The organism is Microbacterium sp. P5_B6 (assembly GCF_056400345.1).
The window spans coordinates 1-56,496 of sequence record NZ_JBFULL010000010.1 but is presented as its reverse complement, the minus strand read 5'-3'; the positions used below and the strand labels follow the sequence as shown (position 1 = coordinate 56,496).

57 protein-coding genes, 1 tRNA gene and 1 rRNA gene are annotated in these 56,496 nt (G+C 68.1%); 17 read left to right on the top strand and 42 right to left on the bottom strand.

What is annotated here, in order from left to right:
* Window positions 1–417 precede the first annotated feature (417 nt).
* The 13 genes from AC1DP3_RS14075 to AC1DP3_RS14015 form a co-directional block, all read right to left on the bottom strand.
* Window positions 418–1,764 carry an HNH endonuclease signature motif containing protein gene (locus AC1DP3_RS14075; RefSeq protein WP_477294289.1) on the bottom strand — a complete coding sequence of 449 codons (1,347 nt, stop codon included), beginning with the start codon at window positions 1,762–1,764 and terminating at the stop codon, window positions 418–420.
* Between the two features lie 9 nt (window positions 1,765–1,773).
* Window positions 1,774–1,932, bottom strand: coding sequence for a hypothetical protein (locus tag AC1DP3_RS14070; protein WP_477294287.1), 159 nt, complete (start codon window positions 1,930–1,932; stop codon window positions 1,774–1,776).
* 45 nt (window positions 1,933–1,977) lie between these two features.
* Window positions 1,978–3,210 carry a type II secretion system F family protein gene (locus AC1DP3_RS14065; RefSeq protein WP_477294383.1) on the bottom strand — a complete coding sequence of 411 codons (1,233 nt, stop codon included), beginning with the start codon at window positions 3,208–3,210 and terminating at the stop codon, window positions 1,978–1,980.
* Window positions 3,211–3,217: 7 nt separating this feature from the next.
* Window positions 3,218–4,351 (bottom strand): type IV pilus twitching motility protein PilT, encoded by a 1,134-nt coding sequence (locus AC1DP3_RS14060; RefSeq protein WP_477294285.1) that lies wholly within the window; start codon window positions 4,349–4,351, stop codon window positions 3,218–3,220.
* Window position 4,352: 1 nt separating this feature from the next.
* Window positions 4,353–5,033 carry a hypothetical protein gene (locus tag AC1DP3_RS14055; RefSeq protein WP_477294283.1) on the bottom strand — a complete coding sequence of 227 codons (681 nt, stop codon included), beginning with the start codon at window positions 5,031–5,033 and terminating at the stop codon, window positions 4,353–4,355.
* Window positions 5,033–5,686: a hypothetical protein gene (locus tag AC1DP3_RS14050; protein ID WP_477294281.1), complete on the bottom strand. Its 654-nt coding sequence runs from the start codon at window positions 5,684–5,686 to the stop codon at window positions 5,033–5,035. The genes AC1DP3_RS14055 and AC1DP3_RS14050 overlap by 1 nt, the downstream gene beginning before the upstream one ends.
* On the bottom strand, window positions 5,686–6,726 hold the full coding sequence (gene pilM / locus AC1DP3_RS14045; RefSeq protein ID WP_477294280.1) for a pilus assembly protein PilM: 1,041 nt from the start codon (window positions 6,724–6,726) through the stop codon (window positions 5,686–5,688). Before pilM ends, AC1DP3_RS14050 begins: the two co-directional genes overlap by 1 nt.
* A 22-nt stretch (window positions 6,727–6,748) precedes the next feature.
* The gene (locus AC1DP3_RS14040; protein ID WP_477294278.1) at window positions 6,749–7,564 is read right to left on the bottom strand and encodes a prepilin peptidase; all 816 of its coding nucleotides are present in this window, start codon (window positions 7,562–7,564) and stop codon (window positions 6,749–6,751) included.
* A 5-nt stretch (window positions 7,565–7,569) separates the two neighbouring features.
* On the bottom strand, window positions 7,570–9,150 hold the full coding sequence (locus tag AC1DP3_RS14035; RefSeq protein WP_477294276.1) for a bactofilin family protein: 1,581 nt from the start codon (window positions 9,148–9,150) through the stop codon (window positions 7,570–7,572).
* 59 nt (window positions 9,151–9,209) lie between these two features.
* Window positions 9,210–9,596, bottom strand: coding sequence for a hypothetical protein (locus tag AC1DP3_RS14030; RefSeq protein ID WP_477294275.1), 387 nt, complete (start codon window positions 9,594–9,596; stop codon window positions 9,210–9,212).
* A gap of 137 nt (window positions 9,597–9,733) precedes the next feature.
* Entirely contained in the window at window positions 9,734–10,129 is a 396-nt protein-coding gene (locus AC1DP3_RS14025; RefSeq protein WP_477294274.1) for a type IV pilus modification PilV family protein, read from the bottom strand.
* 71 nt (window positions 10,130–10,200) lie between these two features.
* On the bottom strand, window positions 10,201–10,602 hold the full coding sequence (locus tag AC1DP3_RS14020; protein WP_477294272.1) for a type IV pilin protein: 402 nt from the start codon (window positions 10,600–10,602) through the stop codon (window positions 10,201–10,203).
* A gap of 293 nt (window positions 10,603–10,895) precedes the next feature.
* Window positions 10,896–11,195, bottom strand: coding sequence for a DUF1905 domain-containing protein (locus tag AC1DP3_RS14015; RefSeq protein WP_477294270.1), 300 nt, complete (start codon window positions 11,193–11,195; stop codon window positions 10,896–10,898).
* A gap of 166 nt (window positions 11,196–11,361) precedes the next feature.
* On the opposite strand from AC1DP3_RS14015, the gene AC1DP3_RS14010 reads away from it, so the two are divergent.
* Entirely contained in the window at window positions 11,362–12,294 is a 933-nt protein-coding gene (locus tag AC1DP3_RS14010) for an NADP-dependent oxidoreductase (protein WP_477294268.1), read from the top strand.
* 28 nt (window positions 12,295–12,322) lie between these two features.
* Here the strand turns inward: AC1DP3_RS14010 and AC1DP3_RS14005 are convergent, their stop codons facing one another.
* A complete protein-coding gene (locus AC1DP3_RS14005) occupies window positions 12,323–13,633 on the bottom strand; it encodes an MFS transporter (protein ID WP_477294266.1) in 1,311 nt (436 codons plus the stop codon).
* A 216-nt stretch (window positions 13,634–13,849) separates the two neighbouring features.
* Between AC1DP3_RS14005 and AC1DP3_RS14000 the strand changes: the two genes are divergently transcribed.
* The 3 genes from AC1DP3_RS14000 (at window position 13,850) to AC1DP3_RS13990 (ending at window position 16,964) form a co-directional block, all read left to right on the top strand.
* Entirely contained in the window at window positions 13,850–14,254 is a 405-nt protein-coding gene (locus tag AC1DP3_RS14000) for a DUF7144 family membrane protein (RefSeq protein WP_477294264.1), read from the top strand.
* A gap of 228 nt (window positions 14,255–14,482) precedes the next feature.
* On the top strand, window positions 14,483–16,381 hold the full coding sequence (locus AC1DP3_RS13995) for an adenylyl cyclase (protein WP_477294262.1): 1,899 nt from the start codon (window positions 14,483–14,485) through the stop codon (window positions 16,379–16,381).
* Window positions 16,382–16,505: 124 nt separating this feature from the next.
* Complete coding sequence (locus AC1DP3_RS13990) at window positions 16,506–16,964, top strand: DUF1294 domain-containing protein (protein ID WP_477294260.1); 459 nt, start codon at window positions 16,506–16,508, stop codon at window positions 16,962–16,964.
* A 2-nt stretch (window positions 16,965–16,966) separates the two neighbouring features.
* Here the strand turns inward: AC1DP3_RS13990 and AC1DP3_RS13985 are convergent, their stop codons facing one another.
* Together AC1DP3_RS13985 and AC1DP3_RS13980 are read right to left on the bottom strand one after the other, a co-directional pair.
* Window positions 16,967–17,962, bottom strand: coding sequence for an aldo/keto reductase (locus tag AC1DP3_RS13985; protein WP_477294258.1), 996 nt, complete (start codon window positions 17,960–17,962; stop codon window positions 16,967–16,969).
* 69 nt (window positions 17,963–18,031) lie between these two features.
* Entirely contained in the window at window positions 18,032–18,946 is a 915-nt protein-coding gene (locus AC1DP3_RS13980; protein ID WP_477294257.1) for a L,D-transpeptidase, read from the bottom strand.
* A 100-nt stretch (window positions 18,947–19,046) separates the two neighbouring features.
* Between AC1DP3_RS13980 and AC1DP3_RS13975 the strand changes: the two genes are divergently transcribed.
* Window positions 19,047–19,292 (top strand): DUF4287 domain-containing protein, encoded by a 246-nt coding sequence (locus AC1DP3_RS13975; RefSeq protein WP_477294255.1) that lies wholly within the window; start codon window positions 19,047–19,049, stop codon window positions 19,290–19,292.
* A gap of 87 nt (window positions 19,293–19,379) precedes the next feature.
* Here the strand turns inward: AC1DP3_RS13975 and adhE are convergent, their stop codons facing one another.
* Entirely contained in the window at window positions 19,380–22,163 is a 2,784-nt protein-coding gene (gene adhE / locus AC1DP3_RS13970; RefSeq protein ID WP_477294253.1) for a bifunctional acetaldehyde-CoA/alcohol dehydrogenase, read from the bottom strand.
* A gap of 230 nt (window positions 22,164–22,393) precedes the next feature.
* Here adhE and AC1DP3_RS13965 point away from each other — a divergent pair, with 230 nt between their 5' ends.
* Window positions 22,394–23,113, top strand: coding sequence for a Pr6Pr family membrane protein (locus AC1DP3_RS13965; protein ID WP_477294251.1), 720 nt, complete (start codon window positions 22,394–22,396; stop codon window positions 23,111–23,113).
* On the opposite strand, the gene AC1DP3_RS13960 is transcribed toward AC1DP3_RS13965, so the two are convergent.
* The 4 genes from AC1DP3_RS13960 to AC1DP3_RS13945 all read right to left on the bottom strand — a co-directional run bounded on the left by AC1DP3_RS13960 (window position 23,073) and on the right by AC1DP3_RS13945 (window position 26,778).
* Window positions 23,073–24,464: a flavin monoamine oxidase family protein gene (locus tag AC1DP3_RS13960; RefSeq protein WP_477294249.1), complete on the bottom strand. Its 1,392-nt coding sequence runs from the start codon at window positions 24,462–24,464 to the stop codon at window positions 23,073–23,075. The two genes, AC1DP3_RS13965 and AC1DP3_RS13960, sit on opposite strands and share 41 nt — an antisense overlap.
* A gap of 69 nt (window positions 24,465–24,533) precedes the next feature.
* The gene (locus AC1DP3_RS13955) at window positions 24,534–24,938 is read right to left on the bottom strand and encodes a DoxX family protein (protein ID WP_477294247.1); all 405 of its coding nucleotides are present in this window, start codon (window positions 24,936–24,938) and stop codon (window positions 24,534–24,536) included.
* A 9-nt stretch (window positions 24,939–24,947) separates the two neighbouring features.
* Window positions 24,948–25,529: a pyridoxine/pyridoxamine 5'-phosphate oxidase gene (locus AC1DP3_RS13950; protein ID WP_477294245.1), complete on the bottom strand. Its 582-nt coding sequence runs from the start codon at window positions 25,527–25,529 to the stop codon at window positions 24,948–24,950.
* 85 nt (window positions 25,530–25,614) lie between these two features.
* A complete protein-coding gene (locus AC1DP3_RS13945) occupies window positions 25,615–26,778 on the bottom strand; it encodes an endo-1,4-beta-xylanase (RefSeq protein ID WP_477294244.1) in 1,164 nt (387 codons plus the stop codon).
* Window positions 26,779–27,112: 334 nt separating this feature from the next.
* Between AC1DP3_RS13945 and AC1DP3_RS13940 the strand changes: the two genes are divergently transcribed.
* Window positions 27,113–27,745, top strand: a complete 633-nt coding sequence (locus AC1DP3_RS13940) for a thermonuclease family protein (RefSeq protein WP_477294242.1) — start codon at window positions 27,113–27,115, stop codon at window positions 27,743–27,745.
* A gap of 96 nt (window positions 27,746–27,841) precedes the next feature.
* Here AC1DP3_RS13940 and AC1DP3_RS13935 read toward each other — a convergent pair whose 3' ends face one another.
* The 3 genes from AC1DP3_RS13935 to AC1DP3_RS13925 all read right to left on the bottom strand — a co-directional run bounded on the left by AC1DP3_RS13935 (window position 27,842) and on the right by AC1DP3_RS13925 (window position 31,617).
* Window positions 27,842–30,505, bottom strand: coding sequence for a hypothetical protein (locus tag AC1DP3_RS13935; RefSeq protein ID WP_477294240.1), 2,664 nt, complete (start codon window positions 30,503–30,505; stop codon window positions 27,842–27,844).
* A gap of 225 nt (window positions 30,506–30,730) precedes the next feature.
* Window positions 30,731–30,804 (bottom strand) — tRNA-Pro (locus AC1DP3_RS13930).
* 90 nt (window positions 30,805–30,894) lie between these two features.
* On the bottom strand, window positions 30,895–31,617 hold the full coding sequence (locus AC1DP3_RS13925) for a GntR family transcriptional regulator (RefSeq protein ID WP_477294238.1): 723 nt from the start codon (window positions 31,615–31,617) through the stop codon (window positions 30,895–30,897).
* Between the two features lie 151 nt (window positions 31,618–31,768).
* Between AC1DP3_RS13925 and AC1DP3_RS13920 the strand changes: the two genes are divergently transcribed.
* From AC1DP3_RS13920 to AC1DP3_RS13885, 8 genes are all read left to right on the top strand, one after another.
* The gene (locus AC1DP3_RS13920; protein ID WP_477294236.1) at window positions 31,769–32,863 is read left to right on the top strand and encodes a DUF1989 domain-containing protein; all 1,095 of its coding nucleotides are present in this window, start codon (window positions 31,769–31,771) and stop codon (window positions 32,861–32,863) included.
* Window positions 32,856–33,485, top strand: a complete 630-nt coding sequence (locus AC1DP3_RS13915) for a flavin reductase family protein (RefSeq protein WP_477294234.1) — start codon at window positions 32,856–32,858, stop codon at window positions 33,483–33,485. Before AC1DP3_RS13920 ends, AC1DP3_RS13915 begins: the two co-directional genes overlap by 8 nt.
* Window positions 33,486–33,529: 44 nt before the next feature.
* On the top strand, window positions 33,530–34,705 hold the full coding sequence (locus tag AC1DP3_RS13910) for a substrate-binding domain-containing protein (RefSeq protein ID WP_477294232.1): 1,176 nt from the start codon (window positions 33,530–33,532) through the stop codon (window positions 34,703–34,705).
* A 68-nt stretch (window positions 34,706–34,773) separates the two neighbouring features.
* Window positions 34,774–35,532, top strand: coding sequence for an ABC transporter ATP-binding protein (locus AC1DP3_RS13905; RefSeq protein ID WP_477294230.1), 759 nt, complete (start codon window positions 34,774–34,776; stop codon window positions 35,530–35,532).
* Window positions 35,529–36,335: an ABC transporter permease gene (locus tag AC1DP3_RS13900; protein ID WP_477294228.1), complete on the top strand. Its 807-nt coding sequence runs from the start codon at window positions 35,529–35,531 to the stop codon at window positions 36,333–36,335. The genes AC1DP3_RS13905 and AC1DP3_RS13900 overlap by 4 nt, the downstream gene beginning before the upstream one ends.
* A gap of 74 nt (window positions 36,336–36,409) precedes the next feature.
* Window positions 36,410–36,994, top strand: a complete 585-nt coding sequence (locus AC1DP3_RS13895; protein WP_477294226.1) for an N-acetyltransferase family protein — start codon at window positions 36,410–36,412, stop codon at window positions 36,992–36,994.
* Between the two features lie 16 nt (window positions 36,995–37,010).
* Window positions 37,011–37,709, top strand: a complete 699-nt coding sequence (locus tag AC1DP3_RS13890; RefSeq protein WP_477294224.1) for a lysoplasmalogenase — start codon at window positions 37,011–37,013, stop codon at window positions 37,707–37,709.
* Entirely contained in the window at window positions 37,706–38,137 is a 432-nt protein-coding gene (locus tag AC1DP3_RS13885; protein ID WP_477294223.1) for an RNA-binding S4 domain-containing protein, read from the top strand. Before AC1DP3_RS13890 ends, AC1DP3_RS13885 begins: the two co-directional genes overlap by 4 nt.
* 41 nt (window positions 38,138–38,178) lie before the next feature.
* Here AC1DP3_RS13885 and AC1DP3_RS13880 read toward each other — a convergent pair whose 3' ends face one another.
* Window positions 38,179–39,078, bottom strand: a complete 900-nt coding sequence (locus AC1DP3_RS13880) for an NUDIX domain-containing protein (RefSeq protein ID WP_477294221.1) — start codon at window positions 39,076–39,078, stop codon at window positions 38,179–38,181.
* Window positions 39,079–39,210: 132 nt separating this feature from the next.
* Between AC1DP3_RS13880 and AC1DP3_RS13875 the strand changes: the two genes are divergently transcribed.
* Window positions 39,211–39,630 carry a GNAT family N-acetyltransferase gene (locus AC1DP3_RS13875; RefSeq protein WP_477294219.1) on the top strand — a complete coding sequence of 140 codons (420 nt, stop codon included), beginning with the start codon at window positions 39,211–39,213 and terminating at the stop codon, window positions 39,628–39,630.
* A gap of 55 nt (window positions 39,631–39,685) precedes the next feature.
* Here AC1DP3_RS13875 and der read toward each other — a convergent pair whose 3' ends face one another.
* The 16 genes from der to AC1DP3_RS13795 all read right to left on the bottom strand — a co-directional run bounded on the left by der (window position 39,686) and on the right by AC1DP3_RS13795 (window position 55,466).
* Entirely contained in the window at window positions 39,686–41,209 is a 1,524-nt protein-coding gene (gene der / locus AC1DP3_RS13870; RefSeq protein ID WP_477294217.1) for a ribosome biogenesis GTPase Der, read from the bottom strand.
* Window positions 41,199–41,921 carry a (d)CMP kinase gene (gene cmk, locus AC1DP3_RS13865; protein ID WP_477294215.1) on the bottom strand — a complete coding sequence of 241 codons (723 nt, stop codon included), beginning with the start codon at window positions 41,919–41,921 and terminating at the stop codon, window positions 41,199–41,201. The genes der and cmk overlap by 11 nt, the downstream gene beginning before the upstream one ends.
* The gene (locus tag AC1DP3_RS13860; RefSeq protein ID WP_477294213.1) at window positions 41,914–43,023 is read right to left on the bottom strand and encodes a prephenate dehydrogenase; all 1,110 of its coding nucleotides are present in this window, start codon (window positions 43,021–43,023) and stop codon (window positions 41,914–41,916) included. The genes cmk and AC1DP3_RS13860 overlap by 8 nt, the downstream gene beginning before the upstream one ends.
* Entirely contained in the window at window positions 43,020–43,841 is an 822-nt protein-coding gene (locus AC1DP3_RS13855) for a pseudouridine synthase (protein ID WP_477294211.1), read from the bottom strand. The genes AC1DP3_RS13860 and AC1DP3_RS13855 overlap by 4 nt, the downstream gene beginning before the upstream one ends.
* Before the next feature lie 73 nt (window positions 43,842–43,914).
* Window positions 43,915–44,547 (bottom strand): SMC-Scp complex subunit ScpB, encoded by a 633-nt coding sequence (gene scpB / locus AC1DP3_RS13850; RefSeq protein ID WP_477294209.1) that lies wholly within the window; start codon window positions 44,545–44,547, stop codon window positions 43,915–43,917.
* Window positions 44,537–45,451: a segregation and condensation protein A gene (locus tag AC1DP3_RS13845; RefSeq protein ID WP_477294207.1), complete on the bottom strand. Its 915-nt coding sequence runs from the start codon at window positions 45,449–45,451 to the stop codon at window positions 44,537–44,539. Before AC1DP3_RS13845 ends, scpB begins: the two co-directional genes overlap by 11 nt.
* Window positions 45,435–46,295, bottom strand: coding sequence for a ParA family protein (locus AC1DP3_RS13840; protein ID WP_477294382.1), 861 nt, complete (start codon window positions 46,293–46,295; stop codon window positions 45,435–45,437). The genes AC1DP3_RS13845 and AC1DP3_RS13840 overlap by 17 nt, the downstream gene beginning before the upstream one ends.
* A 186-nt stretch (window positions 46,296–46,481) precedes the next feature.
* Window positions 46,482–47,405, bottom strand: coding sequence for a site-specific tyrosine recombinase XerD (gene xerD / locus AC1DP3_RS13835; protein WP_477294205.1), 924 nt, complete (start codon window positions 47,403–47,405; stop codon window positions 46,482–46,484).
* 5 nt (window positions 47,406–47,410) lie between these two features.
* The gene (locus AC1DP3_RS13830) at window positions 47,411–47,998 is read right to left on the bottom strand and encodes an NUDIX domain-containing protein (protein WP_477294203.1); all 588 of its coding nucleotides are present in this window, start codon (window positions 47,996–47,998) and stop codon (window positions 47,411–47,413) included.
* Window positions 47,991–49,694, bottom strand: a complete 1,704-nt coding sequence (locus AC1DP3_RS13825) for a CTP synthase (RefSeq protein WP_477294380.1) — start codon at window positions 49,692–49,694, stop codon at window positions 47,991–47,993. The genes AC1DP3_RS13830 and AC1DP3_RS13825 overlap by 8 nt, the downstream gene beginning before the upstream one ends.
* A 17-nt stretch (window positions 49,695–49,711) precedes the next feature.
* The gene (recN, locus tag AC1DP3_RS13820) at window positions 49,712–51,409 is read right to left on the bottom strand and encodes a DNA repair protein RecN (RefSeq protein WP_477294201.1); all 1,698 of its coding nucleotides are present in this window, start codon (window positions 51,407–51,409) and stop codon (window positions 49,712–49,714) included.
* On the bottom strand, window positions 51,406–52,365 hold the full coding sequence (locus tag AC1DP3_RS13815; protein WP_477294199.1) for an NAD kinase: 960 nt from the start codon (window positions 52,363–52,365) through the stop codon (window positions 51,406–51,408). Before AC1DP3_RS13815 ends, recN begins: the two co-directional genes overlap by 4 nt.
* Window positions 52,362–53,162, bottom strand: a complete 801-nt coding sequence (locus AC1DP3_RS13810) for a TlyA family RNA methyltransferase (RefSeq protein ID WP_477294197.1) — start codon at window positions 53,160–53,162, stop codon at window positions 52,362–52,364. The genes AC1DP3_RS13815 and AC1DP3_RS13810 overlap by 4 nt, the downstream gene beginning before the upstream one ends.
* Window positions 53,159–53,320 carry a hypothetical protein gene (locus tag AC1DP3_RS13805; protein WP_477294196.1) on the bottom strand — a complete coding sequence of 54 codons (162 nt, stop codon included), beginning with the start codon at window positions 53,318–53,320 and terminating at the stop codon, window positions 53,159–53,161. Before AC1DP3_RS13805 ends, AC1DP3_RS13810 begins: the two co-directional genes overlap by 4 nt.
* Before the next feature lie 38 nt (window positions 53,321–53,358).
* Window positions 53,359–54,396: an HAD-IIA family hydrolase gene (locus tag AC1DP3_RS13800; RefSeq protein ID WP_477294194.1), complete on the bottom strand. Its 1,038-nt coding sequence runs from the start codon at window positions 54,394–54,396 to the stop codon at window positions 53,359–53,361.
* The gene (locus AC1DP3_RS13795; RefSeq protein ID WP_477294192.1) at window positions 54,396–55,466 is read right to left on the bottom strand and encodes a hypothetical protein; all 1,071 of its coding nucleotides are present in this window, start codon (window positions 55,464–55,466) and stop codon (window positions 54,396–54,398) included. Before AC1DP3_RS13795 ends, AC1DP3_RS13800 begins: the two co-directional genes overlap by 1 nt.
* Here AC1DP3_RS13795 and AC1DP3_RS13790 point away from each other — a divergent pair.
* Window positions 55,431–56,279, top strand: coding sequence for a hypothetical protein (locus tag AC1DP3_RS13790; RefSeq protein WP_477294190.1), 849 nt, complete (start codon window positions 55,431–55,433; stop codon window positions 56,277–56,279). The two genes, AC1DP3_RS13795 and AC1DP3_RS13790, sit on opposite strands and share 36 nt — an antisense overlap.
* Before the next feature lie 44 nt (window positions 56,280–56,323).
* On the opposite strand, the gene rrf is transcribed toward AC1DP3_RS13790, so the two are convergent.
* Window positions 56,324–56,440: ribosomal RNA gene (gene rrf / locus AC1DP3_RS13785) — 5S ribosomal RNA — on the bottom strand.
* Window positions 56,441–56,496 lie beyond the last annotated feature (56 nt).

Below are 56,496 nucleotides of genomic sequence, written 5' to 3'. Positions count from 1 at the left end.
ACCCCTGCGCGGATCATCCTCCGACCGCGCTTACCCTCGCTCGCCTTCGGCGGGCTCCCGCCAGTCCCGAGCCCGCGCGCTCTGCGGATGATCCGCTCCGCTGACATCGCGGGGAGACTTCGGGTCGGTCGACCGCACGTGGCGGTTCGGTTGCTTTCGTGGGCGTGGGACGGCTGTGCGGATCATCCTCTGACCGCCCTTACCCTCGCTCGCCTTCGGCGGGCTCCCGCCGGTCCCGAGCCCGAGCGCTCTGCGGATGATCCGCTCCGCTCGCGTGCGCGGACCCCCGGGGCGGCAGACCTGCGATCGAGGTCCGGGACGTCAGGGAGTGGCGTGCGCGTCGGCGCGGGCTCTCGACGTACCGGTGAGTCGGGATGGCGCGCCGGCCGAAGCCGCCGGCCCCTTGGGCAGATGCAGTCAGAAGGGTGCGTCGGMGGAGTCCGCCGGCTCGTATGCGACGGGGCGGAAGATCGGGACCCGGCGCTCGGGCTGCACGATGTAGCGGCGGCCGGTGGGTGAGATCCACTCGAGCGCTCCCCCGTCGAGCTGGGTGACCGTCCAGCGACCGTGGTGCTTCACACCGTGATGGCCCACGCACAGCGGCGCCACGTTCTGCAGCGAGGTATGCCCTCCGTGTTCCCAGGCGATCGAATGATCGATCTCGCATCGGGAAGCGGGGATCCCGCAGCCGGGCGCCATGCAGGTGTCGGCGCGCCACCGGGCCAGTTTTCGGAGCGCCGAGGGCGGCCGGTACCGGTCGCGGCCCACGGAGAGCACCATGCCGGTCTCGGGGTGAGTCAGGATCCGCATGAAGGAATCGGCTGTGCCGCAGAGCTCCCGTGCCCGCTCGATCGGAATCGGGCCGAGGCCCTCGACGACAGCCGGTTCGATGGCCGCGTGGCGGTCGTCGAGCAGCGACAGCACCGGGACAGTCACCGCGACGGTCGCGCGGATACCCCGAGCCTCCTTCGGGTGCAGCTGCGTGCCTCCGTCGATGAGCAGGTCAGTGAGCACGTCGGCACGGAGCTGATCGAGGGTGCGGGTCTCGGACGGGTCCGCGGCGATCACCTTCGCTCTCGCGGTCATCAGACCGTGGATCGCGTGCACCTCCACCGCGGGGGCGAGTGTCATCAGCCACGCCATGTTGTCGTCGGCGGGCACCACCACGATCCGCCGGCTCAGTGCGGCACGCTCGAAGCGCTCGGTGAGGGTCTCCGCACGCGCGGTGTCGACGAGCTTGCGCAGCGCGCGCCGGAAGGTTCCCACCGACTCAGCCTCTGCAAGCGCGATCGCACGGGTGAGCACGGGTTCCCGGAGGGACGGCTCGACCTGATCGACGGCTTCGACAAGGAGCGCCGCGTGGCGCTCCGTCATCCGGGCGCGAAGAAGCGACTCGAGAACATCCGGGTAGCGGTGCACGAGCGCCTCGGCCAGGGAGATCATCTGGCCCGCGGCGTGCTCGGTCATGCGCAGCGCGGCTGCGAGTTCGAGTCGCACCGAACGCTCGAGCACATCCGTCAGCGCACGGCCATGCGTCTCGGCATCGCGCAGCGCTTCGCGGCGCATGGCGTCCACCTGAACGAGCTGCTGCGCCGCGATGCTCGCCCGCATGTCGGCGATCTCGAGGACGAGATCGAGGGCGTCGGGATCGTAGGGAATGCGGTCGACGTCGGCGATGTCCAGCGTGTCGACTTCGGAGGGCTCGGGGTCCTCGGCAGGCGGCTCATCGTCGGCCCAGCCTGTGCCGCTCGCCTCGAATGCCATGGTGCAAGACTAGAACGTACCTACGACATTGACCTCGGGGGCGATCGCGCCGACCCGCAGGAGGAAAGCGGCGAGCCGCTTCATCGCCGTGCCGCGCGCGCCCACTAGCCTCGCTGACTCAGCGGGCGCTACACCGGCGAACATCGAAAGATGCAGCCAGAAGTCCATCCGCGCAATCACGTTTCCGCCTTCCCAGAGGCGATCCCGCAGTCCCTAGCCTTGCTTACTGATCTCTCCGTACAGCGTGAAGATCGGCAGGTAGAGCGAAATGACCATCGAGCCGATGAGGATGCCGAGCCCGACAATGAGCAGAGGCTCAATAGTCGCGGAGAGCTGCGACGTCGCCGTCTCGACATCGTCCTCGTAATAATCGGCGATGCTCGCGAGCATCTCGGAGAGCGTTCCCGATTCCTCACCGACCGCGACCATCTGGGCCACCATCGCAGGGAAGACCTTCGCCTTCGACAGCGGAGCGGAGAATGAGCGCCCCTGCCGCACGGACTCCTGAACGTCGTGAATGGCCCGCTCGACCGCCCAGTTGTTCGAGGCCTGCGCGACGATCGCGAGGGCCTGGATGATCGGCACGCCCGCATCGAGCATCATCGAGAGGTTGCGGCTGAAGCGCGCGACCGCCATCTTCGTGAAGAGCTTGCCGAACACGGGCATCTTCAGCTTGAACGGATCGACGACCTTGCGGACGCTCTCCTTGTTCTTGCTGCGCAGCCACCAGATCGCGACCGCCGCGACCGACACGATGAGCAGCGGCAGGATCCACCACATGTTGCGCGAGATGTTCACGAGAATCTGTGTCGGTAACGGCAGCGAGGAACCCAGCCCGGCGAACATGCTCTCGAATACGGGAACGACGAACGTCACCATCGCGAGCACGCCGAGGACTGCGATGATGAGCACGATCGTCGGGTACGTCACCGCAGCGCGGATCTTGTTCTGGAGCTCCGCCTCTTTCTGGTAGTTCTCGGCAAGCGAGTGCATCGCCCGCGCGAGGAAGCCACCCGTCTCACCGACACGCACGATGCTGATGAAGAGCGGCGGGAAGATCTCGGGATGCCGCCCCAGCGCGTTCGAGAACGATTGGCCGGCCTCGATATCAGCGTGCAYCGCGACGAGCGCAGGTTGCAGCTTCTTGTCCTCCGTCTGCTCGATGAGGATCGCGAGCGTCCGCATGAGCGGTAGCCCTGCCTTGAGCAGGCCCGACATCTGGCGGGTGAAGATCGCGAGTGACTTGGCCTTGACGGTCCCGCCGAAGCCTGGGAGCCTGATCTCTCGATTGAGACCCGTCTTAGACACCACGGTGATGTCGAGGGGCGTCAGACCCTGCCCACGGAGCTTGCCCGTCACAGCGGATTCGCTCGCCGCCTCCATCGACCCCTTGACGATGGCGCCACCGCGCGGGTCGATCGCACGGTATGTGAACTCTTGCACCATTGCCACGTCAGATCCCCCGGATCATGTGCTCGGACGCGTGGACGGACCACGCCTCGGCATCGAGGTCGCGCGGACGCACGTGCACGCCGTCGAGATACGCCGGGTCGACCGCGAACTGACGCGCCACCTGCGGCGCGATGGCACCCTCTTCGACGAGTCGGCGCAGGTCCTGGTCGAGCGTGTGCATGCCGACCTCAGCACCCGCCTGCATCGCGGTGTAGAGCTGCGCGACCTGGCCCTCACGGATGAGGTTGGCGACAGCGGGGGTGTTGATCAGCACCTCGGTCGCGATGGTGCGCCCGCTCGTCTGCGAGAGCGGYAGCAGCGTCTGGCTGATGATGCCCTGCAGGGTGTCGCCGAGCTGCGTGCGGATCTGATGCTGCTGATCGCTCGGAAAGACGTCGACGATGCGGTTGACGGACTTCGCTGCGCCCTGCGTGTGCAGGGTCGAGAGCACGAGGTGACCCGTCTCGGCAGCTGACAGGGCGGCCCGAATCGACTCCGGGTCGCGGAGTTCGCCGATGAGAATGACGTCGGGGTCCTGTCGGAGAATCCGACGCAGCGCTTCGGCGAACGATGCCGTGTCGGCGCCGATCTCGCGCTGATGGATGAGTGCCCGCTTGCTCTGGTGGTGGAACTCGATCGGATCCTCGATCGTGATGACGTGCGCCGGCAGGGTGTTGTTGATGATGTCGACCATCGCCGTCAGCGTCGTCGACTTGCCCGACCCCGTGGGCCCTGTCAGCAGCACGAGTCCGCGCGGCTTCAGCGCCAGGTTATAGGCGATCGCCGGCGCGCCGAGCTCTTCGAGGGTGAAGACCCGCTCGGGGATGAAGCGCAGCGCCACGGCGATCGAGCCGAGCTGACGGAACACGTTGACGCGGAACCGGCCGAGCTCTTCGGACGCGTGCGCGAGGTCGACCTCGTGGCGCTCTTCGAACTCGTCACGCTGTCCCGGACCCATGAGACCGAAGGCGGCCGACTCGACCCACAGTGCGGAAAGGGGATCGGTGTAGCCCGGGATACCGACGAGGTCCCCGTCGGAACGCATAAGAGGGGCGGCATCCGCGGTCAGATGGACATCGGATGCGTCGTACCGCGCGGCAACCGCGAGCAGTCCGTCTAGTGCCGAAGTACTCATGTCAGCCTTCCTCGGTGAGCACGAAGGTCAGCCCCGTGACCGCCACGTCGAAACCCGTTCCGGTCTGCGTCACCGTGGTCTGCACCTGCCCGAGCAGCCGAGGTCCGGCTCGCAGGGCGTCGAGAAAGGCTGTCACCTGATCCAGGTCGCTCGCCGTCACGGCGATGGCGAAGTCGACCTGCGTGCGGCCGGTCGATAGCGGGGCTGAATCCGCGGGGGCAGCGGTATCCGTGTTCGCGGCACCCGCGGTGGCGTCCGTCGGCGTGGCGTCCGCCGTCGGCGCCGCCGGCTGCTCCGCACCGCCCGCGACCTCGTCAATCGCCGTTGCGGAGGTCCGCTCAACGAAAGCCACTGGGTCGCCTGCCGTCACGGAGGTTATCGTGACCCCCGCCGTCTCCGCCGCCGTAGCGATCACCTCGAACACATCGTCGAGCTGGTTCTGCGGCGTGATCTGCGTCTGAAGGTCGACGACCGACGCCTGAGTCTCGCCGAGGCGGTCCTCCTCTTCACCGAGCGTGTCGATCTGCGCTTGAAAAGAGGCATTCGTGCTGACGACGGCCGCGGTCTGACCGAAGACCTCGAGTGCCTGGAAGCCGAGCGGCATCGCGACCAGCAGGATGCCGAGCGCGAGGACGCCCAGTGTGGCGAGGACACCGAGGACGTTGATGATCGAGCGGGACATCACTCGCCTCCTTCCGCCAGGTCGTACTCACCGGAGTAGATCGACTGATCGAACACGATGTCGAGTTGGTAGCTGTACGTGCCGACATTTTGCGAACCGGTCAGCAATGAGCGACCGTCGACGGAATCGACCGCCGCGACCCCGCGCAGCTGACGAATTGTGGCGGGCAAGTCGATCGGGTTGGGGCTCTCGAGGGTCATCGTGCCTGTGAGCCCGACCTCGGTCGTCGGGTCGTCCGCCTGCGGGATACCGCCCGCAGTGAGATCGAATCCCGTGAGCCGCACATCGGCCGGCAGTGCGCTAGCCACAGCCGCCACCACCGGCGCCCACGCGAAGTCCGCCCCCATCGCATCGGCGCGGAACTCGGTGAGCTCGCGTTCCGTCGCAAGAGCGCTGCTGACCGGCGAGAGGCTCGAAAGCTCGCTGAGGAGGACATTGGTCTCAGCTTGCTCTGCGACGAGTGCCTGGTCAGCCGCGAACTTGAGCGCGAAGGCGCCTGCGATGACGAGGGCCGCCACAAGCATCGCCGCCAGAACGATCCATGCCCAGACACGTACGAGCGATCCTCGCCTGCGCCGCTCAATCTCGAGCGGCGGCATGAGATTGACGCGGGGAACACCGGCGAGCGGGAACGCGGGAGCTGTGCTCGACATCAGTTCGCCTCTCCGAGCAGGATTCCGAGGGTGCTCACGCCGTTGAAGGCGAGTTCATCCGACAGGGAGACGCCTGTTTTGATCTTGACGACGTCGGATACCTGCACCGGACGGATTGGAATGTCGAAAGCCTTCGCGAGCGCGTCTGCGACGCCGTGGGCGAGATAGCCCCCACCGCTCACGCACGCCGTCGTGATGCGCGGGGAGTGCTCCCGACCGGCGAAGAACGAGATCGTGCTGCGGATGCGAGTGATGAGGTCGCCGATGGCGGGATCGACCGCGCCGCCCGTGCGGATGTTCGCACGGGTGCGCGTGATGCTCGACGGCATCGGCGGAACGGTCTCGTACGCGAGCTCCTCGACCGCGACTTCGGATGCGGCGAGAAGCGCCTCATCGCTTCGCCGCGTGGCAGCCGTCGGCACATCAACGGGGATCATCCGGACGAAGTGGGGGATGCCGTCGGTCACGATGACGACATGTGTGGTGTGGTCGCCGATATGGATCATCGCGACGGTGTCGCCCGGCACGGCGATGCGCTTCGCGACCCGCGCGAGTCCGAAGGGCACGAGGTCCACGGCCTGCGTGGTGAGCTTCGCACGGTTGGTGGTCTCGACGAGCTGCTCGATCGTTTCGGCCACGGCAGCGACGAGCAGCCCTGAGAGCTGATCACCCTCTTGCCCGAGGGGATAGAAGTCGAGCACGGCTTGGTTCGCGGGCACGGGCAGCAGATCCTGCACCTGGTAAGGCAGCGCCTGCTTGAGCATCGCCGGCGCCATCGCCTGGGTCGTGTACTCGCGCACCAGGATGCGGCGGCTGCCGACTCCAAGCGTCACCTCTCGACCTTTGATGCCGGCCGTCGCCCACAGCTGCCGCACCGCCATCGCGACGACGTCGCGGTCGATCACCTCGGAGTCGCGCGCGGCCTCCTTCGGAAGCGCTACTTCTCCCGCCGCGAGGAGCACCGGCGTTCGCCCGCGCTTCACCTCGACGGCGCGCACGCACTCTTCTGTGATCTCGAGCCCGACCAAGGTCGATGCCATGTCGTATCCCTCCCCCGCCTGCTCAGACCGCGAGCAGACTCATATACCAGGCGCCGAGCGCCTGCCCAAAAACAATGCCCACCCAGGCGCCCGCGATCATCCACGGGCCGAAGGGGATCGCTGTGCGGCGGCGGGCTCTCTTCGCAGCGATCAGCGCGAGACCGAAGATTCCGCCCAGCACGAAGGCCGCAAATGCTCCGACGGCGAGTGCGCCCCAGCCGAGCCAGCCGAGGTAGATTCCGACGATCCCCGCGAGCTTGACGTCACCCCCTCCCATGCCGTCCGGCCGCAAGAGGCGGATGACGAAGTAGAACCCGTAGAGGACCGCCATGCCGATGGCGGCGCCGAGCAGGTGGCTCCAGTCCACGCCGAGCACGCACGCGGTCGTGAAGAGCACAGCGGCAACCACATAACTCGGCAGCACGATTGCGTTTGGCAGCCGGTGCGTGTCGAGGTCGATGACCGTCAGCACGACGCTGATCGCGGCGAAGTAGAGGAACGCCACCAGCACGACAAGAGTCGCCGGGAGGGGCGTCGTGCTGGTGGCGAGTATGAGCCAGGCGACGAGCGCGAAGAGCGCGCCAGTGATCGCCTCGACGATGGGGTACCGACCCGAGATCGGCTGGCTGCATGATGCGCAGCGCCCGCGGAGCGCGAGCCACCCGAGCACGGGAACGTTGTGCCACGGCTTGATGGCGGCATCGCACCGCGGGCAGCGACTCTCGCGCATGAGGGACGCTCCTGCGGGCACCCGCACGGCCACGACATTGAGGAACGACCCGATGAGAAGGCCGAGTATGCCGGAGACAGCGACGACGAAGGGGATCACGAGAGGCATGCGCATTACTTCTCGGTCTGGTAGACGAGTTCGTCGAGACTGTAGACGAGGGTGGTGGAGTCGATGACGCTTCCGGGGCCCTTGATCGCACAACCGAGGTTGGGCAGCGCCGTGCCCCAACTCATCGGCTTGCACGTGTAGGACGAGCCCGAGTGGAAGTTGGTGGTGTCGTCCGCATAAAGCTGGCCCGAGAAGCTCGCAGTGACGGTTCCATTGAGTCCGCAGGGCGAGTAGATCATCACGTTGATGTTCGACGCGATCGATMCGGTCGTTCCGAAGCGGTCCTCGGTATTACGGGTTYCCGTACTTCCGCAGGTCGGCTTCGGGTCACCGGCGGCGTCCGTGTCGTCGCGGTTGCCGTCCGAGTGGACGAACATGAGCTGGTACCCCGTCGTCGTCGAGGTCGTCAAGCCTCCGAGCGTGACGTCCAGGAGCTGATCCTTGGGCGCGATGACCACAACATCGCGTGTAACAGGAACCGAACCGGTTAAGTCCAGCTTCACATCCTTGTTGCAGGAGCTGTAGTTCAGGACGAGCGGAGTCGTTCCGGCGCCGAGCAGCGGCTTCACGATAGCCGTCAGCGAATTCTCGTTCTGCAGGTCGCTGCAGCTCGTGGGCGTCGGCGTGCCCCAGCCCGAGMCTCCGTCGAGGTCGATCCATTTCGTCGCGGCCTTCAGCCAGTCGAGCGTCGGGTCGAACACCGGCAGCGCACCGGCGGCCGCTGTGACTGCTCCGGTGATCCAACCCGGCGACCCTGTGTCGGCAGCCACATCCACGATTGTGCCCGCGGCCCCGAGAGTGGATGTGACCGTGCCGCCGACGGTGGCGGTACCGACGCCTGTCTGATTCAGCTTGATCTGACCCTTCGCTGAGATCAACCCAGCAATGCTGGCCCCGCCGTTCGAGTCCAACGAGACCGTTCCGTTCGTGGTGACGTTTCCGGCACTGATCGTCCCGCGTGCCTTGACATGCCAGTCCTGCGAGGTGCTCGCGACGTTGCCGTTCGCGTAGATGTCGCCGTTGATGACACACCCCGTGCTGAGGGTGACGGTGCCGCTGAGCACGTAGAGGTCGCCGGTGAGCGTGCCGCCATTCGGACAGGTCCAGTTACCGTTGCGCAGCACAAGGTCGCCGGTATAGTGCGAGACGCTCTGCGAGACACTGCCCGAGAAGTAGGTGACGACACCACCCGGCACGTTCGAGTACGTGACCGCCCATGGATACACGGAGTCGATAGTGACGCTCGAGCCGTCCGGTCCCGTGCCCGTGGAACGAAGCACCACGTACTTCGTGGTGGCGGAAGGGCAGCCGACGGCGACGCCAGCGTCTGTCGCTGAGCTGGGCTGGGTTCCGGCAGTCGAATAGATGGTCGTGCTGTACATCGGGTTCGCTCCAGTGAGCGTTGTACTCGCGGGCGAGCAGCCGGCCTTGACCGCTGCTACAGCGACGTCTCGACCGGACTCCGCCGCGATGAACGCGTCCGTTCGGTCTTTGTTGCCGTCGTTCGAACGAATCGTGAAGATTACGGACGCCGCGATCGTCGAGGCCACGATGAAGCCGACGAACATCACCACGATTACAGTCACCAAAATCGCGCCGTTCTCATCGCCCGCGTGTGCGCGGAGACGCTGCCTCAGTTGAGCGATCACCAGCATCCACCATTCGTTAAAAGGAGCGCAGACCTCGGTATGACCGTGCCCGAGATGCGCACCGGCGCCGAGTCGGTGTCAAGGTCGAGTCGATAAGTGACGACACCGTCAACCGACTGGGAGAAGTACGGTGCGGAGTTCGTGGGGCTGATGGGCGGGGCCCATGCGGGCCACGTCGTCGGCAGCGTGGAGGAGTTCGCCGAGACGTTGACCGCGCCGCCGACGACCGCGAAGCCCTGGCACTTGAGGCCTCCGCCGAGCGAGGTCAGCACGCGCAACCGGCGGCCATCGGGGCTGACGTCGACGAAGCGCGCATTGCGGACGGAGCGCTCGATCATGGCGCCGACCAACTGTCCGCGGTTCGTCGATTGCGAGACGCTCAAGACTTCTTCCTGGGTCTTCCAAGAGTTCACGAAAATGGACGCAATTGCCAGCAAGATGATCCCACTCACGACGATCGCAACGACGAGTTCGATCAGCCCGAGCCCGTCGTCGGAGGCCCTACGGCAAGGGGAAATGCTCATGGAAGGTAGACGATCGCTCGTGTGCTGGCTTGGATGACGTTGCTCTGGCCCACGATCTCGAGGGTGAAAGTCACGGTTCCGCCAGTTGTAGCGGTGGGGCATGCGGGGTTGCCCGTTGGATTGAAGCGAGGTGTCAGAGTGCCACCGCGGCCATCAGCCGTGACGTTGGCAGCATCGTCGAGACTCTGCAGTCTGGCGCAGGTCGGGTCATCTCGGACCTTCTCGATGAGCGAGTTGAGGTGACGAGTTGCTGTGGCGACGGAAGATTGTTGGGCGGAGTACTGCATGCCCTGCCAGAGCGCGGGGAGAATCGCGACGGCGACCACGCCGAGCAGGAGCATCGCGATGATGACCTCGACCAGGCCGAAGCCCTCGTCATACGCTCGACGCACGGGATCCCCCAGGATTGAGTAAGTGCGGCTGGGTTGCCGAAGCTTCCCAGCCGCACGAACAGATCAGGCGATTAGCAGCCTGGGCCGGATTTGAACGGAGTGGTCGAGCTACCGACACCCGCGGTGATTTTTGTGCTGTAGGCCGACGCGCAGACACTTTCGATCGTGTCAGTGGTGGCGGGCTGTCCGGAAACCACAAGCGTCGCGTCCCCCGTGGTGTAGGCCTTAACGACGGTCGGGTTTGCCGCGAGTCCGCTGGACCACTGGGTAGCCGCATTTGCTGCCGCCGACTTAACTGCGTTGAGGCGGGCCTGGTCCTGGATGTTGGAGAAGATCGGGATTGCGATCGCTGCCAGGATGCCGAGGATAACCACGACGATGATGAGCTCGATCAGCGAGAACCCTTTGTCGTTGCCTTCTTCTTCGCGGCGCGCCTCTGCGGCCTCGCGATAGTTCTGAATGGTTGCACGCACGTGCGTATCTCCTTATTTGAGGACGAATTTGCACAGCTCTGCATTGACCGGTTGGAACCAACACGGTCTCGACAACCCCAGTCACGCATAATTCCGGCGCACGAAGCAGCCGGCCCCAAGTGATCCCCAAGTTACGTATCCCAGCAGAGCTGGGTCATGAGATACACGCGAAGCGCGAATCCCCTCCCGCCAGCAAGCATGAGAGCATTCTCATCAAACGTCAAGGTGGAATCATCACGATCAGGCAACGGCGCCGAGCCGAGACCGGGTTTCACCCAGGTCAGGACCGAGTTCTACCCGTCGAGAATCTCGAGCCGAACGAGCACTGAACCTCCGTCGACGAGGGCCTCGGCATCCCGAATCGCCTTCTTCAGGGGAAGAACGTAGGCACCCTGGGCCGAGTCGGGGAAGATCGACGTCCGCCACTCGGAGCCCCCGACCCGGGCGAGCACACGCACAGAACCGAAGCCGCGTTGCGGGCGAGGGATCTCGCGAATCTGGGCGCTCAGCTCGGCTGGCAGGGCCGTGAAGTACCAGGAGTCGGTGAGCCGGGCATCCCATCGGTAGATCTCGCCGTCGAACTGCACGATCATGCGGATGAGGTTACCGGCGTGGCGGTCACGGCGAGCGCGAAAGGCGCCCGGTCGAGGGAAAGCACGCCCTCTTGCGGCACCGGCTCGGCGGGTCTATACCGGGCGTGAGCGCCTCCTCACCCCGCGGAACCCGCCGTGGACGGGCGCGCAGAGAGTCAGGCATGCCATGAAGGCATATGCAGTCGCCGCGCAGGGGGAACAGCCGGCACACGTCGACCTCGATATTCCGGAAGCTGAGCCGGGCGAGGCCAGGATCCGGGTCAGTGCGGCCTCGATCAACGGATTCGACATCGCCGTCGCAGCCGGGTGGATGGCGGGGTTCTTCGAGTACCGGTATCCGGTCGTGCTTGGGCGGGAGTTCGCGGGAATCGTGGATGCTGTCGGAGACGGCGTCGACACGATCGCCGTGGGTGACCGCGTGCTCGGAGTGGTCTCGAAGCCGTTCCTGCGCGAAGGGGCCTTCGCCGAATACACGACGGCCTTCGTCGCCGGCGGCCTGATCGTGGCGCCCGAGATCCTGACGGACGCGGAGGCGGCCTCGCTGGCCCACACGGGGTCGACCGCGCTCGCGTGCCTCGCCACGATCAGTGAGCCGGCAGGGAAGAAGGTGCTCATCGTGGGCGCGACCGGCGGAGTGGGAACCCTGCTCACGCAGCTCGCATCGGCGGCGGGAGCGGAGGTGATCGCCACCGGGCGCACACCCGAGGGGCGCGAGCTGCTCAGCGAGCTCGGTGCGGCGCACGCGGTCGACTACGCGGAGCTTGCGGCATCCGTCCATGACGTCGCCCCGGACGGCGTCGACGTCGCCGTACACCTGAAGGGCGACCCGTCCGAGATCGCGCCGCTCGTGAAGGACGGCGGCCTGTTCATCTCGCCGATCCTCTACTCCCCCGACATGTTCCCTGATGCCGAGCGGCTGCAGTTCGCGCCGATCGCCGCCTACCCCAGCGCGGAGGCGCTGCAGGCGCTCGTCGATCTGGTCGACTCAGGCGCGCTGCGCGTCATCGTCGACCGGGAGCATCCGTTCGACGGAGTCGGTCAGGCGTTCGAGGAGTTCGGGCACGAGACGCTCGGAAACATCGTCGTCCTGATCCCCTAGCGACCAGGATTGTGCTCGGCGCGGTGGCTCAGCGTGCCGCGCGCGTCTGGCGCCGCCGGCGCAGCACGATCGCGAGCAGCACCAGCGCCGCGACCTGAAGCACCGCCACGAGAGCGATGAGCAGCGGCACATTCGCGTACAGCGCGCCGGCCACGACCGCACCCGCGAGTGCACCGACGCCCTGGAACACGGCGAACCAGCCATAGGCCGAACCGCGGCGGCGACCGGGGACCAGGTCGGCGACGAGAGCTTTGACGGTGGAGTCCTGCACCCCGGTGGCGGCACCCCACACCACCACGCCCGCGAGGACGAAGCCGAGCGTCGGGCCGAGCGAGAGACCGGGCACGAAGACGGTCATAACCGGAACGGCATACAGCACGCGCTGCCCCCACCGGTCATAGCCCCAGCCCGTCGCGAGCGCCGACAGCGCTGCCGCCGCCATGCCGAGCGCGTACACCAACGGGACGGCGGCGACCGGTACGAGCTCGGCATCGACCAGGTGGAACGACACGATCCCGTAGCTGAGCAGCCCGAAGGTCGTGAGCCCGGCGAAGAGCGAGAAGAGCATGAACGTGCGGAAGGTCGCCGGTGAATCCGCAGATGCAGCAGGGACGGATGCCGGTGCCTCGCCAGGTTCGACCGCATCGGGATCCATCGGCGTCTCGAGAACTGCCGCCCCCGCGCCCTCCCCCACCTCAGCGACGGGCTTCTCATCGCGGTACATGCTCGGATCGGGAACCTTTGCCCGGAGCCAGAACAGGAGGATCATCGCGACTACGGCCGGGACGATGAGCACGAGGAAGGCCGGCGACAGCGATCCCGTGATCGCGGCCACGGCTKCCACCAGGAGCGGGCCCGTGAAGGCGCCGATCTGGTCCAGCGCCTTGTGCACGCCGAACCCCTTGCCGAGCCCCACGGCGCCCGCGGCATCTGCGAGGAGAACCGTCTTGGAAGGCGACCGGATCGCCTTGCCCGTGCGCTCGACGAGGAGCAGCGCACTTGCGACGGCGAGACCCGCCGCGCCGAGAAGCGGAGTGAACGCGAGCAGCGGCACCGACACCGCGGTGAGGGCGTATCCGAAGATCGTGAAGCCCCAATACGCGCCGGTGCGGTCAGCCCAGGGCCCCGTGAGGAGCCGCAGCACCAGGGCGAGCGCCTGTGCACCGCCCGTGACGAGTCCCACGAGCAGCGCGGTCGCGCCGAGCTGCTCGAGCAGGGCACCGCTGACGGATGCCGCACCGTCGGCGACCATGTCGATCGCCAGGCTCACCAGGCCCAGCCCGACCACCATCGACCACGGCTTCAAGCGGGGGGCGGGAGCAGTTCGAGGTGCCGGCATCCCGATCAGGGTAATCGAGACTTCGGGAAACGCGCGGTCAGGTCAGGTGACCGTTCACCCGACGTTCGTCACCCGAGTCGGGTGAACGGCGGCGCGCCGTCACACGCTCGCAATCTGGATCGCGGGAACATCAAGTCTGAAGGGCATGCCACTCGGTCTGCCCGTGGATCCCGCGGTTCTGCGGGCTGTATCAATCACCTCGGAAAGGGGTTCGATATGTCCGACACCCAGAAGCAGTCCGGCTGGGTCGGCTGGGCCGTATTCGGCGGCATCGTCCTGATCATCGCCGGCGTCTTCGACGCTCTCTTCGGACTCGCCGCTCTCATCGGCCCGTCCAGCGCCTACTTCCTGACCACGGAAGGCAGCCTGTGGCTGGTCGACGTCACCGGCTGGGGCTGGTGGCACCTGATCCTCGGCCTCGCGATGGTCCTCGTCGGTGTCTTCGTGCTCCGCGGCGCGAGCTGGGCCCGCATCACCGCGGTCGTGCTGGTCTCGGTCAACGCCGTGAGCCAGCTGGCCACGCTGCCCGTCTCGCCCTGGTGGGCGCTGACGGTGATCGCGCTCGACATCCTCGTGATCTACGCGCTCATCGTGCACGGCAAGGCACTCGCCGACCGCTGAGTTCGACTTCGCGTCTGAACAGGGGCGCCGCATCCTTCGGGGTGCGGCGCCCTTTCGCTGTGCCGGCGACCCTTTCCGATGCGCAATCGTCGTCGGGTGGGGGCGCTCCATAGAGCCTCAGACGTCATGACTTCAACTCTTGTATTCACTCACCCAATTTGGTTACAGTGCGGTAAGTAATCATGTGCGGCACCCGCCGCGCCCCTCAACGGAGAGGAACTCATCCGCATGAACCCCCTTGCTGAGCCACGGAGCCGCGCGCGGCACCGGACGCGCGTCATCGCGTCGGTATGCGCCGGAACCGCCTTGATCGCCGGTGCGCTGGTCGCTGCCCCGGCGAGCGCCGCACCACCGCAGGTGGTCGACCCGAAGCATCCGGATTTCGGTCCGAACGTCACGGTCTTCAGCCCCGATACTCCCCTCGATCAGATCCAGGAGACGCTCGACGACCTCGCCGATGAGCAGCGCGATGCCGAGATGTCGTCGGCTCGGCACGCTGTGTACTTCCTGCCCGGTGACTATGGCGACGCCGTCACTCCCCTGCAGTTCGAGGTCGGGTACTACACCGAGGTGGCAGGCCTGGGCGCGTCGCCGGATGATGTCACCATCACGGGCGCCATCGAGGTCTACAACCGCTGCGTCGGCGCCGGGGGCACGAACTGCATCGCGCTCACGAACTTCTGGCGCACCCTCGGCAACCTCAGCCTGCACATCAGCACACCTGACCGCGGCTGCCGCACGGGCGCGAACTTCTGGGCGGTGTCGCAGGCGGTCTCGCTGCGTCGCCTCGACGTCTCAGGTGGAAACCTGTCGCTGATGGACTACTGCACGGCCGGCCCGCAGTATGCGAGCGGCGGGTTCATCGCCGACTCGAAGCTGCCCACGACCATCAACGGCTCGCAGCAGCAGTGGCTCACCCGCAACAGCGAGGTCAGCACCTGGACCAACGGCGTGTGGAACCAGGTGTTCGCGGGCGTCATCGGCGCACCGGATGATTCGAGCTTCCCGGCGCAGCCGTACACAACGGTCGCCACGACACCGATCAGCCGCGAGAAGCCCTACCTTTACGTCGACGAGGCGGGCGCGTACTCGGTGCGCGTACCTGCGGTGCAGACGGAATCGCGCGGCACTTCATGGGCCGACGGCGAGACGGAGGGGCGCAGCATCCCGATCTCGGAGTTCTACATCGCCAAGCCGGGCGACTCGGCGCAGGAGATCAACAGCAATCTCGCGCGCGGGAAGAACCTGATCCTCACGCCGGGCATGTATGACGTCGACCGCACGATCGAGATCAAGCGCCCCGACACTGTCGTGCTCGGCCTCGGTCACGCGACGCTCACCGCGGTCGGCGGCGCCGTGCCGGTGGAGGTCAAGGATGTCGCGGGCGCTGTCATCGCGGGCGTGACGATCGACGCGGGCACGACGCTCTCGCCGGCCCTCATGCGGATCGGCAAGGCGAACGGCAACGGACACGTGAACAAGGCGGATGCGTCCAACCCGGTCACGCTCAACGACGTGTACTTCCGGGTGGGCGGTCCGCACATCGGCAAGGCGACGACGGCACTCGAGGTCAACTCCGACAACGTGCTCATCGACCACATCTGGGTGTGGCGCGCAGACCACGGTCTCGAGGGCTTCACCGCAGGCGTGAACGGCGACACCGACCGGTGGAAGACCAACACCGGCACCAACGGCGTCATCGTGAACGGCGACAACGTCACCGCGACGGGACTGTTCGTGGAGCACTTCCAGCAGTACAACACGCTCTGGAGGGGCGAGAACGGGCACGTCATCCTCTACCAGAACGAGCTGCCGTACGACCCGCCGACCCAGGCGGACTGGCAGCAGCCGGACGGCACGCTCGGCTACCCCGGCTATGTCGTGGACGCCGGTGTCACGACGCACACGCTCGAGGGTGCGGGTGTGTACGTCTTCAACCAGAACAACCCCTCGATCATCACGGCGAACGGGTTCTCGGTTCCCGAGACCCCGGGCGTGCGGCTGCACCACATCATGACGGTCAACCTGTCGGCCGGGACGATCGAGCATGTCGTGAACGGGGTGGGCGGCACGGCCGACGCCCCGAGCTCCGGCAGCCCGCAGTTCATCGTGGACTTCGGCGGCTGAGCCTGCTCGAATGGTGACGGATGCCCCGGCTCGGCGGAAACGCCGGGTCGGGGCATCCGTCATATCGAGGCAATGACCCCCGGACGTGCACGGGGCCGGGTGCGAGCGCCCTATCATCAGGCGCATGCCTCCTCGCCCCGGTGACACCGCCGCAGCCCCGAGCCGCGATCTCTCACGCCCGTTGCCCGCCGCGCTCAGCTGGATCACGCTCGCGGTGTTCGCCGGTGCGTTCCTGGTCGCGTACCTCGTGCTCTCGCTCCCCTGGTGGATCCCGGCCCTCTACGCGGTGCTCAGCGTGCTGACGTTCTTTGCCTACGCGATCGACAAGCGCGCGGCCCGACGCGATGACCGCCGAACCTCGGAGCGGACACTCCTCACGCTGGGCCTGCTCGGAGGCTGGCCCGGGGCCGTCGTCGCCCAGCAGCTCTTGCGGCACAAGACGCGCAAGCGGTCGTTCCGCAGAGCGTTCTGGCTCACCGTGGTCGTCAACGTCCTGTTCCTGGCCGGGGTGGTGACCCTCGCGACGTTGAACGGCTGGGACCTCTCACTCCCCTGGTCTTCCGGCGCGCTCGACGCCGGCTGAACTCACCAGAGCGGGTGGATCGCCTCGCGCAGACGGCGGTCGTACACGTCCCGCACCACCGCGTCGAAGGCGGCGAGGTCGAACGCCTCGCCGGCGAGCAGCGTCGCGGCCTCGGCGTTGGACTGCGCCTGCGCGACGTTGCGGGCACCGGGGATGACCGACGTCACGCCAGGAAGTGAGGCGATCCACGCGAGGCTCGCCGCCGGCAGCGAGACGCCTTCGGGGAGTGCTGCGGCGAGTTCGGCGGCAGCAGCCAGCCCGACTTCGTAGTCGACGCCCRAGAACGTCTCGCCGCGGTCGAACGCCTCGCCGTGGCGGTTGTACGCGCGGTGGTCATTCGGGGCGAATTCGGTGAATGCCGTGTACTTGCCCGACAGCAGCCCCGACGCGAGYGGGACGCGCGCGAAGATCGAGACACCCGCCTTCTCGGCGGCGGGGAGCACGGCGTCGAGCGGCTTGAGCCGGAACGGGTTGAGGATGATCTGCACGTTCGTGACGTTCGGCCGCGAGATGGCGGCGAGCGCCTGGGCGGTCGTCTCGACCGAGACGCCGTACGCGCTGATCGTGCCGTCGTCGACGAGGGCGTCGAGCGCGTCGTAGGTCGCATCCGACTCGATGACCGAGGTCGGCGGGCAGTGCAGCTGCACAAGGTCGAGCGTGTCGACGCCCAGGTTGGCACGGGACCGATCGGTCCACGCGCGGAAGTGCTCGGGCGAGTAGTTGGCATGCTCCTGCGGGAGGCGCCGGCCCATCTTGGTCGCGACGACGATGTCGTGCCCGGGGCGCTCGGCGAGGAACCCGCCGATGATCGACTCGCTGCGCCCGTCGCCGTAGACATCGGCGGTGTCGAAGAGGGTGACACCGCGATCAGCGGATGCTGCCAGCACTGCCCGCGCATCACTCTCGCTGACGTCGCCCCAGTCGGCGCCGAGCTGCCAGGTTCCGAGGCCGATCGCCGAGACCTGTCGACCGGTGCGGCCGAGGGGGCGCTGATGCATGGAGAGCTCCTTCAAGAATGCGGGGGGTGCGTTCCATCCTGGCCCCTGCGGCCGACATGAGCGACCGGATCAGGCGCGGATGAAGACAGGGGTGCCGACGGGAAGCTGCGCGAGCCGATCGATCGCCGCGGCGTCGAGGCGCAGGCATCCGTTAGAGATCTGCCCCGAATGCGCGTCGTGATAGTGGAACGCCGTCACCGCGACACTCGATCCGGCGAAGCCATCGAGAGTCGGCGACTGCACGGAGAGGTAGACGATCGGATGCCCGCGGGTGTACCCGAGTGACGGGTCAGGGCGCACGAGCATGACGAAGGCGCGGCCCACCGGGGTCGGCGTGGCGCCCGTCCCCCAGGCGAAGTCGGTCGAGACGCGCTCGGACGTGCCTCCGTGCCAGATGTCGATGAAGTGGCCCGAGATGCTCACCTCGACGATGGAGTCCAGCGGGGTGAGCTCGACATCCTGAGCCCTGACCCAGCCCGTCACCTGGGCGGGATTTCCCTGCGACGGCACGGCCTGGCGACCGGCGAGCAGCACCTTGACCCAGTTCTCCTGCCGCTCGACGACGGGCACGGTCGTCCCGCCGAAGACGTACTCGCGGAGGACCTTGGATACGGGCTGACCCAGCGGGTCGGCGAAGACCGGTGCTGCCCAGTCGCGGGGCGTCGCCGCTTCGCCGGTGAAGGCGGCATACGGCTGGTCGTCGACCGCCACAGCCGGATTGACCGAGAAGACCTCGGACGTCGGCAGCGGGTCGAGGCCGTATGCCGTGGTGTTGGCGGGAAATCCCGGCGGGGTCGTGGGTGTGGGGGTCGGTGTGGGAATGGGCGTGGGGCTGGGGGTCGGTGTCATCGTCCGGGTCGGGGAGGGAGACGGAGCGGATGCTGTCGGCTCGGGCGCGCGTGCGAACCACCACACGCCGAGCCCCATCACGAGCACGACGACGGCGATCACCGCGATCCACGCGGTCCGTCGAGACTGCCCCACCCGTCCATCGTGGGTCGAGCAGGGGTATGCCGCAAGCCGGGGCCGACGGAAGTCGCGATTCCGTCACCGCTTGTCGTCACGCCTCGCTAGCATCGCGACCATGTCGGAACATCGCGTGACTCCCCCACCTCCCTCAGACGAGAAGGTCAAAGGCCCGGCGTCGTACTTCCCGAGCATCGAGAAGAACTACGGCCGCCCGATTCAGGACTGGCTCGACATCGCCGCCGACGGGCTCGACGACCACACGCACATGGAGGTCGTGAATCAGCTCAAGTCGGAGTACGGCATGGGTCACGGCCACGCCAACGCGATCGTCGGCTATGTGAAGGCGAAACTGGCGAGCTGACCCGGTGCCGCCGGCCCCTTTGTGGGCACGGCCGGGCACAGCAATGCCCCGCCCCCGCGAGGCGGGGACGGGGCAGGGCGCGAGGTGTCAGGCGACCTTCGGTGCCTTAACGCTGCGCTTCGCCGCAGCCTTGGGCGCCTTGACGGCGCCGGCGACCGGCTTCGCGGCGACCGCGGCGGGCGCCGGCGCTGCCGTGGCGCGAGGGGCGGTCGTCGTGGAGTCCGCGGCCTTGGCAGCGGCTCCCCGGTGTGCCCGGACCTCCTCGAACGAGGTGCCGTAGTAGGCCGCCTCCATGAGCGTCTTCATGTCGGCGATCATCGGCATCCGCGGGTTGGCGGGCGCGCACTGGTCGCCGTAGGCGGCCATCGCGAGCTCGTGAAGGCTCGAGATGAACTGCGCCTCGTCGACGCCCTGGGCCTGGAACGACCGCCGGATGCCGACCTTGTCGCGCAGCTCCTCGACGGCACGGGCGTAGCTCTCCACGCCCTCCTCCGGGGTCGCAGCCGGGAGGCCCAGGTGACGGGCGATCTCCTGGAAGCGCTCGGGGGCGACGTAGCGCTCGTACTTGGGCCAGCTGGTGAGCTTGGTCGGAACCTTGCCGTTGTAGCGGATCACGTGCGGCAGGTAGACCGCGTTCGTGCGCCCGTGGACCAGGTGGTAGGTCGCACCGGTCACGTGAGCCATCGCGTGCACGATTCCGAGGAACGCGTTGCCGAACGCCATGCCCGAGATGGATGCCGCGTTGTGCATCTTCTCGCGGGCCTTGATGTCTGCAGCATCCGTCGAATTGGGCAGTGCCTTCGCGCTGCGCTCGATGTTCTCGAAGATGAGCTTGATCGCGTGCAGGCACAGACCATCGGTGTAGTCGTTCGCGTAGACCGACACGTACGCCTCGGTCGCGTGGGTCAGCGCGTCGAAACCGGCGTCGGCGACCAGGAAGCCCGGAAGAACCCTGGTCAGGACGGGGTCGATGATCGCGACCGACGGGGTCAGCGCGTAGTCGGCGAGCGGGTACTTCATGCCCGTCTCGTCGTCGGTGATCACCGCGAACGGCGTCATCTCGGAGCCCGTGCCCGACGTCGTCGGGATGCAGACGAGCTTGGCCAGCTTGCCGAGCTCCGGGAAGGTGAACGCGCGCTTGCGGACATCGAAGAACTTCTCGCGCATGTCGGAGAACTCCACCTCGGGGTTCTCGTAGAGCAGCCACATCACTTTCGAGGCATCCATCGGCGAGCCGCCGCCGAGCGCGATGATCGTGTCGGGCTTGAACTGTCGCATCAGCTCGGCGCCGGCCTTGACCTCCGAGACCTTCGGCTCAGGTCGGACCGTGTTGATGACCTGCAGCTGGACGCGGTTCTCGCGACGGTTCAGCACGTCCACGATCTTGTCGACGTAGCCCAGCTTGCTCATGGTCTCGTCCGTCACGATGGTGACGCGCTCGACCCCCCGCATGTCGGCGAGGTAGCGGACAGCGTTCGGCTCGAAGTAGGTCTTCGCCGGGATCTTGAACCACTGCATGTTGTTGTTGCGGCGACCCACGCGCTTGACGTTCAAGAGATTCACCGCCGAGACGTTGTTGGAGACCGAGTTGTGACCGTAGGAGCCGCAGCCCAGGGTGAGCGACGGGAGGAAGGCGTTGTAGATGTCGCCGATGCCGCCGAGCGCCGACGGGGAGTTCTCGATGATGCGCACCGCGCGCACGACCTCCGCGAACTTCGCGATGACCTCCTGGTCGTTCGAGTGGATCGCACCGGAGTGCCCGAGACCGTCGAACTCGACCATCTGGCGGGCGAGGTCGATGCCCTCTGCGGGGGTCGCGGCGCGCAGCACGGCGAGCACGGGGGCGAGCTTCTCGCGCGTGAGGGGCTCCTGCGGGCCGACGCTGTCGACATCCGCGAGCAGGATCGAGGTGTCCTCCGGCACGGTGAAGCCGGCCTGCTCGGCGATCCACACCGGCGACTGGCCGACGACCTTCGCGTTGAGCTTGGCGAGCGCGCAGTTGGCGCCCTCGGCGGTCACTCCGAAGATGAACTCTTCCAGCATCCGCTTCTCGGCGGGTGTCACGCGGTAGGCGTGCAGACGCTCGAACTCGGCGAGCGCCTCCTCAGCGATCGGCGCGTCGAGGATGACGGCCTGCTCGCTCGCGCACACCATGCCCATGTCGAAGGACTTGGACAGGACGACGTCGTTGACGGCGCGACCCACGTTGGCGGTGCGCTCGATGAAGGCGGGGACGTTGCCGGCTCCGACGCCCAGAGCGGGCTTGCCGCACGAGTACGCGGCGCGGACCATCGCATTGCCGCCGGTGGCGAGGATGAGCGCGACACCGGGGTGGTTCATGAGAGCCCCGGATGCCTCCATCGACGGCTCCTCGATCCACTGGATGCAGTGCTCGGGGGCTCCGGCGGCGACGGCGGCATCGCGGACGATGCGGGCGGCTTCGGCCGAGCAGTTCTGGGCCGACGGGTGGAAGCCGAAGATGATCGGGTTGCGGGTCTTCAGCGCGAGCAGCGCCTTGAAGATCGCCGTGGAGGTCGGGTTGGTGACCGGGGTCAGCGCGCAGATGACGCCGACGGGGTCGGCGATCTCGGTGATGCCCGTGATCTCGTCATAGGAGATGACGCCGACCGTCTTCTGGTTGATGATCGAGTGGGTCACGTGCTCGCACGCGAACATGTTCTTCACGGCCTTGTCTTCGAACAGGCCGCGGCCCGTCTCGTCGACGGCCATCACGGCCAGGTCGCCGTGCTTGCTGAGAGCCGCCACCGACGCCTTGCGCACGATGTGGTCGATCTCCTGCTGGGTGAACGATCCGTACTCGGCGAGCGCTCCCTGAGCGTTGGCGACGAGTGCATCGATCGGCGTGGACATTTCGATCTCCTCCCGGGCGCGGACGCGATGTCCGCGTCCTTGCTTCTCCGGGTTCGGAACTGGTCTGTCCGTCCCTGATGTCTCCATTATGACGCTTGTGGTCTGACCACACAAGAGGGACTTCGGAACCTTTCTGTCCGCCGACATTCCGGACGGGAGATTCCCACTGGGCCCTACCCTTGGAGGGGTGGGACCTGCATCGGATGCCGGCACCGCGGGCTCATCAGCGCATGACGGGTGACCGCGCGCGGCGCCTTGCGTTCGGGGTGGGCCGCATCGCCTGCGCTGCCGCGGTGGTCGTCTGCATGATCGCCCGCTACGTGCGGGCGAGCCCGTGGGTCGGGCCGGTGGACTTCCTGGGCTACCTCACGATTCAGAGCAATATCGCCTACGTGGTGGTCGCCGTCGCCGGAGGAGTGATCGCCCTTCGATCGGGTCTTGATCACCCCCGGCTGGATGTCGCGCGCGTCGCAGTCCTGACCTTCGTCGCCACCGCGGGGATCCTGTTCGCGCTGATCGTGCAGCAGAGCGGGKCCCGCGGCATCCGCATCGATCTGCCGTGGTCGGACATCGCGCTGCATTTCATCCTCCCGGTCTTCGCTGCGGCGGACTGGCTGCTCTCTCCGCGGCGCCACCGGGTGTCGCGCGGCGTCCTCTTCGTCATCGTCGGCTATCCGGTGGTGTGGGGTGTCCTGACGATGATTCGGGGAGCGATCGTGGGGTGGTATCCGTACTACTTCCTCGATCCCGCTCAGATCGACAGCCCGCTCGAGTTCGCCGGACTGTCTCTGTTCATGCTCGGCGTGTTCACGATCGTCGGTTCTCTGTTCCTCGCCGCACCTTCGCGCGATGGGGTTTCGGCGACCAGCACGACCAGCACGCGCACCTCGGCCAGCTCGGCCAGCTCGCCTATCCGGCGAACGGGGCCAGCGTCTCGCGAACCACGCTGATCAGGTCCTGGTCATCGAGATCGGCGAGAGTGCTCGCAGAGTCTCCCGCGGCGACTCCGAGCAGCGCCGTCTCACCGGTCAGCGGCTGAAGGTTGATCCACGTCGTGATCGGGGCGTCCGTTCCGACAAGGCTCCAGACGACAGCATCCGTCGTCCAGAACGGCTCGTCGAAAGCGAGACGGACGAGCTCGACCTGACCGAACCCGACGGAGTTGATCGCGCTGCGCATCGACAGCGGCAGTGGCGGGTCGAACTCGATCGACCCGGACTTGAGCACACCCAGAGGCACCGTGACGATCACGCGATCCACCCGGCGCGACTCCCCCGTGCCGAGCCGGAGGCTTGCTCGGTCGTCGTCGTACGCGATGCCGACCACCGGCGTCCCCAGCGCCAGCGTGACATCCTCGAGTCTCGACGCCACGACAGCAGACAGCGCGCTCACGGGGAGCACGGAGGCTGCGCCGATTCCGGCCGGCGGAAACCAGGTGGAGATATCCGCCGGCTCGGCACCGGATGCCAGCCGGGCCGCTTCGAGATAGAGCGCCTCCATCACGTCCGGCGGGAGGTCGCCGACGACACCGCCCTGGGCGGATGCCCCGGAATCGGGGACGCTCGTGGCCATCCCGACATCCGTCGTCGTCTGCTCGCTCGCCCACACCGCGAGCCCCGCACCGACGGTCTCCTGGACAGTGCCGATCTCGGCGACGCCCCCGCTCGCGAATCCATCCGCCGTGGGCACGCTGAGGGTGCCTTCCAGGGGGCGGGTCTCGACATCGGCGATCAGGCCTGCCTCATCGTCGGCCGCCAGCTTCCACGCGCCGAGTTCGACGAACCCGGCGTCCCCCTCGGGACGACTGTCGATGCGGCCGCCGATGCGATCGCGAGCCTCGACCACGAGCACGTCCGCTCCGAAGATCTTGAGCAGCCGCGCCGCCTCGGCTCCGGCTGCACCTGCTCCCACCACGGCGACGAGCTCCCCCGCATCCGACACCGCGATGACCTGCCGAGCCGCCGCCGCACCGGAGTGGATGGCTCCACTGACCGTGCCCGGAGCATCGGAGGCCGCTTCGCCCGCGAAGAACACCCGATCGCCGATCGGCAGCCGCAGCGCGGCCTGGTCATCCGGATCGGAACCGACGGGAACGTAGCTGACCGAGCCGCGCGCGAAGGGGTCTCCCGCCCAGTTGCTTCGCCAGAGTTTCGCAGGCGCGGGGACGGCACTCGAGGGCTCAGGAGAGGGGGATGCCGGGGTCGGCGTGGGTGTCGGATCCGGGCCGGTACAGGCCGCGAGGACCAGGACTGACACCCCAGTCCCGGCGCCGATGAGAAACGTGCGGCGGGTGAACGACATCGAGCCCCACTGTACTCGGGAGGAGTCAGCGGGTCGCGGGGGTTCCTCACCGGACTGTCCGGCAGCTGACTAGCGCGTCGCCCATAGAGCCCAGACGATGAGCACCGGCTGCAGGAGCAGACGCACGAAGCGCGCGCGGTCGGTGCGGAGCATCGGCGCCGGGCGACCGGTCCGCCACTGGTGGACATTTCCCGGGAAGACGGCGACGAAGAACGCGGCGACGAGCCAGCCCACGCTCCGCTCACGCGGCATCGTCGCGACCGCACCCGCCAGCATGAGCTCGGCCACACCCGAGCCCACCACGATCGCGTCTTTGTCGAGACCCGTGACGCGAGTCGACCAATCCGGCACGACGATGCGGTAGCCACGCCTGCCCCAGGTCAGATGCGACGCTCCCGCGACCGCGAGCAGCACGATGAGCAACCACCGCGCGGCCGTACGCCACCCTGCCACCGGATCAGAGACTGAACTCATCGCTCGACGCTACCTGAGCGGGAGTTCTGAGCCGGAGTGGGAGATCTCCATCGACCAGCCGCCGTCGCTGGGCCGGTAGACGATGCGCGTGTGCCGCCGATCGACGGAGCCCTGCCAGAACTCGACCCGAGTGGGCTGCAATCGCCACAGGGTCCAGTCGCCGGGAGCGACATCCGCCCGCGCGGCAGCGCCCCGCGCGAGGAGATCCGCCTCGCTCTCTTCCCGCGTCGCGGGAGCGACATGGCCCCGCACCCGCACGCCACGCACGATCGGCTGCCACCAGAACGTCAGGGCCGCAGCCGGGTTCGCGGTCAGCTGCGCACCGCTCCGGCTCGACCGCTTGCCCGCGAACGCCCACCCGCGAGCGTCGGCGTCCTTGAGGATCAATGTCCTCGCGTCGGGAATTCCCTCGGCGTCGACGGTCGACAGCGTCATCGCGTGCGGTTCGAGCACGTTTGCCGAGAGAGCGGCATCCAGCCAATCCACGAACTGTGTAACAGGATCCGGGCGCAGCGCTTCGATGTCGAGCGCCGGCGCCGAGCCCGTGAGGCTGGGAATTGCTCGCAACCTGTCTCGCAGATCATCCGTCATTCGAGGATCATTCCACGATGCGCTCGGTGGCATTCGATTGGGGGCGACGGCGGCCCGCCTTGCGGCCGGCCGCCGTCGCACTCGTTCAGCCGTGGCGCGGCGAGGTGCCCGGAGTCGCGTCGCGCAGCGACTGGAGCATGGCGGTGAAAGCGGGCTTCGGGGAGTAGTCGTCGTCGAAGATCGTCGCCCAGCCCTCACCCGGGAACACGCCGGGCACCCAGGAGTTCGCGTCCGGGAAGCCCCACACCGTGAAGGACGTGCAGGCGGTCACATTGAGGCATGCCGTCAGCATGGCGTCGTAGCGCTCGGCCTGGACCGCGACCTGCTCGGGTGTCGGACCGGTCTCACCGGGCTGGAGCGGGATGCGGACATCCGCCTCGGTCACCGCCACCTGAAGTCCGAGCGCGGCGAAGCGCTCGAAGTTCGCCTGCATCGAGGTGTCGAACCCGTACAGCAGGCTGAGGTGGCCCTGGGCGCCGAAGCCTCCGAGCGGCGCGCCGTCGGCGAGCATGCGCTGTGCGAGGGCGTAGTAGGCGTCGGTCTTCTCGTTGATGCCCTCGGCGTTGTAGTCGTTGAGGAACAGCACAGCCTGGGGGTCGGCCTCGTGCGCCCAGCGGAACGCGTCCTCGAGGAGCGTGATCGGATCGGCTGCGCAGGCCTTCAGGAACGGGTTCGCCGTGGTGCGCAGCTGCACTCCGCCGTTGTCCCACGTGTCCTGGAAGATCTCGTTCGCGACATCCCACTGGTAGATCTGGCCCTTGAAATGGCCCACGACAGTGCGGATGTGGTCTTCGAGCACAGCACGTGCCTGGTCGCACGTCCAGGTCTGGCTTGCCGTGGTGACCCACGCCGGGTTCTGKCTGTGCCACAGCAGGGTGTGGCCCCGCACCTGCTGGTGGTTGGCCTTGGCAAAGGCGACCAGGGCGTCGGCGGACGCGAAGTCGTACACGCCCGGCGCCGGGTGGATGGCATCCCATTTCATGTCATTCTCGGGCGTCAGCGACGAGAACTGGGCGCTGAGGACCTGCTGGTACTCGGTCGGCGCCTTGCGGTCGTAGTTGACGAGGTCCCTGCGGCCCCAGGCCGCGCTGCCGATCGCGAGATCGCGCGGCGCCTCGTTGCGCAGGGTGCTCTTGTCGGCGTGGCTGTAGCCCGGGGGGTCGGCGTTCGCTGCGGTCGCGCCCCAGAGGGGCAGTACCAGGGCAGCGGTGGCGGTGGCCACCAGAAGCGATCGGAAAGATCGGCGCATGGGGAATCTCCTGACATCGTCGTCGGTCATATGCGGCGCGTGAGCAGCACATATGTTTTTGCGTACAACAAACGCTAGGAGGCGCTGTCCGACAAGGCAAAAAGTTTCGGAGGGTTTTCCACGATCGTTGTCGCGCGGACGGGCGGGAGGGGCGGATGCGACCTGCGGGCCGCGACGACAGCCGCGGTCGCCGGTGCGCCCTAGGCTCAGCTTCATGCGAGGGGTGTTTGGTGCCGTTGTCGCGGCTGTGGTGGCGAGCTTGCTCGTGGGATGCGCGCCGGGCTCGGTGGCCAGTGGGCCACCGTCGGCGGCTCCGACAACGGATTCGACGTTCGTGTCGGTGGTCGACGGGGACACGATCGAGACCAGCACCGGCACGGTGCGCATCATCGGGATCGACGCTCCAGAGACCGGCGAGTGCGGGTACGCCGAAGCATCAGCGCTCGTCTCATCCCTGCTCCGCCCCGGCGACCCGACGCTGCTGACCCTTCCCGATGGCGAGAACGACGCGGACAACTACGGCAGGATCCTGCGATACGTCGACACCGCAGAGGGCACCGATGTGGCGTTATCGCTGCTGACGGCAGGTCTCGTCGTCGCACGATACGACTCGACCGACGGCTACCCCGCGCACCCACGGGAGCCCGGCTACCACGCGGCACAGCTCGCGACCCTCACGCCCGACGGTGCAGTGATCACCGTCGCGTGCCAAAACGCAGCTGACGCCGACGAGCAGGCGAGACTCATGGCGGAGCAGGAAGCGGTGGTCGATCCGGTCCCGCCTCCAGCGGTCGACGAGTGGTGGAAGCAGTACACGTCCTGCACGAAGCTCAAGAACAGCCCCAACGGACACCCCAGCGGTCCGTTCGCACGCGACAATCCGGCAGAAGCTGCGATCTACGACTGGTTCGCCAACGGCACGGGAAACAACGGTGACGGCGAAGGCGACGGACTCGCCTGCGAGTGAGTCGGTCGCCGCATCGCGCTCACCGGGAGGATGGATCGCACCGAGCGTCGATGATGTCGTGGCGGCCGCCCGCGTTCATGACTCCGCCGGCCGGGCTCACCTCGTGACGTGCTCCCGCCACCGCTCCCAGCGCCTGCTCCAGCGCTTCAGGTTGACCTCGCGATCGGCCAGCCACTCGGTGGGTGTCACCGGCAGCGGATGCCCCACATCCTCGAACAGGAACTCGATCGGGATCCAGCTGTAGTTGCGCGGGACGGGAGACAGCGAGATCTCGGCCGACAGCTCTTCGAGCGCATCGGCGTCGTCAGCGGCGAAGGCGTCGGCTGCCCGCGCGAGCGCCTCGCGCACCCCTATCTCTCCGTCGCTGCGTGCGCGGTCGATCGCGATGAGCCGCCGCGCGTCCTCAGTGAAGTGCCCGGTGGCCATCACCTCTGAAAGCAGTGCGTCGCGCAGCGCCACATCGTGTCCGGCGGCCTCAGCGCGGAGCCGGAGGTCTGCCGCGACCCAGCAATGGTCGCCGGGAAACACGAGTCCCGCCCATCGGGCGACGATGCCCTCGCTTTCAAGCGAGTCCTTGAGCAGACCCAGCTGGCGCTCCTCCTGGGCCCGCGCCGCGAGGGTCGCGACGAACTTTTCCGGCTTGCCGCGGCCGAAGAAGTCCATCCGGGTCTCCATGCGCTCGCGACGACCGGGCTGGAGGACGTCCATGCCGGCCGTGACCTGCACGAAGCGACGTGCGATCGCCAGTCGCACGAGCCGCTGATACTGCACGAAGGCGTCATTCGGACGCCGTACGAGCAGCTCGTCCATGGCGGCAACGGCTTCGTCCCACCGACCAGCGTTCGTCAACGCGTAGGACAGATGACGTCCGGCAATCCGCCCGAGCTGCGGACTCTCCTCCCTGAGTCGTTCGAGCGTCTCCAGCCGGGCCGGGAGCGGCAGTTCACTGCCCTTCGCATCGATGAAGGCGAGAATGTCACCGCCGTAGCGAGTGGCCGACCGGGCGGGCGTGTGAGGACGCAGACCCGACACCGACGGACCCTTCACAATCGCCTCGCTGACCCAGTCCGAGTAGGCGGAAGGAGCTGAGTCGGCCTTTGCGGCCGGAGGCGCGACCTGCGCATCGACCTCGCACACGATCGAGATCGCGTTGCCGATCGTCCGGAGCAGGCTCTCGGTTGCGGCCGAGGATGCGATCTCGTCACTCGCATCCTGATACTGAGAGACGATTCGTGCGCGCACATCCTGAAGGTGCACCAGTGCGCGGGTGCCGGCTCGTTCCCAATCGGCGGTGGACCAGCCTCCCTCGACGGCGGTCCCCGAACCGCGCAGGGCCGCCCTGACCTTGTCGTGCATCCGGCTCTCCCCCGGAGTGAACGACTCGAAAAGGGGTCGACGAAGGGCGCGCTCCGCATCGCCCTCGTCGACATTGGCGGCGGCTGCGACGAGCGCGGCGGTACAGGAGGGCACGAGCGCCGCCGCGCGTATGGCGCGACGCTCCGCCTCGTTGGGGACGTCTTCAAGCAGCAACAGGACCAGATCGTCGAAGGATTCAGGCAGCTCGGCGGCTGAGACCGGCTCCCCCTGATCCCGCCTGGCAGCGAGTGCGTGGCCGATCAATCGCAGGTGCTCAGGAAGCCCGCCCGACGTCCTGGCGAGCGTTTCCAGGTCGCCATCGGAGATGTCGATCGACAGCCGCTCACGGATGCCCCGGAGCACCGACATCGTGTCCTCCGGCGACAGATACTTCAACGCGTGCTGATGCGGTTCCTGTTCGACGCCGGTCGCGAGCAGCGGCCAGGCCTCGCTGCCACGATGCGGGAGTGCGTGACCCTGCGCATCCGACCAGGTCAGGTGGTTGCGCCCTGTGATGACGAACAGCACGTTGGCCATCGCATAGGCCACTCGGTTGAGGAGACTCTCACCGGCCCGTCTGGCGTCCAGGGAAAGCCGTTCGAACGTGTCGATGAAGACGACGACGAGCGGCTGCTCGGGCTCCAGCGCGAGCTCATAACTCAGGAGCTGCGCGAGTTGCGCCAGGATATCCGGCCGCGGATCGTCCTCCGAAGGCACCGTGCTGCATCGATGAAAGAACTCGTCGTAACCGCGGGGAGCATTCACGCCGAGTTTCGACGGAAAGAGCTGGGCGATCGCACGCCCGAGCCGTCGCACAAGCCAGGGTCCCGCCACGCTCAACGCCGCCGAGGTTCCGGCATCCTCGGCCAGCCACCCGTGCCCGTCGGCGAGGGCCGCGAGACTACCCAAAGTCGCGTCGGCGAATCCGTTGTCTTCGCCACCCTCGCTCCCGACCGGCAGCGGATCCATCGGATGCGTCTGCGCCCAGTACGCGGCGAAGGCGACGTCGAAAAGGGGCCAGCTAGGACGGAGCAGACCGAGCTGGATCCGCAGACTGGCGATCTGCCGGGCGCCGTCAATCCGACCTTCAGAGCCGTGCAGATCAATCCGGGCTGTCGCTGCAACGCGAGTCGCCGGCGGCGGACCCCACTCGATCGCGGGCTCGAGAGAGCCCGCGACCCAATCGGCCAAACGGCGTGAGAGCTCGGACTTGCCGATTCCGCCGTGCCCGTGGAAGACGAGCACGTTCTTGCCCACGGGCGATTCGTATGGAGCATCCAGGCGCCCGCGGTGGGCCGCGAGGGAGGCAGCGAAGGCGGAAGCCTCCGGGACCCGGTCGGCGAAGATCCCATCGCTCCAGGCATCTCGATGGCTGCCGAAGTCGACGTCCTTGTCAAAGCCCACTACTACCCCCAGGTTGAGTGACGCACGCGAAAGCGATGCTATCGGCCTGCACAACTCCTTCGCCATGTTGGCCCCAGTGGCCCCAAATGAGCGCCGCCACAAAGCGGCACCCTGCTCCAGAGGGTACGGCGGCGGCGCGGGACTGCCTGAAGTCGGTTCACTGCAACGGTCGTCCGACACAAATGCGAAGGGGCCGGCCTGTCGGCCGACCCCTTCGCAATTCTGTCGGGATGACAGGATTTGAACCTGCGACCCCTTGACCCCCAGTCAAGTGCGCTACCAAGCTGCGCCACATCCCGATGTCCTCGCTCTCGCGCGGACAACTCCCCTATCCTACCGGTTCGGCTGATCACGCGCGAACCGAGCGGGCGATGGCGGCCGACCCGGACTCACGGCTCTTGTGCTCCCCCGAACCGGGCGAGAATGGTCGCAAGATCGGTTTCGGCGGCGCCTGCCTCCATGTGCAGGGTGTTCTCCTCGACGGCGACCAGATGGTGCTCGGCGAGTTCGAGGGCAGCATCCGCTTCTCCCTTGACGAGAAGGTCTATCAGACGCTCATGTTCGTCGATTGACGTCGCCTGATCGAGGTCTCGACCGTAGATGGCGAGGATGAGCGAGGTTCTCGAGACAACTTCTGACACGTAGCGCTCGAGCAGCAGGTTGCCGGTCGCCCGCGCGAGGGCGATGTGGAACTCGCCTCCGAGTCGCGCCGACGCCTTCGCATTCCGATCGCGCAGTGCCTTGCGCTCGGCGGCGACATGATGCCGCAGAGTCGCCTCCGCCGCCCCGGCTCTGCCGACCGCGAGCGCGCGGATCGCCTCGCGCTCGAGCGCCGCCCGCACGGCGAAGGCGTCGCGAGCCTCCTCGCGAGTCGGCTGTGCGACACGAGCCGATTTGCCCTTGGCCGTGTCGACGAGACCGTCCTCCACGAGACGACTCAGCACGGTTCGGATCAGGGTGCGGCTCACCCCGTAGTGCGCGGCGAGGGGCTCCTCACCCAACCGGGTGTCCGGCGCCAGGGCCGACTCGATGATCGCCGCCCGTAAAGACCGGTAGGCGCGCTCCGCACGATCAGCCGGACGCTGAAGAGCTTCATGTGTATCGATCGACACGCCTCCACCGTATACGGAACGCCATACTGCCGCGCAAATCAGCCTGTCTGACACCTCCTCTGCCACGAAACGCACTCGTTACATGCGAGCAATCTGCGCGTTCTGTATACCGAATAGCGTCACTGATGTATCCAGAAAGCAGGTTCATCGCATGCCAACCCTGACGCTCACCGACCAGCAGAAGGAACTCCTCGACGCCTCGCTCAAGGCCGGCGAGGCCGACGACGTCAGCGCGCTCGTGCAACTCGCACTGATCGAGAGTGCGACGCAACAGGTCGTCCGCAGAGCGCTTCCCGTGCAGCGCGGCGCCATCCGGAACTGGCGCACCAGCGTCGAGTTCACCCCTGGCTCCGACCGTGTCACCCGGATGGAGCATCGTCTTCAACCCGGCACCGGGAAGGCCATCGAGCTTCGTGCGGGGCAGATCCTCCGCATCGCACAGGTCGAAGGCAACCAGTGCGCCGACCTGAACGTCTTCAATCTGGCCGACTACCGGGAGTTCATGCACGTGGGTCGCACCCGCACCCTCCACGGAATCCATCCCGGTCAGGGCGACCTGCTGTGGTCGGCTCCCCCGCGCGAGCGAGCGATGCTGTTCATCCTCGCGGACACCGCCGGCCTGAACGACACCCTCTTCCCGAGGTGCAGCGCCAACATGTACGAGTCGATGTTCGGATTCGCCGAGCACACCAACTGCGCTGACATGCAGGCCGAGGCGCAGCGCGAGTACGGGCTGACGCCCGACGACGTGCACGACTCGTTCAACCTCTTCATGGGGACGCGCGTGAACGCGGATGGCACCTGCGAAGTGGTCCGGCAGCAGACGGCCGACGACGACTACGTCGAGCTCTTGGCGCTCATGGATCTGCTGGTCGTGCCCAACGTGTGCGGCAACGACATCTTCAGCACGAGCAACTACGCTCTGCGTCCACTCGACCTCAGTGTGTTCGACGCCGCCTCCTCGGATCTCGACCTGGTGCCGGAACTCCRGGAGTACCCGACACAGCGCACCGCCGCAGACTTCGCACAGCCGGTGATCCGCGGCGAGCGCACCCTTCGCCGAGACAGCGACTACGTGCCGAGGTTTCCGAGGACCCCCATCCAACTTCACCGGGTGCCGGTCGAATTGGGCGAGCAGGATGCTGCGCGCTTCGCTCAGCTGAGACGGACCGACCTCTACGGCGCCGACGACGACGCGGCTCTGCGAGACATCCTCCTCAGCTGGTGGGTCGGCAGCCATGCCTGACCTCATCGACTTCGATGCGCTGGGAGAGCACGAGCGCTACAAGCTGATGGCGAGCCTCATCGTCCCCCGGCCGATCGCCTGGGTGACGACGGTGTCGGAGCGCGGAATCCCGAACGCCGCACCGTTCTCCATGTTCGCGATGGTGGGCGAGTCGCCCGCGATGGTCATGATCAGCATCAACCGACTGGAGGGTGACGCCGACAAGGACACCGCGGCGAACATCGACGCCACGGGCGAGTTCGTCGTGCATATACCGAGCGAAGAGCTGACGGATGCAATGGATGCCACGAGTGTCGCCCATCCCTCGGATGTCGACGAGCTGAAGCTACTCGGCCTCAAGACCCGCCCGGCGGACCTGGTTCGCCCACCCATCATCGACGCGGCGGACGTCGCCTTCGAATGCACGCTGTGGCATCGCCTCGACATCCCCAGCCGCCGCATCTTCTTCGGTCAGGTCCGCCGCCTGCACGCGCGCTCGGGCCTGGTGGATCAGGAGACCTGGCGCGTGCAGCTGAGCGAATACCACCCGGTCGGCAGATTCGGCGCGAGCTTCTACAGCGGCACTCGCGATCGCTTCGTGGCCGCCGGACGCCCGACCTCGACATCCATCGACTCTCTCTGACGCACCACCGACCACATCAGCGCCACCCATCCGAAGGAGCTCCCATGTCATCCCCCATCACCCGCACGACCGCAGCGCTCGGTGCTCTCACGCTGTCGGCCCTCGCGGTGACGGCCTGCACGCCGTCCGCCGCTGCGCCCGTCTCCACCGGCGCATCCGAAGACCTCACCATCGGCGCTGTCGACCTCTCCGCCGAGTGCCCCGAGACGGTCGTCATCCAGACCGACTGGAATCCGCAGTCCGAACAGGGCGGTCTGTTCAACCTGCTCGGCACCGATGCCACGATCGATGCCGGCGCGAAGCGTGTGAGCGGACCTCTGTACGCACAGGGCGAGTGGACCGGTGTCAACGTCGAGATCCGCGCCGGTGGACCAGCGATCGGATTCACGGGCGTGCCGGCTCAGATGTACACGGATCCAGACATCCTTCTGGGGTGGGTCAACACCGATGAGGCGATCGCGAACTCGGCGGACCGGCCGACGACCGCGGTCCTCGCGACCTTCGAGAAGGCGCCCTGGATCATCATGTGGGACCCGGAGACCTATCCCGACGCCGACGCCATCGAGGACCTGAGCAAGACCGATGCCACGGTGCGCTATTTCGACGGCACGAGCTACATGGACTACCTGGTCGGATCGGGGCAGCTGCGCGCCGACCAGGTCGACGGCTCGTACGACGGCACGCCGTCGAACTTCCTGGCAGCCGGGGGGAAGGACGCACAGCAGGGGTTCGCCACCGTGGAGCCGTGGGTCTACGAGAACGCCATCGATGGCTGGATGAAGCCCGTCGACTACCAGCTCGTCGCCGACACCGGGTACCCGATCTACGCGGTGTCGCTCTCCGTGCGCAGCGAGGACGTCGAGAACCAGTCCGGATGTCTAGCCGCCTTGGTGCCGGTCATCCAGCAGGCGACCGTCGACTTCTTCGCGGATCCAGGCGCCGCGAACGCCCTGATCGTCGCAGCAGTCGAGGCCTACGACAACGGCTGGGTCTACCCGCAAGGCGAGGCCGAGAACTCCACGATCCAGCAGCGTGAACTGGGCCTTGCGGCCAATGCGCCTGATGGCACGTTGGGCGCTTTCGACTCCACCCGCATTGACGACGTGCTTTCGATCGTGACGCCGATCTTGGACTCCAAGGGCGTTCCGATCGCCGAAGAGCTCACGGCCGAGGACCTCGCTACGAACGATTTCCTCGACCCGTCGATCGCCCTCCCCTGACAGCTCGCCGGGGCGGCCGCGCACGCCGCCCCGGCATCCATCCCCCGCCTGTACAAACTGGAGAAGCAATGGCGACAACGACAACCGCGAATGCGGTCGACTTCGATCGAGTCGGATTGACGTTCCCGAACGGCACCACAGCACTCACGGACGTGTCGCTGAACATCCGCAAAGGCGAGTTCGTCTCGATCGTCGGGCCCTCTGGGTGCGGCAAAAGCACGCTTCTGCGCATAGCGAGCGGCCTGAGCGCCACGACCGCCGGTCGATGCGAGGTGGCCTGCTCACACGTCGGGTACGTCTTCCAGGATGCGACGCTCCTTCCCTGGCGCACGGCCCTGAGGAATGTCGAGCTGTTCGGCGAGCTCTCCGGGCCCCGCGTCAGCAAGGCTGCCMGGAAGGATGCCGCCATGCGCGCTCTCCACGAGGTCGGTCTCGCCGGATTCGACGACCACCTTCCGCACCAGCTGAGCGGCGGTATGCGCATGCGGGTCTCCCTCGCCCGCTCGCTCACGATCGAGCCCGATCTGTTCCTCTTCGACGAGCCGTTCGGCGCGCTCGACGAGATCACCAGGGACCGGCTGAACGACCTGGTGTTCGACCTGTTCCTCCAGCACGGCTTCGCCGGCATGTTCGTGACGCACTCGGTGCGTGAAGCTGTCGCGATGTCGACGCGGGTGATCGTCATGAGCGGACGCCCCGGCGGCATCATCGAGGAGTTCGACGTGCCCTTCGGCGAGGATCGAGGTCCCGAGCTGCGGGAGTCGCCCGATTTCGCGGACCTCGTGGCGCGGGTGGGTCACTCGCTGAGGGGAGCGAGCGTCGCATGAGCATCCTCCTGCCGCAGCGCGTGCGCACCGCGTTGATCACAACTGCACCGCCTTTCGCCGTTCTCACGGGAGCTCTCGTGGGCTGGTACCTCATCAGCTACCTGGGGCTGTCTCCCGAACGGCGCTTTCTGCTCCCGCCGCCGCACGAAGTCATCACCGAGGGGTTCCTCAACCCGGCGGCCGGCCCGGCCATCGCGACTGCCCTCGTGCAGACGGCGATCGTCGCCGCAGTCGGCCTGCTGGTCGCTTTCGTCGTCGGCGTGCTCTGGGCAGTGACGATGTCGCAGGCCCGCTGGGCCGAACGCTCGCTCTTCCCGTATGCGGTCGTCCTTCAGTGCATCCCCATCCTTGCGCTGGTGCCGCTGGTCGGATTCTGGTTCGGCTTCGGGTTCTCCGCCCGCGTGATCGTGTGCGCGTTGATGGCCCTCTTCCCGATCGTGTCGAACACGCTGTTCGGACTGCGCTCGGTGGACGTGCGGATGCGCGAACTCTTCGCACTGCAGAAGGCATCGAGGTGGCAGGTGCTGCTGCAGCTGGAGGCGCCTGCGGCACTTCCTGCCGTCTTCGCCGGGCTCCGCATCTCCGCGGGGCTCGCGGTGGTCGGCGCGATCGTGGCGGACTTCTTCTTTCGTCAGGGGACCCCCGGCATCGGCACGGTCATCAGTCGCTACCAGGCGCTCGCGCAGGGCGCTCCACTGTTCGCGGCGATCATCGCCGCGGCCCTGCTCGGAATCATCGTGTTCGCGCTGTTCGGCTGGCTCGGTCATCGAGCTGTGGGCTCGTGGAGCGGCGCCGATCGGTGAGACCTGTGACGAACTCCTGGGGTCGCGATCGCAAGCGTCTTGTGACTGTCAGAGCCCCCGCGTAGGGTCCCGGCATGCCGATGATCACGATCGAGCCCGCGACCTCCGACCGCTTCGACGATGTCGAGCACACCTTCGACAACGGCGGCGACGGGCGCGGCTGCCAATGCCAGTGGTGGACGCTGACAAGCTCCGAGTTCTCCCAGACGTCGCAGGCGGAGCGCCGCGATCTGCTGAACCGGGAGATCGCCGCCGGCCCGCCGCCGGGACTCGTCGCGTATGTCGACGGCGTCGCGGCAGGATGGGTGCGCGTCGGCCCCCGCACACGGCAGGTGCGCCTCGGACGGACCCGCCTGATCACCGGGGGGACGGAGGAGCCGCTCGACGACGAATCGGTGTGGGCGGTGACCTGTTTCGTCATCCGGCGCGAGTTTCGAGGGGCGGGCTTGAGCGCCCAGCTCCTCAGCGCTGCGGTGGCCTTCGCGCGCGAAGGCGGTGCACGGGTGGTCGAGGCCTACCCCGTCGACCCGAACGTCGGTGAGAAGAAGCCCTCGAACGACCTGTTCCTCGGTGTCATCTCCACGTTCCGGGATGCCGGCTTCCGGGAAGTGGCACGCCCCAAGCCCGATCGACCGGTCGTCGCCCTCGACGTCGCCTGAGGTCGACGCACCTACGATGGAGGCCGTGTCCTCCCTCGCCCGCTCATGGTGGTGGGGCTTCGCCGCCTACGGCGCGATCGCCCTCGTCCACATCGTCGCCCTCGCACTCGGATCCCCGCTCGCGTCGCCGACGAAGCTGCTGCTCATGCCCGCCCTCATCATCGCCGCCCTGTGGGCTGGGCGCGGGTCCGGCTGGGGCACGTCCTACACACTCCTCATCGTCGCGCTCGCCCTGTCATATCTCGGCGACGGAGCCGGAACCTTCTTCCCCTTCGCACCCGAGCTGCCCATGATGCTGCTCTGCTTCGGGCTGGCTCATCTCTGCTACATCTGGCTGTTCTGGCGCCGGCTCGCCGTGCGCCCGCTCCCGCTGTGGTCGGCTGTCTACGGCGTGTGGTGGGTCGCCCTCCTGCTCGTGCTGTGGCCGAACCTCGGCGCGCTGCTGATCCCGGTGGCGCTCTACGGCCTCGTCCTCGGGGGCACGGCGGCCGCGGCATCGCGCTGCCACCCGCTGATCGTGTGGGGCGGCGCGTTCTTCCTCGCCTCCGACACGATCCTCGCGTTTCGTCTCTTCATGCCTGACGCGATGCCCGGCTGGACGAGCCCCCTGGTGATGATCACCTACTGCCTCGGGCAGGGCCTCATCGCCGCGGGCGTGGTCATCTCTGTCCGAAGCCTCACGATCGCTGCGCAGCGCGAGGTTGCGCCCGCATGACGCCCCCCACGTCCCCTCCCCCTGGCGCTGACCCCCCACCCGAAGCGCCGGGGCGGGCAGGCCCGACGTCGGCTCGCGTCGACGCCTGGCTCTGGGCCGTCCGCGTCTATAAGACCCGATCGGCGGCGACCTCGGCGTGCCGAGCCGGGCACGTCCGGGTGAACGGCGAGCGGGCGAAGGCCGCGCAGCCGGTGCGCCCCGGCGACGAGCTGCGGGTGCGCATCAGCGGGTTCGATCGCATCCTCGTGGTCAAGCAGCCCATCTCCAAGCGCGTCGGTGCCGTCATGGCCGCCGAAGCCGTGGACGAACGCACTCCTCCCCCGCCGCCGCGCGAACTCACAGCATTCGTCCCGGTGCGCGACCGGGGCACAGGACGCCCCACGAAGCGCGAGCGGCGCGATATCGATCGCCTGCGCGCCCGCGACTGAGCGAGAGCCGTCGCGCCGCCGAGACAGCGACACGACAGGGGTCAGGGCAGCAGGTCGAGCAGCCAGCGCGTGCCGTGGACGGCGGCACCGGCATCCGTCACCCGTCCCGAGAGCTCACGGTCGCTGGTGACCACCGTCACGGACCGACCTGCGGCGACGAGGCGCTCGGTCGTGGCGACGATCGCGTCGTCACCGGCTCCCTCGGCCGAGACCACGTCGACCCCGGCCGGCGTCTCGACCGCGCGCGCCTGACCCTCGACGACCGCGACCCACTCCGGAAACCACGTGTGCTCCGGCAGCGCGAGCGCCTCAGCCGCGACGCCGACAACCGCCAGCTCGGCCACCCGCGACAGCAGCCGCTCGGCCGCGCCGGCGCGGTCGCGCCACCAGCCGTCCGGCACCGAGCCCACGACATTGGCGACGTCCACCACGACGGCAGGACGGATGCCGAGCAGAGGTTCGAGCGCGGCCCACGACGACGCGAAGCCCGGGTGCAGCGGCAACTGCGTGACCTCGCTGGGCGGCACCCAGGCGAGCTCGCGGCTCTCGGGGTCGGTGATCTGCGGCTGGAAGGCAGTTCCGACATCGCCCACGAGCGTCGTGTAGCTCCAGTAGCCGAGGTCGAAGACGCTGAGCAGCCGCGGGCGGATCGCTTCCGGCGGAACCCCGGCCTCCTCTGCCGACTCGCGCAGCGCGCCGTCGGTCGCCGACTCCCCCTCGTGCCGCGCGCCACCCGGAAGCGCCCACGTGTCGCCGAAGTGGCTCCACGAGACGCGGTGCTGCAGCAGCACCCCGAGATCCGGATCGAGGGCCAGCAGTCCGGCTGCACCGAAGCGACCCCAGTACTTGGTCCCGTCCGGCGCGACAACCCACGCGTCGCCCGGATCGCGGGGACCCGACGGCCGCCTCGCTTCACCGGGTTCGAGGGGCTCGATCGTCATCCGACCAGCCTTGCACACCGGCACGCGAACGACCCCGCCCGTCGTGATCGAGCGAAATCGGCGAGCACCCACAGGCCAGCACGTTCCTTGCGGCCTGCCCGCGGCATCCCGTCCCCTCGCCACACTTGTCGTGTGGACTACGTACTCGACACCGATCCCGACCGCATCCAGCGCGACGCCGTCTGGTCGTGGCTTGCCGCCGAGGCCTACTGGGGCACCTGGCGCACGCGCGACGACCTCGAGGCGCAGTTCGAATCAGCCTGGCGGGTGGTCGGCGCGTACAGCACGGCGACGGGTGAGCAGGTCGGCTTCGCCCGCGCCGTCTCGGACGGCGTCGGGTTCGCGTATCTCGCGGACGTGTTCGTCCTGCCCGAGTTCGCAGGCAACGGCATCGGGCAGCGGATGCTGTCACTCATGATCGACGAAGGCCCCGGGCGGGACTTCCGCTGGGTGCTCTTCACCCGCGACGCGCACACGCTCTATGAGAAGTTCGGGTTCGAAGCGCCCGACGAGACCGCGATGGTGCGACCTGCGGCATCCCGCATGCGGTGAGAGAGGGCTTCTGAGGCAGAGCCGCGGCGCCGCACATCGGCGCCGCGGCTCGGCGTCAGCGCTGCTTCTTCTCGCGCACCCGCATGTTGACGACGATCGGCGAGCCCTCGAAGCCGTACAGCTCGCGCAGGCGCCGCTGGATGAACCGGCGGTAGCCGGGGTCGAGGAATCCGGTCGTGAACAGCACGAAGGTCGGCGGGCGGGTCGAGGCCTGCGTGCCGAAGAGGATGCGGGGCTGCTTGCCGCCGCGGAGGGGGTGCGGGTGCTCGGCGACCAGCTCGGCGAGGAACGCGTTGAACTTGCCCGTCGGAATGCGCTGATCCCACGAGTCGAGAGCCGTGTCGAGCGCGGGCACGAGCTTCTCGAGGTGTCGGCCGGTGCGTGCCGAGATGTTGACACGCGGCGCCCACGACACGTGAGCGAGGTCCTGCTCGATCTCGCGCTCGAGGTAGCGGCGACGGTCGGCGTTCTCCATGTCGTCGTCGTTCAGGCGATCCCACTTGTTGAACGCCAGGACGAGCGCGCGGCCGGACTCGAGCACGAGGTCGATGATCCGCACGTCCTGCTCGCTGATCGACTGGCTGACATCGAGGACGACGACGGCGACCTCGGCCTTCTCGAGGGCGGTCGATGTGCGAAGCGACGCGTAGAAGTCCGCGCCCTGCTGAAGGTGCACACGCCGACGGATGCCGGCCGTGTCGACGAAGCGCCACAGCCTGCCGCTGAGCTCGACGACCTCATCGACGGGGTCGCGGGTCGTGCCAGCGAGCTCGTTGACGACGACGCGCTCTTCGCCGGCGGCCTTGTTCAGCAGGGAGGATTTGCCCACGTTCGGACGCCCGAGGATGGCGACGCGGCGGGGCCCGCCGATCTCCTGCTTCGCGACGGCCGAGATCTCGGGCAGGACCTTCATGAGCTCGTCGAGCAGATCCGCGACACCGCGGCCGTGGATGGCCGACACCGGGTACGGCTGGCCGAGGCCGAGGTTCCAGAGAGGCGCCGCCTCGGGTTCGTGACGAGCATCGTCGATCTTGTTCGCCACCAGGAAGACGGGCTTGCCGCTCTTGCGCAGCAGCTTCACGACATGCTCGTCGGTCGAGGTCGCACCCACCATCGCGTCCACGACGAAGATCACGACGTCGCAGAGGTCGATCGCGACCTCTGCCTGCGCCGCCACCGAACGGTCGATGCCGCGCGCGTCGGGCTCCCACCCGCCCGTGTCGACGATGGTGAAGCGGCGATCCATCCACTCGGCCTTGTAGGTGACGCGGTCCCGCGTCACGCCGGGGGTGTCCTCGACGACCGCCTCGCGGCGGCCGAGGATGCGGTTCACGAGCGCGGACTTGCCCACGTTCGGGCGCCCCACGATCGCGACCACCGGCAGGGCCGGCAGGTACTCGATGCCGTCCTCGCCGAGCTGCACGCCCGCGAGGAGCGCGGCATCCTCGTCTTCCAGCTCGTAGTCGCCGAGCGAGACGCGCAGCGCCTCGGCCCGCTGCTCGACGAGATCCTCATCGAGGTTCGCGAGCTTCTCCGCGAGGTTGTCGGGGTTGCCTTCGTACTCTTCGTCACCGGCCATGAGCGGCTCCTGTCTGGACCTCGCGCACGACACCGAGGACGGCGGCGACGGTCTGGTTGAAGTCGAGATCGGTCGAATCGACCACCGTCACGCCGGGGGCGGCGGTGAGGAAGTCGACGACCTGGGAATCCGAGGCGTCACGTCGGTGCAGTGCTTCCGCGACGGAGGCCGCATCGTGCGTCGTGAGCTCGGCGCTGCGGCGTGCGGCCCGGACCTCGGGCGCCGCCGTCAGGAGGATCCGCACGGGCGCATCGGGCGCCACGACGGTCGTGATGTCGCGGCCTTCGACGACGACACCCGGACGACCGGATGCCGCGACCAGCGCGCGGAAGAGTGCATTGACGGACTTGCGGATCGGCGCGACGCGGGCGACGCCGCTGACGGCATCCGTCACCCGCGGCTCGCGGATCGCGGCCGTGACGTCCGTCGACCCGACTCGGACCCAGTAATCGTCGGGATCGAGCGAGATCGAGTAGTCGAAGTCTCCGGCGACGTCGAGCAGCGCGGACGCGTCCGAGGTGTCGGCGTGGTGCGCGAGGGCATGCCAGGCGAGCGCCCGGTAGGCGGCGCCCGTGTCGAGGTAGCCGTAGCCCAGCTCTCGCGCGGCCTGCTTCGCGACGCTCGACTTGCCGCTGCCGGCCGGTCCGTCGATCGCGACCACGATCGGCTCGGGCGTCGGGGCGGCAGCAGCGGGGCGGAAGATCTCAGTCATTGACACTCGCAATCCTCCAGCCGCGGGCTTCGAGCCCGTCGGTCGCGGCCCGGACGACGCTCGGCACGATCGAGATCTCGGCGAGGCCGAACTGAGCGCCGGGAGAATGCTCCAGACGCAGGTCCTCGACGTTCACCCCCAGTTCGCCGAGCTCGCCGAACAGCCGGCCGAGCTGTCCGGGGGTGTCATCCACCATCACCACGATGCTCTCGAACCGCCGGTTCTGGCCGTGCTTGCCGGGCAGCCGCTCCACCCCGTCGTTGCCCCGCCGGATGGTGTCGGCGACCGCGCGTCTCGCGCCGGGAACGTCGACATCACGCAGGGCCGAGGCGACCGAGGCGAGGTCGGCAGCGAGCGCATCGAGCACGTCGACCACGGGAGCCGAGTTCGCGCCGAGGATCTGCACCCACAGTTCAGGAGCGGATGCCGCGATCCGCGTGGTGTCGCGCACCCCTTGGCCGGCGAGTCTCAGCGACCCGTCGGGTGCGTCGGCGAAGCGTCCGGCGAGGAGGCTCGCGACGAGCTGCGGCACATGGGAGACGAGCGCGACCGCGCGGTCGTGCTCCTCCGGACTCATCTCGATCGGCGTGGCGCCCAGGTCGAGCGCGAGGCCCTCGACGAGCGCCAGGTCGGACGTCGACGTCTCCTCGTCCCGGCACACCACCCAGGGCCGTCCGGTGAAGATGTCGGCGCGCGCCGAAATGGCTCCGCCCCGCTCGCGCCCGGCGAGGGGATGCGAGCCGATGTAGCGCGCAAGGTCGACGCCGCGCTCACGCAGCGCCCGGAGCGGCTCGAGCTTGACGCTGGCGACATCGGTGACGACGGCGCGCGGAAAGCGCGCGAGCTCGCGCTCGATCACGTCCGCGGTGACATCGGGCGGCACGGCGACGACGACGAGCGCGGGGTCATCGTCCTCGCGCGCGGAGCGGCCGGCGCCGTAGTCGATCGCGAGCCGCAGCTGAGCGGGCGACGTGTCGTCGAGTGCGACGTCGACCCCGTGCTCGCGGAGCGCGTGTCCGATGCTCGACCCGAGCAGCCCGGCGCCGACGATCCGCACGGTGCCCTGCACCCGGGCAGACCGAACGCCCGTGGTTTCGCTCACCGTTGCTCCTGCTCCTCCGAAGGCGGCTCCCCCGCCGCCTGGCGCGCAAGAGTGAGGAGCGCGCCGCGTTCCACCTTAGTCAACTCCCGCGCGCGGCCCGCTGGGAGGGTTCCCAGGTGCAGCGGCCCGAACTGGCGGCGGACCAGCTCCGTCACGGGATGCCCGACCTCGGCCATCATGCGCCGAACGATGCGGTTGCGCCCGGAGTGCAGGGTCAGCTCGACCAGCGAGTTCTCTCCCGTCGGGCCGCTCGACGAGACATCGAGCAGCCGCGCCTTGTCGGCGGCGATGTGTCCGTCCTCCAGCTCGACGCCCTTCGTGAGGCGCTGGATGGTCTGGGCCGTGACCTTGCCCTCGACCTTCGCGATGTAGACCTTCGTGACGCCGAAGGAGGGGTGCGCGAGGACGTGGGCGAGTTCGCCGTCGTTCGTCAGGACGAGCAGGCCGCTGGTCTCGGCATCCAGTCGCCCGACGTTGTAGAGGCGCTCCTCCCAGTCCTTGGTGAAGTCGCGGAGGTCGGTGCGTCCGCGCTCGTCCTTCATCGAGCTCACCACGCCGCGCGGCTTGTTGAGCATGACGTACCGCTTGGACTGGTCGAGCTGGATGGCCGTGCCGTCGACGTCGACCTGATCGCTCTCCGGGTCGATGCGGCTGCCGAGCTCGGTGACGACCTCGCCGTTGACGCGGACGCGCCCCTCGACGATGAGGTTCTCGGCGACGCGGCGGGAGGCGACCCCCGCGTTCGCCAGGACCTTCTGCAGGCGGACGCCCTCGGTCGAGCGAGCGGAGTCGTTCCCGGAGTCTGTCGTGTCGTTCATCGTGTCCCCATTTCTTGCGCTGAGGCGCCGCGAGGACGCAGTTTTCGGGACATGGATGCCAGGAATCGGCGCCTCATCGCAGCACCTCGTCGAAGCCGTTCGCGCCGTCATCGAGGAGCGGCGAGATGTGCGGAAGCTCGTCGAGCGAATTGATGCCGAGGTTGACGAGCAGGGCATCGGTCGTGCCGTAGTGGATGGCGCCGGTCTCGGGGTCGCTGAAGACCTCCGTGATGAGCCCGCGTGCGAGCAGCGTGCGGACCACCGAATCGACGTTGACCGCACGGATCGAGGCGACCTGCCCGCGAGTCACCGGCTGCTTGTACGCGATCACGGCAAGCGTCTCGAGGGCGGCCTGCGACAGCTTCGACGGCGCCTGCCCGTTGACGAATTCCGAGACGAGGTCATCGTGCTCCTCGCGCACGTAGAGCCGCCATCCTCCGCCGACCTCGCGCAGCTCGAACCCGCGTCGGGGCCCACCCGCGAGCCCGTCGTAGTCCTCGACGAGCGACTCGACTGCCTGCCTGACCGCGGGCACCGGTGCTCCCACAGCCGTGGCGAGGCTCACGAGACTCTGCGGCTCCTCGATCACGAGCAGGATCGCCTCCAGCCGGCGGGCGACGGATGCCGCGCCCTGCGCCGCGGCGGGCGATTCGGCGGCTTCGCCCCTCGAGTCCCCTGAAGCGGGGTCGCGTTGTTCATCGGTCATAGTCGGCCCCCAGGGTCGCCAGATTCTCGTCGGACCACCGGTCGGCGGTCCAGCGCAGGGTGAGTTCGCCGAGCGGCTCCAGCTGCTCGAAAGACAGTGCCGCATGGCGGTAGAGCTCGAGCACCGACAGGAAGCGCGCGACGACCACCCCGGGCTGGGAGACACCGGCGATCAGCTCGCGGAAGTTCAGCGAACCCGCGCTGCGCAGCAGGGTCACCACGACAGCGGCCTGCTCCCGGATGCTGACGAGCGGCGCATGCAGGTGGTCGAGCCCGACGTGCGGGAGCTCCTTCGGCGTCATCGCCAGCAGCGCGAGGGCCGCGAAGTCGTCGACGCTCAGCGTCCACACCAGCTCGGGCTGGGTCTGGCGGTACTTGGCATCGAGCCGGACGGAGCGCGTGTGCCGGCGATCCTCGCGCCGCATGGCGCGCTCGAAGAACGCCGAGACCTCTTTGAACGCCCGGTACTGCAGCAGCCTGGCGAACAGCAGATCCCGCGCTTCCAGCAGCGCCACCGCTTCGGCATCCACGAGCTCGCCCTGCGGCAGGAGACCGGCGACCTTCATATCGAGCAGGGTCGCTGCCACCACGAGGAACTCCGACGCCTGGTCGAGCTCCTCATCGGGACCGAGCTCGCGCAGGTAGGCGATGAAGTCATCCGTGACACGTGAGAGCGAGACCTCGGTGATGTCGAGCTCGTGCTTCGAGATGAGTGTCAGGAGCAGATCGAAGGGCCCGTCGAACACCCCGAGCGACACACGGAAGCCGCGCCCGGGCTCAGGCTCGGTGTCGGACTGAGTATCGGCCTCGACCTCCGGGCGCTCGGGCGCCGGCTCACTGTCAGGGGCCGGCTCGCGCTCGGGCACCGCGTGCGGATCGGAGCTGTCCTCAGGCGACGGCGCCACGGGCGACCAGCTCCCGCGCCAGCCGCAGGTAGGCCTGGGCGGCGGCGTGCTCCGGCGCGAAATCGGTGATCGGCATGCCCGAGACCGAGGCATCCGGGAACTTGACCGTTCTGCCGATCACGGTCTCGAGCACATCGTCGCCGAAGGCGTCGACCACCCGCTCCAGCACCTCACGGGAGTGGAGCGTGCGCGGGTCGTACATCGTCGCGAGCAGGCCGTCGAGCTCGATCGAGGGGTTCAGGCGATCTCGCACCTTGTCGATCGTCTCGATGAGCAGCGCGACGCCGCGCAGGGCGAAGAACTCGCACTCGAGCGGGATCACGACGCCGTGGCTCGCGGTGAGCGCATTGACCGTCAGGATGCCGAGCGACGGCTGGCAGTCGATGAAGATGACGTCGTAGTCAGGCGTCAGCTTGCGAAGGACCCGCGCCAGGATGGTCTCGCGCGCGACCTCGTTGACCAGCTGCACCTCGGCGGCCGACAGGTCGATGTTCGCCGGGATGACATCGAGGTTCGGCACCGCGGTGTGCACGATCGCGTCGTGCGGGTCGCGCTTGCTGTCGATCAGCAGGTCGTAGATCGTCGTGGTGTCGTGGGTCGCGATGCCCAGGCCGGCCGAGAGAGCGCCCTGCGGGTCGAAGTCGACGGCGAGAACTCGGCGCCCGTAGCCGGCGAGCGCCGCCGCGAGATTGATGGTGGACGTCGTCTTGCCGACGCCGCCCTTCTGGTTGCACAGCGAGATGATGCGGGCGGGCCCGTGCGAATCGAGCTTCGGAGGGGTTGGGAACCCCTGGTAGGGACGCCCGGTGGGGCCGATGGGGACGCCCTCTTTCGAGGTCTTCATCGCGCCCGTCTTCGTAGCCGCCACCGAATCTCCTGCCGTCACGGTTGTCCGCTCGATTCTATCCTCGCGCGGTCGCGCGCCCCGCGAGACTTGACGACTGTACGCGAATCCCTCGTCGGGGTCGAGATCCGCCCACTGCGCCGAGGCGGGGCGACCTCACGCCACCCTCAGCCGGATGCCTCCCCGTCACCGGGCGCGGGGGTGCGAGGTCGCATACACGTCGCGCAGCGCATCCACCGAGACGTGCGTATAGATCTGGGTGGTCGCCACCGACGCATGACCGAGCAGCTCCTGCACGACCCGGACATCGGCGCCCCCCTGCAGCAGGTGGGTGGCGAAGGAGTGCCGCATGGTGTGCGGCGACACGTGCGCCGTGAGATGGGCGCGCTCAGCCGCGTGCTGGATGACGAGCCACGCGCTCTGCCTCGACAGCGGCGCTCCCCGCGCCCCCAGAAAGAGCCGGGGCGTCGCGGTTCCCCGCCGCGACAGCTCGGGTCGCGAGCGGACGAGGTACGTGTCGATAGCCGCCCGCGCGTACGACCCGATCGGCACGATCCGCTCCTTCGACCCTTTGCCGCGCACGCGAAGCACGTCGCCGTTCGTGACGTCGTCGACGTCGAGCTGCACCGCTTCCGAGACACGGGCGCCCGTGGCGTAGAGCAGCTCGAGCAGAGCGCGGTCCCGGATGCCGGTCACGTCGCCCGCGGTGGCTTCGGAGGGCGCGGGTCCCGAGGCATCCAGAAGCTTCTCGACCTGATCGATCGTGAGCGCCTTGGGCAGCCGCCGCGGCAGCTTCGGCGGCCGGAGCCGCGCAGATGGGTCCTCCGCCTCGATGCCCTCGCGGGCGAGGAAGCGGTGCAGGCCGCGGACGGACGACTGCAGCCTCGCAATCGACGATGCCGCCGGCTGCGGCTCGGCCGACGCGCGTTCGGCGACGAACTCCGCCACCAGGGCCGGCGTGACGGCGTGCGAATCCTCGATGCCCCGCACTGTCAGCCACTCGAGGTAGCCGGAGAGGTCGCGCCGATACGCGCCGACGGTGTTGTCGGAGAGGCCCCGCTCGATCGATACGTGCCGCAGGTACGAGTCGACCGCCCGCTCGAGCCGCATCGCGGTCAGCCCCGGCGCAGCTTCTCCGCCGCGGCGAGCAGGCCGACCGACAGGATGCCGTTGCGGAGGCGCCCGTCCAGGACACCGCTCACGGCATCCGCAAGAGGAACCCATTCGATGCGGATGTCGGCCTCTTCGGCCTCGCGCGCATGCGCCTCGCCGACCGGCGTCAGCCCGCGGGCAAGGAAGAGATGGACCACTTCGTCGTTGCCGCCCGGCGTGGTGAAGATGCTGACCAGCGGCTGCCAGTCCTCGGCGTGGAGATCTGCCTCTTCGATCAGCTCACGCTTCGCTGTCTCGAGGGGAGACTCCCCCTCGATGTCGAGCAGGCCCGCCGGGATCTCCCAGTCGCGGTGACGGATCGGATGCCGGTACTGCTGGATGAGCAGCACGCGGTCGTCATCGTCGAGCGCCACGATCGCCGCGGCGCCCGGGTGGTCGACGTACTGCCGCACGAGGTCGTCGCCGTTGTAGCGGAAGGTGTCGTTGCGGACGTCCCAGACGCGACCCTCGTAGACCGTCTCACTCGCGGTGACCTCGACCTCGACGGGTTCGTCGCGAAGCTGCTCCGCGGACCCCACCGTCTCACTCATCCTCGACCTCGAAGAGTTCGCTCGCGCTGTGACGCTCGACCGCTGCGCCCACCAGACCACGGAAGAGCGGGTTCGCGTTGGTCGGGCGAGAGCGCAGCTCGGGGTGCGCCTGGGTCGCGATGTAGTACGGGTGCACGTCGCGCGGCAGCTCGACGTACTCCACCAGGTTGAGGTCGGGGTTGATGCCCGAGAACACGAGACCGGCTTCGGCGATCTGGTCGCGGTAGCGGTTGTTCACCTCGTAGCGGTGACGGTGGCGCTCGGACGCGCGGGTCGATCCGTACACCTCGGCCGCGATCGATCCCTCCACGAGGTCGGCGGGGTACAGCCCCAGGCGCATGGTGCCGCCGAGGTCTCCGCTCTCGATGATGTCGACCTGCTCCTCCATCGTGGCGATGACGGGATGCCGGGTGTCGGGGTCGAATTCGCTCGACGACGCATCTTCGATGCCGGCGACGTGCCGCGCGTACTCGATGACGATGCACTGCAGCCCGAGGCAGATGCCGAGCGTCGGGATGCCCTGCTCCCGCGCGAACTTGAGGGCGCCGATCTTGCCCTCGATGCCGCGGATGCCGAATCCGCCGGGGATGACGATCCCGTCGAGCGGGGCCAGGGCCTTCGCCGCTCCCTCCGGCGTCTCGCACGCGTCGGAGGGGATCCAGCGGATGTTGACGTGCGTCTCCTGCGCGAACCCGCCGGCTTTGAGCGCCTCGGTGACCGAGAGGTAGGCATCCGGCAGATCGATGTACTTGCCCACGAGCCCGATGGTGACCTCGTGCTTGGGGTTGTGCACGGCCTGCAGCACACGCTGCCAGCGCGCCCAGTCGACCTGTTCCGCCTTGGCCGAAAGGCCGAGCCTCTCGACGATGTACGCGTCGAGGCCCTGCTCGTTGAGCATCGTCGGGATCTCGTAGATGCTCGGCACGTCGATCGCGTTCACCACGGCGTCCTCGTCGACGTCGCACATCAGCGCGATCTTGCGCTTGTTCGATTCCGTCACGGGGCGGTCGCTGCGGAGAACCAGGGCATCGGGCTGGATGCCGATCGAGCGGAGAGCCGCGACGGAGTGCTGCGTCGGCTTGGTCTTCTGCTCGCCCGACGCGCCCATGAACGGCACGAGCGAGACGTGGACGAAGAACACGTTCTTGCGCCCGAGCTCGTGGCGGATCTGGCGCGCCGACTCGATGAACGGCTGCGACTCGATGTCGCCCACCGTGCCGCCGATCTCCGTGATGATGACGTCGGGCTTCGGCGTCTCATCGGCCTGCAGCCGCATGCGCCGCTTGATCTCGTCGGTGATGTGCGGGATGACCTGCACCGTGTCGCCGAGGTACTCGCCGCGGCGCTCGCGCGCGATTACCTGGGAGTAGATCTGACCTGTCGTGACGTTCGCCGCCTGGCTCAGCTCGATGTCGAGGAAGCGCTCGTAGTGCCCGATGTCGAGGTCGGTCTCGGCACCGTCGTCCGTGACGAACACCTCACCGTGCTGGAAGGGGTTCATCGTGCCCGGGTCGACGTTGAGATAGGGGTCGAGCTTCTGCATGACGACGCGCAGCCCGCGGGCGGTGAGCAGGTTGCCGAGGCTCGCAGCCGTCAGGCCCTTCCCCAACGAGGAAACGACACCGCCTGTCACGAAGATGTGCTTGGTGGTGTCGTTTGAAGTAGTCGTGGAATCCGCTGCGTCTGAAGTCTGCATCACGGGCTTTTATCCTATCAGCGAGCGGCGGTGCGAAGGCTGAGCAACTCCCGCGCATGGGTGAGGGCGGCATCCGAGTCGGGCATTCCCGACAGAAGACKAGCCATTTCGGCTTCGCGGTCTGCTCCTTCGAGACGGCGGACATCGGATGCTGTGACCGACCCATCGCTCGCCTTGACGACGGTGAGATGGTTGCCGGCGAAGGCCGCGACCTGCGCGAGATGCGTGACCGCGATCACCTGGGATGCCTCGGCCAGCCGCGCGAGCCGGCGCCCGACCTCGATCGCGGCCGCACCGCCGATGCCGGCATCCACCTCGTCGAAGACGAACGTCGGAACCGGGTCCACACCCGCGATGACGACCTCGATGGCCAGCATGACCCGGCTGAGCTCACCGCCCGAGGCACTGCGCGATACGGGGCGCGCTTCGGAGCCCACGTGCGGGGCGAGCAGGATCGCGACATCGTCTCGCCCCGAAGCCGACTCGGCGCCCGGAGTGACCGACACCTCGACGCGGGCGTCCGGCATCGCCAGTGCGCGCATCTCGGCCGTCACGGACTCCCCCAGCCGCGCCGCCGCCTCCGACCGCGCTGCCGTCAGGAGTCCGGCCGCTGCGTCGAGCGCCGAGGCCGCGCCATCGCGCTCGGCCGTCAATCGCTGGATGCGGTCGCCGTCGTCATCGAGCTCGGCGAGCCGAGCCGAGCCCGTCTCGAGCAGCCCGATCGCCGCATCGAGGGAGCCGTGGGCGCGCACCAGCGCACCGAGCACGGCACGTCTCTCTTCGACCGCGGCGAGCTCATGTGGGCCCGTCTCATCGAGATCGGCGAGGTAGCCGGCGAGTGCCGCGGCAAGATCCGCCGCACGGTAGCCGAGGTCGGCAGCGTGATCGGCGAGCTCCTGGAGGGCGGGATCGTCGGATGCTTCGCGCTCGAGCGCGCGGCGCGCTTCGGCGACGAGCATCACGACGTCAGGTTCGTCCCCTTCGCCCGACAGCGCTTCGTGCGCGGTCGAGGCGGCGAGGCGCAGGGCCTCTGCGTTGGCCAGCCGCTCCGCGCGCGCCGCGAGGTCGACGTCCTCGTCCGCCACGGGAGCCGCCTGCTCGATCTCGCCGATCGCCGCGCGCAGCTCTTCGGCCTCTCGTGCTCGTGCATCGCTATCGGTCGTCAGGGTCTGAAGCTCGACTTCGATGGAACGGAAGCGGTCGAAGGCGGCGCGATATGTCGTGAGCGCCGACTGCACGCCGCTTCCTCCGAAGCGATCCAGCGCGTCCCGCTGCGCGGCCGCCGATCGCAGCCTCAGCTGGTCGGACTGGCCGTGCACGACGACGAGCTCGTCGGCGAGGTCGGCCAGCACCCCCGCCGGAGCCGAGCGACCGCCGACCGTCGCGCGGCTGCGTCCCTCGCTCGAGATGGTGCGGCCGAGAACCAGTTCGGCACGATCGGCGCCCACGGGCTCGAGGTCGCCTCCGGCCTCGCGAACGCGGTCGACGACGACCCCCTCCGAGGGGACGAGCCACACCCCGTCCACCGAGGCCTGCGTCGCGCCGGAGCGCACCGCACCCGAGTCGGCGCGCTGCCCCATGAGCAGGCCCAGGCCCGTGACGACCATCGTCTTGCCGGCACCGGTCTCGCCGGTGATCGCGGTGAAGCCCGGCCCCATCGGCAGCGTGGCCTCGGCGATCACACCGAGATCGCGCAAGCGCATCTCTTCGATCACTCTGCGGACTTCCCCTGGCGGATGACGGACGTCTGCGCGGTCAGCGCCGATGGGCCGCGCCATCCTTCGACGGGAAGCCGGAACTTGCGCACCAGACGATCGGTGAACGCGGACGGATGCAGGCGGGCGAGGCGCACCGGGCGCTCCGAGCGTCGCACGATCACGCGCGCGCCCTGGGGCAGGTCGAGTGAGCGACGTCCGTCGCACCACAGGACGCCCATCCCCAGGTTGCGCTGCAGCAGCTCGATGGCCACCGCGTGCTCGGGACCGACCACCAGCGGCTTGGCGAAGAGCGCGTGCGCGGACAGCGGCACGACCGAGATCGCCTCGACCGTCGGCCAGATCACGGGACCGCCCGCCGAGAAGTTGTACGCCGTCGAGCCGGTCGGGGTCGAGACGACGACGCCGTCGCAGCCGAACGTCGAGAGCGGCCGCCCATCCACCTCGATGACGACCTCGAGCATCCGCTCGCGGCTGGCCTTCTCGACGGTCGCCTCATTGAGCGCCCAGGTCTCGTAGACGACTCTGTCGGCGTCGTCCTTCACGCGCACCTGGAGGGCCATGCGCTCTTCCACCTGGTAGTCCCGGGCGATGACGCGATGCACGGCGTCGTCCATGTCGTCGCGCTCGATCTCCGCCAGGAATCCGACGTGCCCCATGTTGATGCCGAGGATCGGGGCGCTTCCTTCGCGGACGAGCTCGGCGGTCCGCAGGATCGTGCCGTCGCCGCCGAGGACGATGGCGAGTTCGACATCCTGCACATCCACGTCGACTCCGAGCGTCGCCACTCCTTCGAGCTCACCGAGGAGCAGTTCGAGTTCGGCTCGGTCATCGGGGGCCAGCACCGGTCGTGCTCCCGCGCCCAGGAGCGCGGCCATGACCCGCTGCGCGGCATCCACCGTCTCGTCCCTGTGGGCGTGCGCGACGACGAGGATGCTGCGCTCTGGGTCGGTCATCGGGCTCCCGCCAGTCGGTTCACGGTGCTCAACCATTCTGTCGGATTGCTCCCCCGGCCCGGCGCGAGATGCACGACGTACTCGGAGTTGCCGTGTGTGCCCGCGATCGGGGAGGAGATGATTCCCCGCGTCCCGAGTCCCGCGTCCCACGCCGACCACAGCACGCGTTCCACCGCGTCGACGCGAAGAGTCGGGTCGGTGACGAGCCCGCCCTTGACGGCAGTGCGGCCGACCTCGAACTGAGGCTTGATGAGCAGGACGACGTCGCCGCCCTCGGCGCACACCTCCACCACCGCCGGCAGCACCAGCTCCAGCGAGATGAAGGACAGGTCGCCCGTGATGATCGACGGCGCGACAGCCACGCCGGTGGCGGCCGCGAGGGACTCTCGCGTCATATGGCGGACGTTGAACCCCTCGACGACGATGACACCGGCATCCGCTCGGATCGAGGGTGCGAGCTGGCCGTGTCCGACGTCGACCGCGAACACCGGATCCGCGCCGCGTTCGCGCAGCACCTGGGTGAACCCGCCGGTCGACGCGCCCATGTCGAGCGCCACACGGCGCGCGGGGTCGACGGCGAACGCATCCAGCCCGGCGATGAGCTTGTGGGCGGCGCGACTGACGTAGTGATCGGATCCCGCGACGACGAGGTCGGCATCCGCCCCCACGGGCGTAGAGGACTTCACCACCACCCGTCCGTCGACCGACACGAGACCGTCGGCGATCAGCGTCGCGGCATGGCTGCGCGAACGAGCCAGGCCCCGCTCTGCGAGGGCCGCGTCCAGTCGCGGACTCATGGACGGTGAGAGGTCGGCCCCGAGTCCAGCTGGCGCGCAAGACCCTCGGCCAGCGCCTCGTACGCCGCTGCACGCGCCGCCAGCGGCTGGTCCTCGATCACCTCGAGCGCCGACATCAGGTCGGCGCGCGCGTCTTCAGAGCGCTCGGGGAAGTCCATGGCTTCAGGATACGGCGAGCTCCCGCCGCCCGGCCGCATCAGGGGCGGTGGAAGGGGTCCGCGTACAGCCGCTCGGGGACGCGGAAGCCGTAGATCGCGCGACCCGTGTCCCAGATCGCCTTCGCACCGGCACGCAGCAGGTCGATCGGCCGGTCGCCCTCGGACAGGATCCGCACGTCGGGCCCATCGATCTGTACGCTCGCCCCGCGAACCGTGACCACCCCGTCGCTCACGCGCGCTTCCGGGTACGGCTCGTGCAGCTCGCGGAGATCGCCCAGCAGATAGGTGGGTTGAAGATCGGATGCCGCCGCCAGGATGTGCTTGGGACGGTCGATGCCCGTCAGCACGAAAGCGGACGGGATGCCCGCACGGTTGGCGCCGAGGATGTCGGTGTCGAGGCGGTCGCCCAGGAAGAGGGGGCTCGCCGCGCCGAAGCGCGCCACTGCTTCATCGAAGATCGGCTTCTCCGGCTTGCCGGCGACCGTGGCAAGACGACCGACCGCCGTGTGGACGGCCGAGACGAGCGTGCCGTTGCCCGGAGCCACCCCGCGCGACTGCGGGATCGTCCAGTCCGTGTTCGTCGCGATCCAGGGGATGCCGCCCTCGTCCTCCGGCAGCTTCAGCGCGTAGGCCGCTTCGGCCAGCTGGAGCCAGCCGACCTCAGGCGCGAAGCCCTGGACGACGGCGGAGGGATTCGCGTCGGCACTGCGCGTGACGACGAAGCCGGCCTTCTCGACCTCGGTCACCAGGCCCTCGCCGCCGACGACCAGGACCGTCGAGCCCGCGGGAATGAGGTCCACGAGCAGGCGCATGGCGGCCTGGGGGCTGGTGACGACCTCGTCGGCTGCGGTCTCGAGCCCGAGCTCGCTCAGATGAGCCGCCACCGAGGCGTCGGTCCGCGACGCGTTGTTCGTGATGTAGCCCAGCCGTCGGCCCTCACGGGCCCGGTTGAGGCTCTCGACGGCGTGGGGCAGGGCTCCCGCGCCGGCGTAGACCACGCCGTCGAGGTCAGCCAGGACGACGTCCACATCCTGGAGCGGCGCACGCTCCGCGGGGCGTCGAGCGAAGATCGGCATCAGCGGTCTTCGTCCGCCTCATCCACGCCGGCTTCGACGAGGATCTCGTGCACCTCGTCTTCGATGCTCGGCTCAGGGGTGCGCTCCGGCTCGCCGTCGGGCTCCCCCTCGGGATCCTGCTCGCTGTCCGGATCGTCGTCGGGCTCACCCGTCGGCGGTGAGTCGGAGTCCGCGTCGAGAGGTGCCGACTCGGATTCGGTCGTCGCTTCGGCAGCAGTGTTCGCCTCGGCATCACTGTTCGCCTCGGCATCCGAAACGACCTCGACCGAGATCTCGTCCTCGGAGCCGATGTCGGAGGCGCTCTCCGCAGCGATGCCYGCAGCGGGTGYGGAATCCTCGTCGTCACCGACCTCTTCGAAGATCTCCTCGACGAAGATCACCTCGAGATCGGCGGTGCCGTTCGCCTCGTCGATCGCATCGGCTGCGACAGCCGCTCGGCGGTGCCACTCCGCTGCCTCGGCCTCGCGGCCCAGCTCCTCCAGCACGATCGCGCGCGCCGAGAAGAGGCCCGGGCTCCACTCGTAGGCGCGGTCGGGATCGAACTCCGGGATGTCCAGCTCTGCGAGGGCCCGCTCCGGCTCGCCGAGGTCCAGACGCGCACCCGACATCGCGATCGCGAGCTCCACACGAACCGGGACGGGAAGGATGCTGCGATCCACCCCGCGACCGATTTCGAGCGCTCGATCGGGACGCCCGACACCGCGCTCGCTGTCGACCATGAGGGCGATCTGCGCCTCGCTGCCCGAGATGCGCCGGTAGGTCCGCAGCTCCCGCAGGGCGAGCGCGTAATCGCCCGTGGCGTATGCCGTGATGGCCAGCGTCTCGCGGACGACGGCGATACGGCCGGCCCGGCGCGACGCGGACAGTGCGTGCTGATGCGCGAGGTGGGGATCTTCGTCGATGAGGTTGGCCGCCATCGCGAGGTGACGAGCCACCCACTCGGCGTTCTCCTTGCTGAGGGTCTTCAGCTCGTTGCGCGCTTGGCCGTTGAGGTCCTGGGGAGTGATCTCGTCGGGGATGTGCGGATCGTCGTGATGAGCGCGGACCGCCCGGATCTCTCCGTCGCGCACCTCACGATCGGGACGCCCGGCACCGCCTCGGGTGGGACGGGCGCTCTGCCCGCCACGCGACGCGCCGGCATAGCGGTCGCCATCGGGACGGCCGTAGGGGCGCTTCTCCCCGTCGCGCTGCTGGTACGGGCGCTTGTCACCATCTCGCGGAGTGTAGGGACGCTTGTCACCATCTCGCGGAGTGTAGGGACGCTTCTCCCCATCATGCGGAGTGTAGGGACGCTTCTCCCCATCGCGCGGAGCATACGGGCGCTTCCCACCATCGCGGGGAGTGTAGGGACGCTTCTCCCCATCACGAGGAGTGTACGGACGCTTCTCCCCATCACGCGGAGTGTAGGGACGCTTGTCGCCATCACGCGGAGTGTAGGGACGCTTCTCCCCATCACGCTGCTGGTAAGGACGCTTCTCACCATCACGCTGCTGGTAAGGACGCTTCTCACCATCACGCTGCTGGTAAGGACGCTTCTCACCATCACGCTGCTGGTAGGGACGCTTGTCACCATCGCGAGGAGCGTAAGGCTTCGAACCGCCATCCCGATTGCCGTAGGACTTGGCTCCGGCATCACGCTGACCGTAAGGCTTCGAGGTGCCGTCACGCGGGGGGTAGGGGCGCTTGCCACCGTCGCGTTTCGCATACGGCTTGGCATCGCCATCACGCTTCGGATAGGGACGCTTCGCCCCGCTGCCACCGGAAGACTGGCTCGGTCGATCAGGGCGCTGACCCGACTGCGGACGCTGCTCGTCGCGCGGCTCTCGTTCTGCCATTCTCTGATCCTCCCCGGTCAGGTGCCCGGGGGCAATTGTGGTTGTTAACGTGAAATGGCCACCCAGCGTTGGGTGGCCATTTCATGAAGTAAGTCCGGCGGTGTCCTACTCTCCCACAGGGTCCCCCCTGCAGTACCATCGGCGCTGTGAGGCTTAGCTTCCGGGTTCGGAATGTAACCGGGCGTTTCCCTCACGCTATGGCCGCCGAAACACTATTGATGTTTCAGTCTGCACAAACAAAGTCATTGTTGGTGCGGTTCTCGAC

Coding starts and splice junctions, on each gene's coding strand:
- AC1DP3_RS14070 (WP_477294287.1), bottom strand. CDS start 1,932: ATGGACTTCTGGCTGCATCTTTCGATGTTCGCCGGTGTAGCGCCCGCT.
- AC1DP3_RS14055 (WP_477294283.1), bottom strand. CDS start 5,033: ATGTCCCGCTCGATCATCAACGTCCTCGGTGTCCTCGCCACACTGGGC.
- AC1DP3_RS14050 (WP_477294281.1), bottom strand. CDS start 5,686: ATGTCGAGCACAGCTCCCGCGTTCCCGCTCGCCGGTGTTCCCCGCGTC.
- pilM (WP_477294280.1), bottom strand. CDS start 6,726: ATGGCATCGACCTTGGTCGGGCTCGAGATCACAGAAGAGTGCGTGCGC.
- AC1DP3_RS14040 (WP_477294278.1), bottom strand. CDS start 7,564: ATGCCTCTCGTGATCCCCTTCGTCGTCGCTGTCTCCGGCATACTCGGC.
- AC1DP3_RS14015 (WP_477294270.1), bottom strand. CDS start 11,195: ATGATCGTGCAGTTCGACGGCGAGATCTACCGATGGGATGCCCGGCTC.
- AC1DP3_RS14010 (WP_477294268.1), top strand. CDS start 11,362: ATGAAGGCATATGCAGTCGCCGCGCAGGGGGAACAGCCGGCACACGTC.
- AC1DP3_RS14000 (WP_477294264.1), top strand. CDS start 13,850: ATGTCCGACACCCAGAAGCAGTCCGGCTGGGTCGGCTGGGCCGTATTC.
- AC1DP3_RS13995 (WP_477294262.1), top strand. CDS start 14,483: ATGAACCCCCTTGCTGAGCCACGGAGCCGCGCGCGGCACCGGACGCGC.
- AC1DP3_RS13990 (WP_477294260.1), top strand. CDS start 16,506: ATGCCTCCTCGCCCCGGTGACACCGCCGCAGCCCCGAGCCGCGATCTC.
- AC1DP3_RS13975 (WP_477294255.1), top strand. CDS start 19,047: ATGTCGGAACATCGCGTGACTCCCCCACCTCCCTCAGACGAGAAGGTC.
- adhE (WP_477294253.1), bottom strand. CDS start 22,163: ATGTCCACGCCGATCGATGCACTCGTCGCCAACGCTCAGGGAGCGCTC.
- AC1DP3_RS13960 (WP_477294249.1), bottom strand. CDS start 24,464: ATGTCGTTCACCCGCCGCACGTTTCTCATCGGCGCCGGGACTGGGGTG.
- AC1DP3_RS13955 (WP_477294247.1), bottom strand. CDS start 24,938: ATGAGTTCAGTCTCTGATCCGGTGGCAGGGTGGCGTACGGCCGCGCGG.
- AC1DP3_RS13950 (WP_477294245.1), bottom strand. CDS start 25,529: ATGACGGATGATCTGCGAGACAGGTTGCGAGCAATTCCCAGCCTCACG.
- AC1DP3_RS13915 (WP_477294234.1), top strand. CDS start 32,856: ATGCCTGACCTCATCGACTTCGATGCGCTGGGAGAGCACGAGCGCTAC.
- AC1DP3_RS13910 (WP_477294232.1), top strand. CDS start 33,530: ATGTCATCCCCCATCACCCGCACGACCGCAGCGCTCGGTGCTCTCACG.
- AC1DP3_RS13900 (WP_477294228.1), top strand. CDS start 35,529: ATGAGCATCCTCCTGCCGCAGCGCGTGCGCACCGCGTTGATCACAACT.
- AC1DP3_RS13895 (WP_477294226.1), top strand. CDS start 36,410: ATGCCGATGATCACGATCGAGCCCGCGACCTCCGACCGCTTCGACGAT.
- AC1DP3_RS13890 (WP_477294224.1), top strand. CDS start 37,011: ATGGAGGCCGTGTCCTCCCTCGCCCGCTCATGGTGGTGGGGCTTCGCC.
- AC1DP3_RS13885 (WP_477294223.1), top strand. CDS start 37,706: ATGACGCCCCCCACGTCCCCTCCCCCTGGCGCTGACCCCCCACCCGAA.
- AC1DP3_RS13880 (WP_477294221.1), bottom strand. CDS start 39,078: ATGACGATCGAGCCCCTCGAACCCGGTGAAGCGAGGCGGCCGTCGGGT.
- der (WP_477294217.1), bottom strand. CDS start 41,209: ATGGCCGGTGACGAAGAGTACGAAGGCAACCCCGACAACCTCGCGGAG.
- cmk (WP_477294215.1), bottom strand. CDS start 41,921: ATGACTGAGATCTTCCGCCCCGCTGCTGCCGCCCCGACGCCCGAGCCG.
- AC1DP3_RS13855 (WP_477294211.1), bottom strand. CDS start 43,841: ATGAACGACACGACAGACTCCGGGAACGACTCCGCTCGCTCGACCGAG.
- scpB (WP_477294209.1), bottom strand. CDS start 44,547: ATGACCGATGAACAACGCGACCCCGCTTCAGGGGACTCGAGGGGCGAA.
- AC1DP3_RS13840 (WP_477294382.1), bottom strand. CDS start 46,295: ATGAAGACCTCGAAAGAGGGCGTCCCCATCGGCCCCACCGGGCGTCCC.
- xerD (WP_477294205.1), bottom strand. CDS start 47,405: ATGCGGCTCGAGCGGGCGGTCGACTCGTACCTGCGGCACGTATCGATC.
- AC1DP3_RS13830 (WP_477294203.1), bottom strand. CDS start 47,998: ATGAGTGAGACGGTGGGGTCCGCGGAGCAGCTTCGCGACGAACCCGTC.
- AC1DP3_RS13825 (WP_477294380.1), bottom strand. CDS start 49,694: ATGCAGACTTCAGACGCAGCGGATTCCACGACTACTTCAAACGACACC.
- AC1DP3_RS13815 (WP_477294199.1), bottom strand. CDS start 52,365: ATGACCGACCCAGAGCGCAGCATCCTCGTCGTCGCGCACGCCCACAGG.
- AC1DP3_RS13810 (WP_477294197.1), bottom strand. CDS start 53,162: ATGAGTCCGCGACTGGACGCGGCCCTCGCAGAGCGGGGCCTGGCTCGT.
- AC1DP3_RS13805 (WP_477294196.1), bottom strand. CDS start 53,320: ATGGACTTCCCCGAGCGCTCTGAAGACGCGCGCGCCGACCTGATGTCG.
- AC1DP3_RS13800 (WP_477294194.1), bottom strand. CDS start 54,396: ATGCCGATCTTCGCTCGACGCCCCGCGGAGCGTGCGCCGCTCCAGGAT.
- AC1DP3_RS13790 (WP_477294190.1), top strand. CDS start 55,431: ATGAGCGCGGACCGCCCGGATCTCTCCGTCGCGCACCTCACGATCGGG.